Source organism: Parabacteroides sp. PFB2-10, assembly GCF_029893085.1.
Classification (GTDB): Bacteria; Bacteroidota; Bacteroidia; order Bacteroidales; family Tannerellaceae; genus QVMG01.
The window spans coordinates 1-57,671 of sequence record NZ_JARXWI010000008.1; the positions used below are offsets into that span (position 1 = coordinate 1).

61 protein-coding genes and 2 pseudogenes (1 of these 63 running past the window's edge) are annotated in these 57,671 nt (G+C 38.5%); 21 read left to right on the top strand and 42 right to left on the bottom strand.

Annotated elements, in window-relative coordinates; genetic code table 11:
- Positions 1-244 precede the first annotated feature (244 nt).
- The 15 genes and pseudogenes from M2137_RS08555 to M2137_RS08625 form a co-directional block, all read right to left on the bottom strand.
- Positions 245-775, bottom strand: coding sequence for a hypothetical protein (locus M2137_RS08555; RefSeq protein ID WP_129733285.1), 531 nt, complete (start codon positions 773-775; stop codon positions 245-247).
- A 22-nt stretch (positions 776-797) separates the two neighbouring features.
- Entirely contained in the window at positions 798-1,217 is a 420-nt protein-coding gene (locus M2137_RS08560; protein WP_129733284.1) for a virulence RhuM family protein, read from the bottom strand.
- Positions 1,218-1,223: 6 nt separating this feature from the next.
- Positions 1,224-1,748, bottom strand: a complete 525-nt coding sequence (locus M2137_RS08565; protein ID WP_129733283.1) for an ORF6N domain-containing protein — start codon at positions 1,746-1,748, stop codon at positions 1,224-1,226.
- An 11-nt stretch (positions 1,749-1,759) separates the two neighbouring features.
- Positions 1,760-2,020 (bottom strand): annotated as a pseudogene (locus tag M2137_RS08570) (tyrosine-type recombinase/integrase); the annotation flags it as partial.
- Positions 2,021-2,278: 258 nt separating this feature from the next.
- On the bottom strand, positions 2,279-3,604 hold the full coding sequence (locus M2137_RS08575) for an ATP-binding protein (protein WP_280766032.1): 1,326 nt from the start codon (positions 3,602-3,604) through the stop codon (positions 2,279-2,281).
- 8 nt (positions 3,605-3,612) lie between these two features.
- Complete coding sequence (locus M2137_RS08580; protein WP_280766033.1) at positions 3,613-4,107, bottom strand: hypothetical protein; 495 nt, start codon at positions 4,105-4,107, stop codon at positions 3,613-3,615.
- Between the two features lie 5 nt (positions 4,108-4,112).
- Positions 4,113-6,251 (bottom strand): hypothetical protein, encoded by a 2,139-nt coding sequence (locus M2137_RS08585; protein ID WP_280766034.1) that lies wholly within the window; start codon positions 6,249-6,251, stop codon positions 4,113-4,115.
- Between the two features lie 3 nt (positions 6,252-6,254).
- Complete coding sequence (locus M2137_RS08590; protein WP_280766035.1) at positions 6,255-6,470, bottom strand: hypothetical protein; 216 nt, start codon at positions 6,468-6,470, stop codon at positions 6,255-6,257.
- Between the two features lie 12 nt (positions 6,471-6,482).
- Entirely contained in the window at positions 6,483-8,720 is a 2,238-nt protein-coding gene (locus M2137_RS08595) for a DEAD/DEAH box helicase family protein (protein WP_280766036.1), read from the bottom strand.
- Position 8,721: 1 nt separating this feature from the next.
- On the bottom strand, positions 8,722-10,965 hold the full coding sequence (locus M2137_RS08600) for a DNA-directed RNA polymerase subunit alpha C-terminal domain-containing protein (protein WP_280766037.1): 2,244 nt from the start codon (positions 10,963-10,965) through the stop codon (positions 8,722-8,724).
- The gene (locus M2137_RS08605) at positions 10,947-11,357 is read right to left on the bottom strand and encodes a DndE family protein (RefSeq protein ID WP_280766038.1); all 411 of its coding nucleotides are present in this window, start codon (positions 11,355-11,357) and stop codon (positions 10,947-10,949) included. Before M2137_RS08605 ends, M2137_RS08600 begins: the two co-directional genes overlap by 19 nt.
- A gap of 3 nt (positions 11,358-11,360) precedes the next feature.
- Positions 11,361-13,478, bottom strand: coding sequence for an AAA family ATPase (locus M2137_RS08610; RefSeq protein ID WP_280766039.1), 2,118 nt, complete (start codon positions 13,476-13,478; stop codon positions 11,361-11,363).
- Positions 13,475-14,812 (bottom strand): DNA phosphorothioation system sulfurtransferase DndC, encoded by a 1,338-nt coding sequence (gene dndC / locus M2137_RS08615; RefSeq protein WP_280766040.1) that lies wholly within the window; start codon positions 14,810-14,812, stop codon positions 13,475-13,477. Before dndC ends, M2137_RS08610 begins: the two co-directional genes overlap by 4 nt.
- 149 nt (positions 14,813-14,961) lie before the next feature.
- Positions 14,962-16,206, bottom strand: a complete 1,245-nt coding sequence (locus tag M2137_RS08620; RefSeq protein WP_280766041.1) for a relaxase/mobilization nuclease domain-containing protein — start codon at positions 16,204-16,206, stop codon at positions 14,962-14,964.
- Positions 16,196-16,546, bottom strand: a complete 351-nt coding sequence (locus M2137_RS08625) for a MobC family plasmid mobilization relaxosome protein (RefSeq protein WP_280766042.1) — start codon at positions 16,544-16,546, stop codon at positions 16,196-16,198. The genes M2137_RS08620 and M2137_RS08625 overlap by 11 nt, the downstream gene beginning before the upstream one ends.
- 718 nt (positions 16,547-17,264) lie before the next feature.
- On the opposite strand from M2137_RS08625, the gene M2137_RS08630 reads away from it, so the two are divergent.
- The 4 genes from M2137_RS08630 (at position 17,265) to M2137_RS08645 (ending at position 19,751) form a co-directional block, all read left to right on the top strand.
- Positions 17,265-18,263: a hypothetical protein gene (locus M2137_RS08630; RefSeq protein ID WP_280766043.1), complete on the top strand. Its 999-nt coding sequence runs from the start codon at positions 17,265-17,267 to the stop codon at positions 18,261-18,263.
- 597 nt (positions 18,264-18,860) lie between these two features.
- Positions 18,861-19,160, top strand: a complete 300-nt coding sequence (locus M2137_RS08635; protein WP_280766044.1) for a DUF3408 domain-containing protein — start codon at positions 18,861-18,863, stop codon at positions 19,158-19,160.
- A 127-nt stretch (positions 19,161-19,287) separates the two neighbouring features.
- Entirely contained in the window at positions 19,288-19,449 is a 162-nt protein-coding gene (locus M2137_RS08640) for a helix-turn-helix domain-containing protein (protein WP_280766045.1), read from the top strand.
- A gap of 2 nt (positions 19,450-19,451) precedes the next feature.
- Positions 19,452-19,751: a helix-turn-helix domain-containing protein gene (locus M2137_RS08645; protein ID WP_280766046.1), complete on the top strand. Its 300-nt coding sequence runs from the start codon at positions 19,452-19,454 to the stop codon at positions 19,749-19,751.
- A 324-nt stretch (positions 19,752-20,075) separates the two neighbouring features.
- Here M2137_RS08645 and M2137_RS08650 read toward each other — a convergent pair whose 3' ends face one another.
- The 4 genes from M2137_RS08650 to M2137_RS08665 all read right to left on the bottom strand — a co-directional run bounded on the left by M2137_RS08650 (position 20,076) and on the right by M2137_RS08665 (position 24,111).
- A complete protein-coding gene (locus M2137_RS08650) occupies positions 20,076-20,441 on the bottom strand; it encodes a protein-tyrosine kinase (RefSeq protein WP_280766047.1) in 366 nt (121 codons plus the stop codon).
- Entirely contained in the window at positions 20,438-21,730 is a 1,293-nt protein-coding gene (locus M2137_RS08655) for a site-specific integrase (protein ID WP_280766048.1), read from the bottom strand. The genes M2137_RS08650 and M2137_RS08655 overlap by 4 nt, the downstream gene beginning before the upstream one ends.
- A gap of 219 nt (positions 21,731-21,949) precedes the next feature.
- Positions 21,950-22,648, bottom strand: a complete 699-nt coding sequence (locus M2137_RS08660) for a site-specific integrase (RefSeq protein ID WP_280766049.1) — start codon at positions 22,646-22,648, stop codon at positions 21,950-21,952.
- Positions 22,649-22,668: 20 nt separating this feature from the next.
- A complete protein-coding gene (locus M2137_RS08665; protein WP_129733281.1) occupies positions 22,669-24,111 on the bottom strand; it encodes a site-specific integrase in 1,443 nt (480 codons plus the stop codon).
- Between the two features lie 752 nt (positions 24,112-24,863).
- Here M2137_RS08665 and M2137_RS08670 point away from each other — a divergent pair.
- Positions 24,864-25,898: a Fic family protein gene (locus tag M2137_RS08670; RefSeq protein WP_280766050.1), complete on the top strand. Its 1,035-nt coding sequence runs from the start codon at positions 24,864-24,866 to the stop codon at positions 25,896-25,898.
- A 207-nt stretch (positions 25,899-26,105) separates the two neighbouring features.
- Here M2137_RS08670 and M2137_RS08675 read toward each other — a convergent pair whose 3' ends face one another.
- The 3 genes from M2137_RS08675 to M2137_RS08685 form a co-directional block, all read right to left on the bottom strand.
- Positions 26,106-27,230 (bottom strand): radical SAM protein, encoded by a 1,125-nt coding sequence (locus M2137_RS08675; RefSeq protein WP_280766051.1) that lies wholly within the window; start codon positions 27,228-27,230, stop codon positions 26,106-26,108.
- Positions 27,231-27,579: 349 nt separating this feature from the next.
- Positions 27,580-28,170: a PepSY-associated TM helix domain-containing protein gene (locus tag M2137_RS08680; protein ID WP_280766052.1), complete on the bottom strand. Its 591-nt coding sequence runs from the start codon at positions 28,168-28,170 to the stop codon at positions 27,580-27,582.
- Complete coding sequence (locus M2137_RS08685; RefSeq protein WP_280766053.1) at positions 28,155-28,754, bottom strand: flavin reductase; 600 nt, start codon at positions 28,752-28,754, stop codon at positions 28,155-28,157. The genes M2137_RS08680 and M2137_RS08685 overlap by 16 nt, the downstream gene beginning before the upstream one ends.
- 157 nt (positions 28,755-28,911) lie before the next feature.
- Between M2137_RS08685 and M2137_RS08690 the strand changes: the two genes are divergently transcribed.
- From M2137_RS08690 to M2137_RS08705, 4 genes are all read left to right on the top strand, one after another.
- Complete coding sequence (locus M2137_RS08690) at positions 28,912-29,739, top strand: AraC family transcriptional regulator (RefSeq protein ID WP_280766054.1); 828 nt, start codon at positions 28,912-28,914, stop codon at positions 29,737-29,739.
- 188 nt (positions 29,740-29,927) lie between these two features.
- Positions 29,928-30,389 (top strand): cupin domain-containing protein, encoded by a 462-nt coding sequence (locus tag M2137_RS08695; protein WP_280766055.1) that lies wholly within the window; start codon positions 29,928-29,930, stop codon positions 30,387-30,389.
- Positions 30,390-30,429: 40 nt separating this feature from the next.
- Positions 30,430-31,068, top strand: coding sequence for a hypothetical protein (locus M2137_RS08700; RefSeq protein ID WP_280766056.1), 639 nt, complete (start codon positions 30,430-30,432; stop codon positions 31,066-31,068).
- 16 nt (positions 31,069-31,084) lie between these two features.
- Positions 31,085-31,588, top strand: a complete 504-nt coding sequence (locus tag M2137_RS08705) for an N-acetyltransferase family protein (RefSeq protein WP_280766057.1) — start codon at positions 31,085-31,087, stop codon at positions 31,586-31,588.
- A gap of 303 nt (positions 31,589-31,891) precedes the next feature.
- On the opposite strand, the gene M2137_RS08710 is transcribed toward M2137_RS08705, so the two are convergent.
- The 4 genes from M2137_RS08710 to umuD form a co-directional block, all read right to left on the bottom strand.
- Positions 31,892-32,251, bottom strand: a complete 360-nt coding sequence (locus tag M2137_RS08710) for a helix-turn-helix domain-containing protein (protein ID WP_280766058.1) — start codon at positions 32,249-32,251, stop codon at positions 31,892-31,894.
- A 175-nt stretch (positions 32,252-32,426) separates the two neighbouring features.
- Positions 32,427-33,221: an SOS response-associated peptidase gene (locus M2137_RS08715; protein WP_280766059.1), complete on the bottom strand. Its 795-nt coding sequence runs from the start codon at positions 33,219-33,221 to the stop codon at positions 32,427-32,429.
- A gap of 20 nt (positions 33,222-33,241) precedes the next feature.
- On the bottom strand, positions 33,242-34,501 hold the full coding sequence (locus M2137_RS08720; RefSeq protein WP_280766060.1) for a Y-family DNA polymerase: 1,260 nt from the start codon (positions 34,499-34,501) through the stop codon (positions 33,242-33,244).
- 1 nt (position 34,502) lies between these two features.
- A complete protein-coding gene (gene umuD / locus M2137_RS08725) occupies positions 34,503-34,946 on the bottom strand; it encodes a translesion error-prone DNA polymerase V autoproteolytic subunit (protein ID WP_280766061.1) in 444 nt (147 codons plus the stop codon).
- Positions 34,947-35,613: 667 nt separating this feature from the next.
- Here umuD and M2137_RS08730 point away from each other — a divergent pair.
- The 8 genes from M2137_RS08730 to M2137_RS08765 all read left to right on the top strand — a co-directional run bounded on the left by M2137_RS08730 (position 35,614) and on the right by M2137_RS08765 (position 40,606).
- Positions 35,614-36,606 carry a fusion protein gene (locus M2137_RS08730; protein ID WP_280766062.1) on the top strand — a complete coding sequence of 331 codons (993 nt, stop codon included), beginning with the start codon at positions 35,614-35,616 and terminating at the stop codon, positions 36,604-36,606.
- 8 nt (positions 36,607-36,614) lie between these two features.
- Positions 36,615-37,025: a PcfK-like family protein gene (locus M2137_RS08735; protein WP_280766063.1), complete on the top strand. Its 411-nt coding sequence runs from the start codon at positions 36,615-36,617 to the stop codon at positions 37,023-37,025.
- Positions 37,026-37,028: 3 nt separating this feature from the next.
- A complete protein-coding gene (locus M2137_RS08740; protein WP_280766064.1) occupies positions 37,029-38,297 on the top strand; it encodes a PcfJ domain-containing protein in 1,269 nt (422 codons plus the stop codon).
- 27 nt (positions 38,298-38,324) lie between these two features.
- Positions 38,325-38,543, top strand: a complete 219-nt coding sequence (locus tag M2137_RS08745) for a DUF3873 family protein (protein WP_280766065.1) — start codon at positions 38,325-38,327, stop codon at positions 38,541-38,543.
- Between the two features lie 11 nt (positions 38,544-38,554).
- Positions 38,555-39,235, top strand: a complete 681-nt coding sequence (locus tag M2137_RS08750) for a hypothetical protein (RefSeq protein ID WP_280766066.1) — start codon at positions 38,555-38,557, stop codon at positions 39,233-39,235.
- Between the two features lie 8 nt (positions 39,236-39,243).
- Positions 39,244-39,429: an NADH-quinone oxidoreductase subunit F gene (locus tag M2137_RS08755; RefSeq protein WP_280766067.1), complete on the top strand. Its 186-nt coding sequence runs from the start codon at positions 39,244-39,246 to the stop codon at positions 39,427-39,429.
- Between the two features lie 178 nt (positions 39,430-39,607).
- Positions 39,608-40,015 (top strand): hypothetical protein, encoded by a 408-nt coding sequence (locus tag M2137_RS08760; protein WP_280766068.1) that lies wholly within the window; start codon positions 39,608-39,610, stop codon positions 40,013-40,015.
- Positions 40,016-40,045: 30 nt separating this feature from the next.
- Complete coding sequence (locus tag M2137_RS08765; RefSeq protein ID WP_280766069.1) at positions 40,046-40,606, top strand: hypothetical protein; 561 nt, start codon at positions 40,046-40,048, stop codon at positions 40,604-40,606.
- Between the two features lie 72 nt (positions 40,607-40,678).
- Here the strand turns inward: M2137_RS08765 and M2137_RS08770 are convergent, their stop codons facing one another.
- The 16 genes from M2137_RS08770 to M2137_RS08845 all read right to left on the bottom strand — a co-directional run bounded on the left by M2137_RS08770 (position 40,679) and on the right by M2137_RS08845 (position 52,955).
- Positions 40,679-40,921 (bottom strand): PH domain-containing protein, encoded by a 243-nt coding sequence (locus tag M2137_RS08770; protein WP_280766070.1) that lies wholly within the window; start codon positions 40,919-40,921, stop codon positions 40,679-40,681.
- Positions 40,922-41,118: 197 nt separating this feature from the next.
- On the bottom strand, positions 41,119-41,556 hold the full coding sequence (locus tag M2137_RS08775) for a TraQ conjugal transfer family protein (RefSeq protein WP_280766071.1): 438 nt from the start codon (positions 41,554-41,556) through the stop codon (positions 41,119-41,121).
- Between the two features lie 27 nt (positions 41,557-41,583).
- On the bottom strand, positions 41,584-42,159 hold the full coding sequence (locus tag M2137_RS08780; RefSeq protein ID WP_280766072.1) for a conjugal transfer protein TraO: 576 nt from the start codon (positions 42,157-42,159) through the stop codon (positions 41,584-41,586).
- Between the two features lie 2 nt (positions 42,160-42,161).
- Positions 42,162-43,160 carry a conjugative transposon protein TraN gene (gene traN / locus M2137_RS08785; protein WP_280766073.1) on the bottom strand — a complete coding sequence of 333 codons (999 nt, stop codon included), beginning with the start codon at positions 43,158-43,160 and terminating at the stop codon, positions 42,162-42,164.
- Between the two features lie 42 nt (positions 43,161-43,202).
- Positions 43,203-44,552 (bottom strand): conjugative transposon protein TraM, encoded by a 1,350-nt coding sequence (traM, locus tag M2137_RS08790; RefSeq protein WP_280766074.1) that lies wholly within the window; start codon positions 44,550-44,552, stop codon positions 43,203-43,205.
- Positions 44,518-44,886, bottom strand: a complete 369-nt coding sequence (locus tag M2137_RS08795) for a TraL conjugative transposon family protein (RefSeq protein WP_280766075.1) — start codon at positions 44,884-44,886, stop codon at positions 44,518-44,520. The genes traM and M2137_RS08795 overlap by 35 nt, the downstream gene beginning before the upstream one ends.
- Positions 44,887-44,899: 13 nt before the next feature.
- Complete coding sequence (traK, locus tag M2137_RS08800) at positions 44,900-45,523, bottom strand: conjugative transposon protein TraK (protein ID WP_280766076.1); 624 nt, start codon at positions 45,521-45,523, stop codon at positions 44,900-44,902.
- A 51-nt stretch (positions 45,524-45,574) separates the two neighbouring features.
- Complete coding sequence (traJ, locus tag M2137_RS08805; protein WP_280766077.1) at positions 45,575-46,675, bottom strand: conjugative transposon protein TraJ; 1,101 nt, start codon at positions 46,673-46,675, stop codon at positions 45,575-45,577.
- A gap of 3 nt (positions 46,676-46,678) precedes the next feature.
- Entirely contained in the window at positions 46,679-47,308 is a 630-nt protein-coding gene (locus tag M2137_RS08810; RefSeq protein ID WP_280766078.1) for a DUF4141 domain-containing protein, read from the bottom strand.
- Between the two features lie 44 nt (positions 47,309-47,352).
- Complete coding sequence (locus M2137_RS08815; protein ID WP_280766079.1) at positions 47,353-49,842, bottom strand: TraG family conjugative transposon ATPase; 2,490 nt, start codon at positions 49,840-49,842, stop codon at positions 47,353-47,355.
- Positions 49,839-50,174 carry a DUF4133 domain-containing protein gene (locus tag M2137_RS08820; protein WP_280766080.1) on the bottom strand — a complete coding sequence of 112 codons (336 nt, stop codon included), beginning with the start codon at positions 50,172-50,174 and terminating at the stop codon, positions 49,839-49,841. The genes M2137_RS08815 and M2137_RS08820 overlap by 4 nt, the downstream gene beginning before the upstream one ends.
- 4 nt (positions 50,175-50,178) lie before the next feature.
- Complete coding sequence (locus M2137_RS08825; RefSeq protein WP_255495251.1) at positions 50,179-50,445, bottom strand: DUF4134 domain-containing protein; 267 nt, start codon at positions 50,443-50,445, stop codon at positions 50,179-50,181.
- Positions 50,446-50,701: 256 nt separating this feature from the next.
- The gene (locus M2137_RS08830) at positions 50,702-51,445 is read right to left on the bottom strand and encodes a hypothetical protein (RefSeq protein ID WP_280766081.1); all 744 of its coding nucleotides are present in this window, start codon (positions 51,443-51,445) and stop codon (positions 50,702-50,704) included.
- Complete coding sequence (locus M2137_RS08835; protein ID WP_163307245.1) at positions 51,442-51,699, bottom strand: DUF3408 domain-containing protein; 258 nt, start codon at positions 51,697-51,699, stop codon at positions 51,442-51,444. The genes M2137_RS08830 and M2137_RS08835 overlap by 4 nt, the downstream gene beginning before the upstream one ends.
- Positions 51,692-52,180: a DUF3408 domain-containing protein gene (locus M2137_RS08840; protein WP_280766082.1), complete on the bottom strand. Its 489-nt coding sequence runs from the start codon at positions 52,178-52,180 to the stop codon at positions 51,692-51,694. Before M2137_RS08840 ends, M2137_RS08835 begins: the two co-directional genes overlap by 8 nt.
- 1 nt (position 52,181) lies before the next feature.
- Entirely contained in the window at positions 52,182-52,955 is a 774-nt protein-coding gene (locus M2137_RS08845) for a ParA family protein (protein ID WP_280766083.1), read from the bottom strand.
- A gap of 1,078 nt (positions 52,956-54,033) precedes the next feature.
- On the opposite strand from M2137_RS08845, the gene mobA reads away from it, so the two are divergent.
- The 4 genes and pseudogenes from mobA to M2137_RS08865 all read left to right on the top strand — a co-directional run.
- Entirely contained in the window at positions 54,034-54,468 is a 435-nt protein-coding gene (gene mobA / locus M2137_RS08850) for a conjugal transfer protein MobA (protein ID WP_280766084.1), read from the top strand.
- On the top strand, positions 54,453-55,790 hold the full coding sequence (mobB, locus tag M2137_RS08855; RefSeq protein WP_280766085.1) for a conjugal transfer protein MobB: 1,338 nt from the start codon (positions 54,453-54,455) through the stop codon (positions 55,788-55,790). The genes mobA and mobB overlap by 16 nt, the downstream gene beginning before the upstream one ends.
- Before the next feature lie 46 nt (positions 55,791-55,836).
- Positions 55,837-56,316 (top strand): annotated as a pseudogene (locus tag M2137_RS08860) (YWFCY domain-containing protein); the annotation flags it as partial.
- A 573-nt stretch (positions 56,317-56,889) separates the two neighbouring features.
- Positions 56,890-57,671, top strand: partial view of a reverse transcriptase/maturase family protein gene (locus M2137_RS08865; RefSeq protein ID WP_280766086.1) — the beginning only. The gene runs 1,030 nt beyond the window's last position; the window shows 782 of its 1,812 coding nt (coding positions 1-782); the start codon lies at positions 56,890-56,892; the stop codon falls past the right edge of the window.

Below are 57,671 nucleotides of genomic sequence, written 5' to 3' on the forward strand. Positions count from 1 at the left end.
TCAAAAACAACTACAAAAATGACCACGTTTTGAAACGCAACTTTAAGGGGTCAGTTTAAATTGGCCGAAGGGGGTCACGTTCAATGGAATTTCCAGAAGTACAGAAAAAAGGAAATTTGGTTGTCTGCTTTGCGTTTATCATAATAAAACGCAGAACTTTCCTCACAGAAAGGAAAGCTATATACAAAAAAAGCCTGTACCGATTTTTACGATACAGGCTCCATTTGGATTGTGATATGTATTTTTATTTTGCTCTGGTTTTTCCGTAGCATTTGCTGCCGTCAGGAGATAAGTAGAAATCAAATGTTTCTTCAACGGCTGTTCCACCCGGAGCGATTGAGTATTTGCATCTAACAATTACGGCAAGAACATCATTCGGATTCTTACTGTCATATCCGTTAAGATTATCCGGAGTAAGATTTTTTAGAGAATCAATAGTATTGCTCATCCGTGCAATATCAGCATTGTATTTATCAATTTTAGCTTGATTTTTTTCTCTTGCCAGTAGATCTTCACTCATTTTTTTAGCCAGCTCAATCTTACTGATGTTAGGTTGATTATTTTTCTGAAATTCATCAGTAAGATAGGCGATACTGTCGGCAACCGTAACGTTGCCGGTTTCGCTAATCTCAATAATTTTGAAGTTGAGATTTTCTTTTGTGTCGCTCCCTTTTAACAGGTTATCAGTAATGGTTTTTTCGTAATTACTCGTTGATGAGTTTGAACCGCAGGAAACCATAAAAACAGCGATAAGTAAATAAAATACGTGTTTCATATCTAAATGTATTAAACGTTTATTAATTCATCGAAATAGCCGGAAGTTTTGAGTGTAGGTTATATACTATCAGAACTTCTGTTGATTTTTTATTATCAGTCCGGGTATATTCGGTTAATGCTTTCATTACCCATTCCCGAAATGCTTTTGCTTCAAAAGATGCTACACGGTAGCTGACAAATATCAGTGCTTCCAGATTATACAGTACCGTTTCGCATGGGTGCCCGTTGCTCTCAAATTTATGTATTCGGGTAACATCTTCTTCACGGAGCAAGCCGGATTTGAATATACTCCGTAGATTGTTACCAATCGTATTGACAAATACATTAAATAAGTCGGCAATTTGATGTTTCGTTACCCACAGGGTGCAATTTACAAGTTTTGCTTCAACAATCAGTTGATTTTCACTATTTTCTTTAATATTTATATATCCTCGTTCCATAATATATTATTCTTCATCCTGTTGAACATTATAACCAATACGCTTACGGGGTTTATTTTCCAGTTCCTTTTGTGATGCAAGTTCGGTAAGAGCTTGGTAAATATCACTAAACTGCATATTTGTTTCCACCATAAATTCCTCCAATTTACGATTTAATTCCGCATAACCCAGTGCATATTGTCGTAAAGCGACAAAAGCTCTGATAATAGATATATTAACCTGAATGGCCAACGTGCTGTTAAGAACGCTTGACAGTTGGGCTATACCCTGTTCAGTAAATGCAAAAGGTAAGTATTTTACGTGTTGCCCTTGTCCTTGATTTTCTAAGGTGCCAAAATTGCACCTTAAAAAATCGTACTCTTCCTTTGAGAGTTCAATCATAAAATCCGGAGGAAAACGGTCTATGTTCCGACGAACAGAACGTTTCAGATTTTTGGTTTCAACCTGATATAATTCAGCCAAATCGTAATCCAACATAACTCGCATACCTCGGATTTCATAAATCTTGCTTTGAATAATTTGTAATTCCATGATAAATATTTTTAGAGGTTTAATGCAGTATCCATACCTGTAAGGTGTTCTGATAATTTCAACATATCCCGCCCAATCTTTCCGTTATCCATTCGTACCAATGTTTGGGTTGTATTTATATTGGTATGTCCTAACATTCGGGATATTGTTTCAATGGGTACCCCATTCATATAGGTAATAGTAGTCGCAAATGTGTTTCTTGCAACCCTGAAAGTGAGATTTTTACCAATACCGCAAATATCACCGATTTCTTTCAAATAGCAGTTTAATTGATTTTTACCCCTCTTTATCAGATAGTTATGAAAGGGCGATTTTGGCAAGGTTACGAGTTGGCAACGGTTCTTTCAGCTTGGGTTTGCGCTGTTTTACACGTACCGAAAACTCTTTGACAAAGGTAGTGAAAGATTCTACATCTGCAATAATACAGTAGGATTTCTGTTGAACTTTTATTCTACTCGACATTGCAAATTGCTATATATGCATGAGACAATTGATTCAATTGTGAGCCAATCATGAACCAATTGAGCCAATTATGAGCCAATAGCTAATTCATAGTGACTTCCTGCTCCAAAGCCTATATTTGTCAATAACTTGTAAGTTTCAACTAGTTCAGACAAATCTCGTGTTGCCGTTGGTTTGGATACCTCATTTAGCTTTTGATATTCGCTGTTGGTAATCTTCCCTTTTTCTATTACATACAACACCGCTTTTACCTGTCTTTCATTTAATCCAAGTTTATGCAACTGTTCTTCCGTGTAACTATCCTTAAATAGTTTCACGATGAATCCACCCCCATCCTCTTCCATTACAGGCATCGGTAATCCTGCTACTTTGCAGGAATCTACAATTTTCATTATACCACTTCCCCATGAATCAATATAACCACCTCTGAAACAAGCTTCGGCAAGAATAGGATTGCGGGGATAAGACGAATGTGTCTTGGTCAACTGGTCAAGCGTTATACCATCAGGTAATGTTCCGTGATTCCATACGGTGAGTTTATTATCATAAACACGAATTTGCGTAGGAGCACCCATATAATTTCTGTGGATCAGCGAATTAAGCAACATTTCACGCAAGGCAGGAATGGGATATTCCAGTGTTTCTATTCGGTTCATACCCTCAAACGAAATGTTGCGTATCAGAAATTTGTGGTCAAGCGTACGCAATACCTTATCCAGCACTTGAATGATATTGCCCTCTTCTAATTCCTGAAAGCGGATTGTGAAATCATCATCTTCAAATTTTCCGATTTTGACAAATGTATTCGGATAAAATGACCCGGGATCTTTTCCAAATAAAACAATAGCAGCACGTTTGAGTTGCCCATTTTTCGCTAAACGAAGTTTTTCCAACAACTCAGGTGTGGATAGTCCGTCTATGTCGGGCAAACGACCCGCCTCCTCTGCTTTCCGTAAGAAAATCTTAACCGTTCTCTCATCAATATCTTCAAATGAGGCACGAGTATCAATCACATCGTCCCAAGTGTGACCAGCTCGTTTAAGCAAGAACTCATTCAAAGACGCACCGGTTAATTCATGCTTTACGCTTCCACAGCGATAATAAAACCTGCCCCGTAACGAAATTGGCACGGAATAAGGTTGTACGACAATTTCGATATAATGCTTACCGTCCTCTTCAAAAAGATTAACTTCGGTTGTTATTCCCATCAGGTTTCTGATCTTGTTTGGAATCTCCTCCATGAGCTTCTTCGAATCCTTTAAGCCAACGACTGTTCCGGAATCATCCTTGCCAATATATATCTTTCCGCCTTGGGCGTTGGCAAAACCACATACCCATTGCAGATAATCATCATGCCATGAGGATTTATACTCTATGTTTTGTTTTTCGGGCATAGCTCTTATTAGTTTAATTCTTCCAAAAAATTCACAAATACAAAAGGGTCTTGATATTCTATTTTTTCCTCATTCCATTTGTTTTGTAGATATTCAAAGCCTGCATTAGCATAGCCTTCCATTTGACGGAATAATTCTGTGATAAAATTATCAATTGTTTCCTCGTTGGCATTTTCTAATTCAAACCAAGTAAAGTTAAATTTTTCTGTTTCATTAAGCAAAAGCATAATTATAAAATCTCTAACGGGCGTTGGCTTTATTAGTTCAAATGAAGCAATAAAATCCGTTGTTGGCTCATTAGGTTGAATATAAATACATTTTTGCAATTTGTATCCAACAAAAAATGCATACATGAACGTTTGGTAAAATGCACCAAAAGAAGAAAATCCACCCTCACCACTCGCGTCCCCCTTTTTGGAAATACTTTCGATTAAAGTGCGATATTGCTCTTTGTATCGTGGTCTTTTCTGACCGATTAAATTTCTTAATTGTGAACCATCCATAATTTTCACCCTTTATAGCATTTGTTTTTTGTTATTAAATTTGTTGTATCGGCTTTTTCTTCGATTACATTTACATAGAAAGTACCTGGTATTTCGCCATTTTCCATTCTTTTAAGAATTTTCTTTCCCAAGTCATTGAGATAATTATCTGAGGTAGGGTCGTACAATTCCTTGATGAAAATAATACTCTGTGTGAATACATTTGGCGCGATTTTAAAAAAGTTGTTTATAAAATTGTCGCCAAATTCTGAAAACGGAGCATCGGAAATAAACGGATAATCGAACTGTTTATTCCCAATTTTTGAAGAAATAATCGCCATGATAATAGACAGCTGTTTCATTCGTTGAAAACCTGTGCCAAGCCCTGTGAGTTCGCCGTCATTGACGTTTTTGATGGAAACTTGCACTGTGCTATCCGCTTGTTTTGAAAAGCTTAATTTTCCGCCTGCCGACAAGTTGCCCTGTGTAAGTTCTCTATATTTTCGGTTTGCATTTATTTCTAATGATTTAAGAATTTCATCAAAAATTCTATCTTTAGAATTAGAAAAAATGGCTTCAACACAACACATCATATCTTTGAAATTACGATAATTTGTTATTTCGCTGTTGGTATTGATAGACTTTACTTCATCTTCAATTTGTTTCAAGCGGGCTTGCCACTGTTTAATCGAACTATCGGCTTTCTTAATATCTTCTTCTTTTTTCGTGATTGTTTTTTCAGCAAGCGTGTAATCCGAAATATTTTTTCGGTCAGTTACATCTGAACTATTCTCACTTCCGCCTGCATTCAAAAACTCGAGTTTAGCCGTTTCTTTTTCTTCTTCCTTCAGAATAATAAGTTCTTCGAGTTTATCAATATCCTCTCTGTATGTTTGAATTGATTGCATAATTTTTGGAATGCTCAACGAAAATGAGCCAACTGTAGTTTGAATACTACTGTAAAATGAGCCAAAATCATTTTTGGTTAATTTTTCTTTGTTTGCAGGGCGATCCATTACCATTTTGATATGTTCCCAAAATTTCGAATCTTTTGGAGCAGGATGACCGCAAACTTCACATTTTTCTGTTCGCAACATTCTTTGCAAAGAAGGAATGTCGGGAGATCCTTCAGGAAGTTTTATCGGATTGTCTATTGCCTTTTGAGTTGCTATTTCGCCTGTTAATTCCTGTCTTCTGTTATCGAACAACGAAATTTGGTTTTGCAAACCCAACAAAATCCATGGCGAAGTATCCGAAAATAACAATGTCGTAATGTTTTTCTCTTTGCTGTTCTTCTGTTCTTTCAACTTGATAATTTCTGCTTGCAGCATTTTTTGAGCAGTGCGAAATTTTTCCCTGTTTTGAGCGTTCAGTAAAATCGCTTCCAAAGTTTCCTTTCTCTTAGTTGCTTCGGATAACTCAGTTTTGTAAGTCTCGATTTGTGTTGCAGTACTCTCAATGCGACCTTCAAGTGTTTCTCTTTCTTGAATTAGACCTGTGATTTTTTGATTGGTTGAATTGAATTCTTTTTCCTTGTCATTTGAGAGTTTCTTTGCTCTTTGGGATAAATCCTTACTCAAATCGCAAATTTCAATCAAGTTGTTAATTCCAGCCAAGGCGTTGATTGTTGAGGATAAACCATTGTGCGATGACAAGTCAACTAATTGCTCCATTGATTCTCCTTGCAATAATGCATAATTCATTAATTCGACAGGAATAATCTTTTTAATGATTTTGTCCTTTTCGGTTTCATCATTAACTGCAATGTCTCTGTTGTTAATGGTTTGCATAATTTCCAATTTTTCATTGGTTCTCCAACTGTCACCGTTTTTTTGAAACTGCACAATCTTTGAGACAGAATATTTATCAGAGTTTTCAACAAAAACAATATTTACTCCGACATCAAAGTTTGTTTCTTCGTTAAGTGCCTTACCAGAAGCCATTTTTTGAAATGACGAAGCGGCACTGACTTTTCTTTTCAAATCAGAATCATAAACTTCGTTTCTTAAAATCCAAAGGATTCCATTGTAAAACTTGGACTTACCCATATTGTTGTCAGCATTAACAATATTGATACCGTCTTTAAAATGGTAAGTATTATCGTCAAAACTTCCATAATAGTTATAGAAGTTTTGGAAACTCACGGATTTAATAATTGTTGCCATATCTTATAACTGCATTATTTGTTTCTGAATAGTTTGAAAAATGGCATTCTTGTCTCGATGATTTTCCTGTCCGTTTATTATCGCTTTAATAATTTCAATAACTGGATAATCAGATTTCGTATTAAAACTCTCACATTCTAAATTTTCATTGGATATTTTGAAAATAGTCTGCAATTCAGGGGAGTTCAACACTTCTTGGAAAATTTCTTCTGCTGTCATTTTCTATATAACTTATTGGTTTATACTTAAAACAAGTTCAGATAACACTAAATCGTAAAATTCTGCAATCTCTCTTAATTTTGGCTCAATATCAATATGATAATTGGTTGCCGTATCTGCAAAATATGCTACCCGCGCCAATTCGCTTCTTACCAAACTACGTTCCATATCCCAAAACTCCTTTGAATAGAGGGGTGATTGATAGTCAGGTACAACAATCATATCATAGATATACGCAAATTTCTTTTTGTCGTGTCTGCGGAGCAAGCGACCGCGTCGTTGAATAAATTGTCGCGGATTACCTGTACTTGAAGCAAAAATACCATACTCTGCTCGCGGTACGTCAACACCTTCATCTAAACATTTCATTGCAAACAGAACATTGATTTGTCCATTTTCAAAACCTTGCAAAATAGTTTTCCGCTCGGTTTTACTGTTTTTACCTGTGTAGGTGTTACAAGTTGTGTTTGGGAAAATATTTTTTGTCATATCGAGCATTTTTTGAACGATAGCTTCTTCGTAGATTTCTGTATCGTCCGAATCATTGTCGGTGTTTGAATAATATAGAGCTTCGTCCGAATCAAATATTTTTTTGCCCTCAGGAACATACACAAAACAATACTTCAATTTGTCCTCTCCGATTTCAGTAATTATTTCCATGAATACACGCATTTTATCGTTTGCCTTGTGTAGAATACGTTTGCGTAACATCAACAGTTTTTTTGCTTTCTGACCATCTTTGAATTCTTTTGTCGTATTGTCAAACAGTCGCATTAGCTGCTCTGTAATCTGTGCATAGTCTTGCATTTCGTCATCGTTCAGATAAACTATTTTAGGGTAATAACAATAATTCATCAACCGACCCTCATCAATGGCTCTTTTCATTGAGAAGTTATAAACATAAGGCGGCTTATCGTTAAAGAAACTTTCCAACTCAGCAGTTCCTTCTTCATCATAAATTCGATTTGGAGTTGCGGACAAAGCAATTTTTCGTTTGACATGCAATTTTCGGAAAACAGCCCGTACAGATTCAGAACCAATGTTATGTGCTTCATCTGCAATTAAAATCATACTATTGGGTAGTTGAGGCAAAATCTGTTGAAAACCACTATCTAAAAACGATTGATAAGTCGAAAGCAAAACAAAATTTTTACTCCCCCTTTTTTTTATACTATTTTTTAGCGAAACGACCTGTTTACGCCAATTTTTGTTTTCAGAAAAAATAGGAATAATATTTTTGAAATCAAATTCTCCAACCTCGTCAATCCATTGTTCTACCAACGCAATGGTTGGCACTAAAATCAAAAGTTGATAAACGCCGTCTGTTAAATATTCTTGTAGAACACAGTTTAATGAAGTTATTGTTTTACCTGTTCCTGTTGCCATTGCAAAAATACCCTGCTTACCGTTCTGTATCCATTTTTTATAAGCCTCAATCTGGTATGGTCTTGCTCCGTCAGGGTATTTATAGGGGAAATGCGGTTCTTTGATTGTTTGGATTGTTGGTATTATTTCTTCCTTTGTTATTATGTTACTTGATAGTTTTCTTATAATTTCTTTCTCCTGCAATAATAATTCGTCTGTATCTATATTTGGATAGGTTTTTATAACTTCTTGACAAAATTTCTTTGCAGGGAAGACAAATACATTGTTGTTTGCCCCGCTCCAGATTTCTGCAAAATCCTGTTCCGAAATTGTGATACGTTCTTGGTTGTCTTTACTTTTCCACGAGCAAGTACATTCAATCGTTTCAATGTTTTTAACTAAGGCGGCGGCAGTTAAATTCATCGAGCCTGTAAATGCAACTTTATCGCCCTTTTCGTCTGTGAAAACACCAAACTTTTCGTGAGCCAGTCCTCCGTCTTTTGGGATAACGATTTTAATCTCAATCCTATTTATTTGAATTAAGTACGATAAACATTTGAAAAAATGTTCGTCTCTTTTTGACAGTGTCGTTTTCAGATCATTGAAAGATCGCAGTATATACTCTTCAAAATCAATAATTTGGTTATCTCTCAAAAGATTATAATCATCTTCCATCAGATATTGATTTATATACAATCGCATTTTGCCACCATTGATAATAAAATGAGCAAATCCGATAGAAAGTACATTAAATGATGCAGAACTAAAATATCCTAAACCAATGTCGAGTTTGGTGCTGTTAGATAGTGCTAGCAAACAAAAATCGAAAGGCAAATCTTTTCTACCTGTTGAATATCGATATTTGAAATCCTTATTTTTTAGCATATTAAATAAGTTTTGCAAGTTCAATGTATTTTTTCCGCTGTTCTTCACTCAAACGGTAATTCAAAAAATCGTTTTTTGCTCGTCGCAACCAACCATAAAGAAACTTTTCATCGCCTCTTGCAGATGGAACACGCCTATTTTCGAGTATGAACATTTTGAATTTATTATAATTCAAATTCCATTCATACGCATTTTTATCTACATCATAATCAGTGTAGCTTCTCTTAATTCTCTCAACTTCTTTTTGTTGTGTTTCGTTGACTGTTTGTTTACCGCTAACTATTCTGCACCACCATCGGCACAATGATTCTTCTTCTTTATCTTCAGAAGAAGAAAATGGAAAGTGCTCGTTTTCGACAATAAACTTTTCCAAATCTGTTAATCGTTGTTCAAAAGATTTTCTTTGACTTTCCCGTTCTATTGCTTCATATTTTAATGAATACTCCTTGCTTACTAAGCCAAATAAGCCATCTTTGAATTGCACAAAATTTTTGCCCGAAAACATTGTACTATGGATATTCTTTTGGTTCGTTTCGGGGAAATGTTGTAAGACATATTCGGTAATAGTTTCAACCGTTTGTGGTAAATCATTTGCTAACAGAAATTCTAATATAACATCCCGAATTGTACCCGATCGAATATGCCTCCATTCTTTAAGTATGTAAATACTACTACGTTTTCTAAATGTAATATCGTCGTGTCTTTGTAAGTATGGACGTAATCTATCCATGTTATTTTCTTGAGTATATTTATGTTCGGGCATAATTCTCTTAAATTCAACAAAAATTTCGTCAAGATGCATTGGCTCGCCTTTTGTTTGTAGTATTTCATAAACCACATCTAGCAGATTTCGTTCTTTATTAGCAGGAATTTTTATTAAATTTCCGTCGATATCTTCGGAGTACAGTCCAAACTCATGTAATAAAAGATCTTTTACAACTTTCGTTATTTCATTTATTTTGTCGAAATCAAATTGTTTCCAACTTTGAGTATTGGCTATGTAATTTTCAAGGTCTATCAAATAATCAGTTGTATTATCAACTAATTTATTATTAAATTCCTCTTTCATTTTCTCAAAATCGAAAATTTTCGTAAGCGTTTTCCTTATCAGATAAATAGATTTCCACGACTTGTCTCTGTTGTTTACATCAAAACCACCGTATATCGCAAACTCATCCCTAAAAATATATGCAATAATTTGTAAGACGAATTCAACAGAAAATAGGCATTCCTCTTTTTTTAGTTTTTCTTGAATTTCATAAGAAATTGGACTTACAATTTCGGCTTCTCCTATGACATCTAATATATAAGCCCAATCATTTTTATTTTGCAACAATTGAACATATTTTAGTAATATGCTTTTATTCTTGTAATCAATAATATCATCTGTTATTTCGAATGTTTTATAAAAAACATCGTTGCGGATTTGTCGAACACGCTCACGAGTTATTCTTTGCTTATCTGCAACTTCCTCCAATGTGTGTTGTGGTTTATTCTGAAAAATGGGGAATAAATCAATTAGAATTTCAATGTCTCTCGTTTTATCGTGTTTAAGATGTTGCTCTAATATCCAAAACATTGGGAAATGATCGTGTTTCTCATAAAATGAAATACAAAACTCATTATTAGAGATTCCATATTTATTAAGCTTTCTCTCTTTTTCAAGCTGTTCTTTAGGTATAGAAGATAACTTTTGAATTTTACGTTTTAATCGATGCTTAAATTCAATCCCTTCGTTTAAGCTTATTTTTCCGAAATTTTTGATCTTCAATAATTTATCATCCGAGAAGCATAAGAAGTCCAAGATGAACTCTTCTATGGATATAGCAGATAAAGAATTTTTAGTACGCACAGAATAATTCTGCAATAAATGGTTAAACCCAGTTTTAAGTTCTTCTTTTTGAACAGAGGTTAATGACAGATAAAGTTCCATTGTTTCTTTATCTGCATATCGGGGTAGTGAAGCATTACTATTTAATTCTTTACGTTGTACAATATTTATATGACAAGAATCATTTCCTGACAGTATAGCAAGAGTTTTTTTGCACAACTCTTCTAATTCCAAACATGTCTTTCTTCCGGCATTCCTGATATTTGAAAAAGATTCACCTTGCTCAAAATATGATATAATATCAAATAAAGTATCAAATCTCGCATTATTACAGCAGTTTACTGTTCGAACTGATATTTGCTCCGAACATAATAAGTCATCTATTTTTATTTTCTTTAAATCTTCTCTTGACATATGTAATCTAAGCCGCTTTGTATTTTATCAAACAAATAATCATAACCAACTAAATTAGGATTATCTTTTATATCATCATATATGCGTTGTAGTCCATCATCAAGGTGCATTTTAAAATAGCGTGGCAAATCCTTATCGTTGCAGTTTATTTGGTAGTATGTACAAATCAGTGCTTCATAAATAGAATAGTAGTTGCCAAACAGTACATTCCTACTGTATTCCTTTCCACCCGAGTCTCTTACGTCGGTCGGAGCAAATTTTACACCTGACCGCAACGAATAGCCAATGGCAATTCGAGCAATTATATTTTCGGCTCCTAAATTAAATTTACGAGTTAATTCTGCTACAATTTCACGGTTTCTATGACTTGTTCTTATCTGTGAAAATACCATACTCTACTCTTTCATTAAATCATTAATATCAACCTGCTGTATATACGAATAGGAGTTTTCGTTTTTCAGTAAATATGCGGAATTTACATAGGGTTTCATTGTTTCCAATTCGATTTCCGTCAATTCCTTGTGTAACAAAGGGAACAAAACAACCTGTTTTGAAACAGTCGGGTAAAATTCTGTAATAATTTTGTTAGCGTGGCTTTTGTCGAACTTCTGCAAAGGACTGTCAATAAATACAGGAAACTGTATGTTGGATTCTTCAACAAGGGCTTTTAGTAACGATGTTGCATAAAGTTGTTGTTCTCCTTTCGACAACATTTCCTTTTTTATCATATTTCCATCAGACGCATATAAGTTAATGTCAATCATGTCATCAACAATTACAACATCAACCTCTCCGATAAAGTCGATTTTGTGCATTAAGTTATTCATCGTAGTCTTAATCCGCCTTTCGAGTGAAGTCTTTTTCTCGGTTTTTAGAGAAACAAGAAAAGTGTTAAGTTCAGAAATAAGTTGTTCAGCAACTTTATCTTTCTTGCTGTCGCTATCATCAACACTTACTTTTTTGCTTAATTCCAAAACTTGACGATTCACAACTGCCAATTCCTTATTTGCTGCACCTCGTTCTTCATGCAATTGCCTTATGTGCCGCTCTAATTCTAAGATTTTTCGTTCACTTTCATTTTTTTGCTTTCGAATAGATTTTATTACATTATCGTTTTCTTTGCCGTGCATATTGGAAATATTCCGGGCTGTGCGCTCCATTACTTGCTTGTTCTTACGATAATCATCAGCAAGATGTTCAAATTCAATTTTATAGGTGGTTGTTATATTAGAATAAACGGAAAGGAATTCATCAAGATATTCTTTGTTTACGCTTAATAATGGGATTTCGTTTGTTGCTTGATTTTGATATTTAGATACAATATTATTGAATGAATCAACTAATTTCTTTTTATTTTCTGCAGAAATTGGAATGTTATTAAAAGCTTGTTGCATTTCGACATTTATATTGCCTAACAAGAAATTCTGATTACGTACATCATTTTGTGATCTCAAGATATTAAAATCACATTCCAACTGTTCTTTAGTTTGCTTAAGAAGTTTGCCAGAGATAGCAAAGGGAGCATATTCCAAAAACTGCTTGAGTTGTTGTTTGTAATCAGCATCTTTTTTTTGAGTGGTTTCTAAAAGGGCTCTCTGTCGATTCAATTCATCGATTGTTATGCCACTGCCTTCACGTAAGAGTTGCATTTGCAAATTTTCATCTGCCTTCTTCAATAATAATAGTTGATTGTCAAGATTGACTGTTTGCTGCTCTTGTTCTGTAGTGATAATGGATATTTTTTTTTGTCTTGTAAGCAACTCGGAAAGTTGGTTGCGACTTTCAATATCTGTGGATTTTCTACGAAACCGCAAGCGCATATTTTCAAGATTTTTCTTTAACTCTTCATATTTTTTTACCCCTAAAACTTCGTTATATGCGGAGCAAAGTTTACGTTTTTCTTCCACTGTATTTGTTTCGGCAAGTGACACAATTTTTTCAGAGTCAAAAAAGAAAAAGCGGGCAATATCCTTATTTAGAATAAAATCATTAATGAAAATTTCGTTTCCTATTCCAACTGTTAGTTCATTAGGTTTGTTATCAATTAGAATTTCAACTTTCTCTTCATCTAAAAGAATATCGTATGAACGAGTGATTTTTAATGAGTGACATGGGATCGATGGAATAAAAACATCAGCAAACTCCAATGATACGGCATAACAAGACCATTTTTTTATAAATTCAGTATCAACAGAATAACCTTTCTTTTTTATGCATTCCAGTGTGCTTTGTGTAACTTCGGTCTGTAATTTTTGCCTGCAAATTTGACTTAAATTGTTAAAAATAGAATTATTATAGCCTCCATTTGACATTTCCTTACGAAATGTTTCATCAATATCTGCCATTAAACGACCATACAAACACCAAAGCAATGAATGCAAAAAAGTAGTTTTCCCAAATCCGTTTTCACCAGAAATTAAATACAAATTCTTATTATTACCATTGGGGAAAACAACTTTATTAATACCATTATAAAGTCGGTAATTATTGAGCTCTATGGTTTTAATTCTCATGTTTCTTTAATAAAAGTTTCCAACCGTGCTTCAAGATCGTTTTGAAGTCCGTATTTTTTCATTAAAAGCACTTTATTTTTCTGTAATGCAAGCAATTCTTGTATTAAAGAATAATGAGCAGGATTGTTGCACGATTTTTCAAGCAAAAGTCGTTCCTGCAATCCGATATTATCATTTGACAAATTGTAACCATAAATCTCGGTATAAATATCATTTACTGTTGTTGTAAAATTACCATCTCTATACCACATTACTTGTATTGCAATTAGTTCTTGGCTTGTAATCAAGTCAATACTTGAACGATATTGTTGTGTGTCTTTTTGTATCGTAAGCAATTCTCGCAAAAGTTGTATGCGATATTCCATTGTGTAATTGCCCATTTTATGCCCTGTTTCATCAACGGCTAACTGCCCATTGCGACGGGTTTCACTGCGGTTATCCGAAACATTCCTATTTTCCACTAATTTATTTCGAAAATTGAGTAAAGGCTGCATCCAATCAATTCCATTTTTGATAAGAGCATTCATTGATTTATCTTCTTTTACTACTGTACATACCCAACAACCAAATCGGCTTTGTCCACAAGAACGATGTGAATCGCTAGTTACAACAGTCGGACATTCGTAATCGTCAGCCGATGCATCCAAATAGATTTTAAAAAGAATTTGGTTGTCGAAGCTCCAAGGCGAAGGAATAGCATTGATAATATACCAAACTTCTTCCAACATCAATTCTTTAATAGGTGCATAGGTATATGTATTGGGAGTCACCGGATGTCTTGAAAGTCGATGGCCCTTTACCTCATGTTTTTTAATAGATTTTGCTCGTTGTTGACTTTCAGAAAGCCGAGTTCCTATAAGAATAATAACTTCACCATCTGTAGAGATTTGATTTGCAATAAATACGGAAGTGGGCTTTATTTTCATTCTTTCAGTACAAAACCGGAAAGAATTGTTAGGAACCGGATATCCTTTTCCAATAACACAACTCCAAAAAGTATCTTCTACTTGTGGCGTGGTCGTTACAACAGTGATTGGCAATTGTTGTTCTTTTGCTGCTTTTTTGATAGTCTGCAATACATTTGTAACATATTCTTCAATGATGGGATTTTCAACCATTGTGTCATTGCAAACCACATATACTGATCTTTTGAGTGCTGCTGTTTTTTCTCCTCGAATTTTCCGCAAAGCAAGCCAAACCAACGTAAGCAATACGGTAGAATCTTTTCCTCCGCTAAAACCGATTATCCAAGGACGGTTATAGCGATCCTCCTCCGTGTATTGGTCGATTAATTCATTTATTATTTCTGTTATTCTATTTGGCAATTGCTTCATTTTTACTTATTTGTCAAAATACAGTCATATCTTAAAATTGCCCTGCAAAGATACGCAAATATGATGAGTCTTCATGGCAAAAACACTATTTTCTTGCTTTTATCTAATTGTAGATGAGTATGAAGTTCATTTTTCTGTATCTCCTAAGTTTACATTTTCCTTCCCTTATTCTTCTTTTGAATTGTAGAAGATATGTGTTTCTTTTCAACTGTTTGTGTCTTTCGAACCCTTGGGTCGGTAAATGATTCCTTATAATCAGCATCTGCTTTATTCTCTTTCCATAGGTATGGATAAGCAAATCCTCCTCCCCACCATTTAATTTTGGCTTTGGTTACATAGCCGTTTTCTATGAGTATCTTATCCCGGATTCGCATTTCATATTGACCGTATTTGACAAGATTGTCCGGATTTTCATGACTGAAAAAGGCTTTGTTCTTTTCCTCGTTAAGGAAAACATAGGAGGAGAACTTGCCATCACCACTATTCTTATTCATATTTTCAAGGTAAACAAAACCTCCATCTTTCAACGTTTTCCACTGTTCTGGTGATAATTCTACACCTCCGATAGTTGGATTTTTAGGCTTACTTTGTGTTTGTAATCGCTTTAACTCTGCTATTTGCCTTTCCTGCTGCTGTAAGTGTAATTCTTCAATTCGTTTATTTTCTTCCAAAAGATTCTTCAGAAACTCTTTTTTCAAATTTCCGAAGCTAAACTTCCGGTCAATCTCTGAATCTTTGAACGCAACACCCCCATATCGGAACGATACCCCTTCAATCTCTTTAACTGTCCGTTTCCACTTATATTCAACCTCAATCCCATGCTTTTCAAGAGAAAGTCTGAGGTCGAAAGCATTCTTACATACTGGCAAAACCGACTTTATAGCATCATGAATATAATACTTCGCCTTATCCGGATTCTTCAATTTCTCCCGTTTAACCTTTTCTTTTCCACTTCCATAAGTCAATCCGTATTTGTCTTTCAGCTTTTTGCAGACCTTAATGTTTCGTTTATAATCATGGTTGACAGAGATAAGTTTCAGGTCGTTATTAATCCGATTATACACAATATGCAAGTGAGGATTTTCTGTATTATTGTGCCGGACAATGATATATTGAGTATTACGGATACTCATTTCTTCCATATATTCTTTTGCCAGTTTCACCATAAATTCATCGGTCATTCTCACTTTATCTTCAGGAGAAAACGCAATCGGAATATGTCCGACAGGTTGTTTTATTTCTTTCCTGCCGGAGCGTTGCATGGCGAAACTTCGAATGATATCCTGCTTGGTTTCTGCCCAAACACCTTCCGCTTCAAGCAAGGTTGCGCCCTCATGCATTACATACGACACGCAGCCTTTGAATGACTTCCCTTTGATATTCTTAGCGATCATGGAATAATGCTCTTATTTTCCCTATCAACTCAAATACTTCCCCGACCGCATCATATAGTCCATGAGCGTTCACTTTCCGAGCAATCTGATTCATGTTATTCGCTATGCCGGAAAGCTTGCGCATCAAGTCAAGTTCCTCAATCGTGAAGCGAGATTTAACACATCCCTTCAATGTCATTTCTCGCACATACTGCGTTGCTTTCATCCCTAATTTCTCGGCTTTTTCCTTTACCGAATTGAAATCGTCTTCGGTCAATTTCAAATTGATCGAGGTAGAAAGCTTAGCTTTTTCTTTGGCAGGTCTGCCTACTTTGGTTTTCTTCTCTTTCTTATTTTCCATAACACTGATTTTTAGAGTTATGGAAAATCTCCGTGTGCATATCAGCACACGGGCAAGATGAAACGAAAGCGACCATCGGGAGATGAAGTGGAAACTTGCAACACAGCCTGCCGGTTTTGCGACCATCGGGAGCAAAACAAAAGGGCTGTGAAGTGCCCCGACCGGATGCAACCATCGGGCGCAGCAGGAAGAGCAAAAGGTAAATTCAGGTGTAGCCGGATTTATCTTTTGTGGGGGCACAGCCTCGCAGAGCAAGGTTTGCACAGGAGGAACTTGAAAGAGCGATTAGCGAATTTCGGGTTACCCGTGCGATTACCTTGCTCCTTTGAAAATCGAAAAAAAAGAAAGAAGCGGGAGCTTCTGCCTTTTTTGAACGATATTCAACATGAATGAATAAAGGCGGGCTTAAAGTTAGGATGCCCGGCTTTTGCAATACAGGGACTGTATTGCCGTTGGCTCTTCATGTGTAAAGAGAGCCACCTGAATTGAAAATAGCCTTAAATACTTTCATTTTAGTCGGTATAAATGACAACAAGAATGTTTCCCAATCTTGATTGAGGTGACAAATATAGAATATAACAGTGACAACCAAATACTTCGTGATAATCTTGCCGTAGCATGCTTTTATTTGCTGCCTTGACGGAGTGGTTTGAACCGCTTTTACTACTCAGATTGGTAGTATTACCTATATTACTTTGAAAATACGTATCTTTACGCCATGTTTGAGTATGATGATGAGATAGAATATATGGATTTCTCGGAAGAAGGCTTTCGTGAGGTGCAGCAATGCCTTGACTGCTTTGTAGAGGTAAACTATGAGACTGCGCTCGGTATGTTGTACAGGATGAAGCCCACACCGGAGGATATTACTCTTTATCGGGGGAAAGTATTGGATATAATTCGTCATAATCCACCGCTTGAAAGTGTACCCCGCTATTTCAGGGATGGACGGGAAGACTATCTTTGGTACAGCGATTTCTATGATGATATTACTAAAGAGGCTTATCAACGTTACCGGACATTTGTAGCTTCACAAGTAGAGATTACTACGGCTAATTATACAGAAGAACTTTCAAAAATTGATTTGCCTTACTTCCGAGAACTCATAGACCTCGTATCATTGGAAAAACTTTGTATGCTCTACGAAGTAAATCAGCCTTTACAAAAAGAGGAGACCGATATGGAGGAAGAAACGGATATTGCTCCCGATGGAGATTCTGGTATAGAAACTATTGTTGATATACCACAAAAAACAGAAGTTGACGAACAAACGGAACTAACCCAACCCGCACGACAACCGAAGAAACGCTCCTACGAACCAACACTTAACAGCAAACAATATAGATTACTCGCTGAATGTGTAGAAGAAATAAAACTCTTTCGACGTAAGGTAAAGATTGGCGAACTAAAAAAGCTGTTGAAGGGAAAACTGACCGAACCGATGGAAGTTGCCAATCAGAAATCATTGGTTTACCTTTTAGACCAACTAAGCGAGAACAAGTATATCAAAGATACATGGATATCGGTTGCCGACGGTAACCGGGACTTCCTCTCTTTCCGTACTGAGGGTAATAAACAACGTTACGGAAACAACCCCCATTATATTACTATGCAACAACTCCTGAATTGCCGGAATCGTAATAAACGGGAATCTATCTTCGGGCTTGTTGAGATAGAAGAAATGATTGATTTGGTGGAGGAAAACCGGGATAACTAACTCCAAATATTCCGGCTTTGAAATATTTCCTATATTTCTTGAAATTATTTTCGTTTCCTACCAAAATGATACTATCTGCTGAAATTCAGCAAATTGACACATCTTCATAACCATCCCTATACACTCATTTTTCTCAATCTTAATTACACTCTCACACAAAACCATGTTGACTACCAGACACATACCACTCCAACCTGTTAGGTAAAGTTGTTATCCAAACAGCGCAGGCATCGGAGAGTTCATATCTTGCACCCGATCTCGGAAACAGCCGTTGTGCAAGATCGCATCTTTGGCTTATCCTTCCGAGAGATTAATGTGGTATGAGCAGAACTAATCGTATCAGGGATGACTGAGTATTCTATTTGAAAAGTAAGGATGTACGATCTTAATAAATATCCGCTTTGTACAGAATAACATTCCCGGAATTGTACAAAGCAAAAAATCATAGTTTGTGCATCCTTACTTATTTCATTATGAGATTAAGAAGAGAAATATTACTAAGATTTAAACAGAAAGAATATGAGTGACGAACTTGAAAATGTAAAACCGGAGGTAGAAACAAAAGGTATATCAGAGATGATAGAGGATAGTACATGAATGCCAACCTCCCGTACAAAGCAGACCCGGAAGAAAGACGAGGATGAATATGCTCGACGATTTCTGTCGGTTCGGAAAGTAAAGGATTATACTCCCGTATATATTGATGTACGCATGAAAGAGAAACTGCAAACATTGGTGGCATCCCTGCAACACATTGTACCGGAGATAACGCCGACGCTTCTTTTGTCCAACATTCTTGCCGACCATTTGTCGGTAAACAGAGAATTGATAACCCGTGCTGCCAACGAAGGACTGAAACGCTCCTTAGCCAGCACATTTAATAACGAGAAAGAATAAAAAAGGTATGGAGATTATTTGTGTTGATTTGTCGGCATGGGAAGTGCTGAAAACAGAAATCGTTAGATTAACTTCGGAAGTATTCGCATTGAAGGAGTTATATTGCCCCAATCCACGGGACGGCTGAATGGATTCGGCGGATGTATGCCGAACGCTCAGTATCTCGAAACGCACGCTTCAAACGTGGCGTAATACGGGTAAGATAGCCTACTCAATGTTAGGCGGTAAGGTATATTATCACCAGTCGGATGTGGAAGCATTGGTTCAATCAGGTATGAAACGGAGGTAATCATGGATAAGTTTATCGGTTTTGAGGCCCCTGAGTTCAAGGAACTGACGAGACAAATAAAAGAAGCTCTGCATGATATAGATGCTGTTCGGAAGAAACATCGTCCCTCGTTGGCAGACAAGCGTTACCTGACAGGAGAGGAAATAATGGAATACCTGCATATCTCTCCAAGAACGCTTCAAAACTTACGAGACCAACGAGTTATCTGCTTTACTACTATCGGAGGAAAGATTCTCTACCCGGAGAATGAATTGGAAGAGGTATTGCATCAGAACTACCGTTCGCCGGAACTGCCATTCTAATATCAACTATTATTGATATGCAGATTCAGAAGGCGAGGGAGTGAAGTTGCCTTACGCACATAAATAAAAAATAAGCATTCCGTACGAAGTACATCAGGGATGCTTGTTTTTTTTATGATGCTATGCGTCATCGTCGGGTTGGTCGTTTCGTTGCAGGGCTTTCTCCATTTCGGCCAAAGGATTAAACGGGCAAGCCTCGAAGTGAAAATATTACCTGACCATGCGGGAAGGTGGAGATTTTCGCTTACGACCGTAAGGCGAAGGGCTTGACAGTTCAATCCGGGCGAAATATCTTTGTCCTGTAATGAAATGAACGTTCCGGCGTTAATTGAGTTGGAAATTGTTCATTTGCAATATAGTTACTCTAATATCGACATTATCGGCAACTTTTTCCATTAACCACATTCTGAACTTGGAAGCATCCGGCGAGTTAAGCCGGAACGATAAGGCAATAATCATTTCCAAATCAAAAACTTCAGGTAAAAGAATTTTCCCTATTTGCCTAACTTCGCAACAGAGGGATGGCTTTACAACTCCCAATTGAATAATTGACTTAACATTTGCTCGAACTGCCTGTTCAAAAACTCCAAATAATCGGGCTACCTGCCAATCCCGCAGACGGATTTCTTTTCCTTCACCGGATTCAATAGCTTTTATCAAATCTACAACCGTTATTTCCTCCTTGTTCATAGCATTGTTTTTTGTCGTTTACCAATCTTTCCAATATTTCTAAAGTCCGATGCCGGTCTGTTTATTTCAACCTGATATTTATCTCCAATCTTATCCGTCAGGGCTGCCATATCCCGACTGATCTTCTCATTCGTGATTTTGGCATATATCTGGGTAGTTTGGATATTCGTATGACCCAACATCTGGCTAACGGTCTCAATAGGAACGCCTTGCGATAATGTGACAGTGGTCGAGAACGTATGGCGCCCCATATGCGACGAAATCCACTTCGTGATTCCTGCCTGTTTGGCAATTCGTCTGAGGGTGCGGTTCATATTCTCCGCATTGCTTGGCACCGGGAATATAAACTGGTTCTTTGCTACGATCCGGTACTGTTCTATCAGTTGTTTGGCTACCGGAAGTAATTTGACATAAAATGTCGTACCTGTTTTCTTACGCTTAGCAATCAACCAGAGTTCGCCATCAAAAGATGTTTGTATATCGTCGAATGTCAATTTACGAACATCGGAGTAGGCTAAACCAGTAAAAGCTTGAAAAACAAAAATATCCCGTATCTGCCGTTGTTTATATCGCCTTAACTCTACTGTCATAAACCGTTGTAGTTCATCCTCTGTCAAATAACCTCTATCACGTGTCTTCGCCTTGAAACGGAATCCGGCAAAAGGATTAACCCGAACAAAACCACGACGTTGAGCAATTAGCATAATTTGCTTGAGCTTGGTAATCGCTGTCAGTAAAGTGCTTCCGGCCAATTTTCGTTCTTCAAGCAAGTAGCTATAATAGTCCTGAATAAATTGCGGTTCGATTTCCCGAAGGGGTATGTCCGAAAGGTTATACTTGTCTTTTAGGAAACTCTCAATCCGTTTGCGGTTGATAAGTAACTGCTCGTATGATCCTTCTGTACGATCTTTGCCTACACGTTTACTGTATTGCTCATAAAACTCATCGGCAACAGACAACAGGCTACGGTACTCTTCTCCAAAACCTAAATATCCGTTTTTGACTTTCTCGGCTGAAACAAAATTATCCCTGTCGCAAATACTTTGGTACTGCTTACCGATTTGCGTACGGATATTATCCAACTTTTGATTGATTTTCTGTGCTTGGAGGCTTTTTCCTGCTGCACGGTTGGCAGCGGTATCCCAAAGCGACGGCTTGATATTTAGCTTACAGCTAAATTGCGCAATACTGCTGTTTACCGTTATCCTTCCCATGATTGGGGCGGTTCCGTCCGGTTTCAAATTGTTCTTCTTGAGATAGAACAAAACTTTAAATGTACTTCGTTGCATAACTCTAATTTTAATGGTTACAAATTTAGTTTATTTAGAATTATCCGGCACTATGCAAATTTACGCAAACTACTGAATAAAAGCACATTGCAATAATATTTAAAAACCTTCTCAGGTAACGAGTTGGTAACTGAAAAGACTGCCAACTCTGCTTTTTTATGCTTTTATTCCCAATATTTCAAAAAGAACCACACTTATAATCCACTGATTTTGTTCTCGTTACACCCTTTTGCTTTCCCTCTCAAAAACGGCTGCTGTCTCTTTCAAATAATCATTCATCTTTTGATTACTTGCTATCGGTAAATTTTGACTGTACTTATTCAAAATTTTCTGCGGAACTGAAAGCAAAGGGATTATAACAGGTGTATATGTCATGCTCCGCATAATTTTGATAATAGGATTACCGTCTTTATCTGTTTCAAAATTTTCGGTTGTTAGCATTGATAAGTCTGAATAATTCAGACCTGTAAAACAGGAAAAGATAAATACATCCCTTACTTGTTCAAGTCTTTTAGTCGAAAACTTTTTGCTCAAAATAGACTGTAACTCCTTTTCCGAAAGGAAGGCACGAACTACCTCTTGCCTTTTAATCCGGTAATGGCTAAAAGGGTTGTTGGATATAGCCTGTTTTTCACAGGCTATATTTACAATACGACGGAATAATTCTATTTTCTTGGCGGCTGTGTTTACGTTATATTTGCGAAACTTCATCAGGTAATTTTCAAAACCTATTATGAAATTGACGTCGATTTCGGACAGCAAGTAATCAACTTTCCCATATCGTTGTTTAATGTAATCAGCGATATAGTTTCTCACCGCTTCATATTTCAGGTAGGTAGATAAGGCTTTAACCTTATATACATTCTTATTATACTCGTCGAACAGAGCTATTACTGTTGAATATTCATTTTTTTTCATTACTATTAAAAATTAGTGGGTTAAACAGCTAATTGAGTATTGGCTTTTTCCGATTTAAAAGTGAGATTGCCTTCATTTTCAAAAGTATTAGACCAGAGAGATAATTTTTCTTCTTCTGAAAGGCTATGCCACATGACAGATATACGCTTTAATCTTTCGGGATCATCAGACAGAGTGCCGGGAAGATTAAATAAAGCCATTTTTTCATGCAATGAAAGGCATTCAAAAAGTTTATCTAAATTAGATTTAGATTTGATTCGCCTTTCTTCAAGTTTTTCAGCAAAAGAAGCCATATCGTTGCTTACCTTAACATCGGTAATTCTTGCATAAATTTGGGTAGTTTTTATGTTTGTATGACCTAACATTTTTGATACACTTTCAATGGAAACTCCTTTTGTAAGCGTAAGAGTGGCGAAAGTGTGTCTTGCAAGATGAAATGTTAAATCTTTGTCAATACCGCAAACAGCTCCGATTTCTTTGAGATATTCATTCACTTTTTGATTGCTTGGAACAGGGAGAACTTTCTTATTGGGCATCGTCCCTTTATACTTCTCAATAATTTGCTTTGGAATGTCGAGTAATGGAATATTGTAGCTTGTACCTGTCTTTTCACGTTTCCCCATTATCCACAAATTATTATCAAATGAAATGCGGATATTACTTTCATCCAATCCTTTTACGTCTATATAGGAAAGTCCGGTATAACAGCTAAAAATAAAGATATCTCTTACTCGCTCCAAACGTTCAGAAGAGAATTGTTTCTTCATGATTTCGTCTATTTGTTCTTGCATTAAATAGCCTCTATCGACTTTCTTAAACTTTATTTTATAGTTGGCAAAAGGATCAATGTGAATCCAACCGTTATTTTTGGCGAAAAGAATAATAGTGCGGAATCGCTGTAAGAATTTAGCAGTAGTATTTTCCTTACATTTGCAGCTTGTCATTAGGTACACTTCAAAATTTCTCAAAAAGGAGTGATTTACCTCTTTCAAAGAAATATCAGCAACATTATAATACTCTTTAATAAAATTAGCCATGTGCCTACGGGCTACGTCATATTTTTGAAGTGTACCTTTTGCCCTGCTTATACCAACCAATTTAGCGATATCATCAACATGCCGTTGGAATAATTCGAGTACGGTTTGGTTTTTAATTTCAAGACCAAGAAAGATATTTTTAACCCGATCAGGATTAACATTGTTCTCTTTGGTGAGTAAATCATGGTAAACGTTGTATAAGCCTGTTTTAATTGTTTCCAGAAAGGTATTTATCTCGACAGCTTCTTTTGTTCTGCCCAGAGCCATTGACGACTTTACATCCCATGATTTAGGATGCACATTTAATTTGGTACTGAAACGGCTTATTTGTCCGTCGATTGTAATCCGGCACATGATAGGAACACTGCCATCGGATTTTTGCTTGTCTCTTTTCAAAAAGAAAAGAACTTTAAATGTACTTTTCATAAACTCATTTTTTAATGTTACAAAATTAAAGTAAACTATCTGTTAATGAGTTTTATGCAGACTGCCAATTCCCGACAACACACTGCCAATTTTGGACAATTCGTACCCCTTTTTCTTTGATTTCTCGTACCCCCTGTGTCCCTTTTTGGTTTGGGGTATGAAATGGGACACACTAAATGTCTTTTTTTGGCTTTATTTTGGCTTTTTCCTAAGACAACATAAATAAAAAAAGTCCCTCATATTCACTGAATATGAAGGACTTGTCTCTTTTTTGGCGCCTATTGACTTAGGCTTTCCGCGGTATGGACGGAAGTCGTTATTTTTAGAATTAGTCCTCTGTGTTTCAGCTTGTTATCTCTCCGATTTCTCTTAAGGTGAACACTTTAGGATATTAACTCCTAATTAGCTGATTATCAATACTAAATAACATTTTCGTCTATAACACCGACATTTTGCGGAACGGACGGGACTCATTAAGTACTACAATCCATACCTCAATATCAACGTTTTATCTTTACTTTTGCTGTAAGGTGAACACTTTAGGAGTACAAATATAGTCCTGCTTGTCACCGCTTTGGCCTCTCTTGACCGCACATAATTTACATTTACAAATGTAGATATTCTTTTTGTTTTCACAAAGCATTTACGCGAAAATCGGCTCATATTTTATTTATTTTACATGAATATCGGCTCAGAGTGAGCTGATATTTGACTATAAATGTATATCTTTGAGCCGATAAAAACATCAAATCATGACTCTTGAAGTAGAAATATTACAGTATTTGCATTTTAACCCGTTATCATCCAGAACGGAATTGATGACTGGAATTCAGACAACAGCAAGTGCAGCAACCATAAAGCGCATATTAGCAAATTCAGTTGAAAAGAAGGACATCGAAGTTTCCGGTCGAGGTCCATCAACCCGGTATAAGCTATCATCACAGGCTCACGTAACAATGCCTCTGGATTTAGATACTTACTTCCTAAAAGAGATTGATGAACGTCAAATCCAAACAGGATATAATTTTGATTTAATCCGTGACATTCTTCCCAAAGTCAATCTATTTACTCCTGAAGAGAACGACTTCTTATTTTCTCTGCAGGAGACATTTAGGCAAAATATTTCTGATATGACTTCTACCGAATATCGCAAGGAAATGGAACGATTGGGAGTTGATTTAAGTTGGAAGTCTTCTCAAATAGAAGGAAACACATACTCTCTGCTGGAAACCGAACGCTTACTTAACGAGAAGCAAACAGCCAGCGGAAAAACGAAAGAGGAAGCAATAATGTTGCTTAATCATAAAGATGCTTTTGACTTCATCTTGGACAATCCGGATTATTTGATGCTTTTATCCGTAAAAAAAATAGAAGACATACACAGTCTTCTTATCAAGGGGTTGGGAGTTGAACGAAACATTCGCCATCGTCGTGTAGGCATAACTGGAACCAACTATCGTCCTTTAGATAATGAGTTTCAAATACGTGAAGCACTCGCTGATACTTGTGATCTAATCAATAGTAAAGAGAATATTTTTGAGAAAGCTCTATTGACACTGGTTTTGCTTTCATATATACAAGCATTTGTTGATGGAAATAAACGGACTGCTCGTATCACCAGTAATGCTATTCTCGTAGCGAACAACTACTGCCCTATATCTTTTCGTTCGGTAGATTCAGTAGACTTCAAAAAGGCAATGTTGCTTTTCTATGAACAGAATAACATCTCTGCCTTCAAAGAAGTATTCATTGAACAATTTGAATTTGCGGTGAAAACATATTTTTAACTCTTTGTGAGAATAGGTTACCTTTGAAAACTCTGATCTGTGGAACGAACATGTTACCGTAGACCAACGAATCATAACAGGGCAGAACCCGTATTCTGCGAAAGCAGTCGGCGAAGCTATTTTGGCTGAACTAAAAGGATAATCCTACTAAGGAGGGATAATAATCATAAGGGGGCTTTAGGAAATGAAAGCCCCTTTAGATTTGAACTATACAGTCTTTTTTCTTTCCATCGGTTTATCCATATCTTGCGAAAGATTGCTGGCATAAAGTTGTCCACATGCCGCATCTATCGAAGCACCGAACTGCTGTCTGCGGGTTGCATGAACTCCATGCTGTTTCAGTTGAGAAACAAATTTCAAAACGTGTTCCATTGCGGGAGCCTGGTAAGAGGAATCCATTTTGAAAGAATCATTGTACGGGATTACGCTCACATGAAAAAGTTTCGGTCTTGAACAAGACTTAATCATCTTTACCAGTGCATTCAAGTGTTCGTTGCTGTCGTTTACATTCTTGATTAACAGATATGCCAGATAAACTTTTCGCCGAACGGTATTGGTATATCGGTCAAGGATAGATAAATTTTCGGTCAATGGATAGCGCTTTTCCAACGGAATAATCTCCGTCCGTTGTTCGGAAAAGGGAGAATGTACCGACAGGGTAATATTAACCTGCGGGTATTCTTTTACCAGTTGTTCCAATTTAGGAGCAACGCCGACGGTCGAAACCGTTATCCTGCGGGAAGATATTCCGCCATAACCGGCAGCGGTAAGAACTTGCAATGAACTGAAGAAATGAGGATTCATAAGGGCTTCGCCCATACCCATAAATGCGATGCTGTCGGGTAGCGCTTGCCAATGCGGATGAAAGATCTGGCCGCATATTTCATCTTCGGTCAGATTTCTAACCAAGCCGATAGTTCCCGTAGCGCAAAAGGAGCAACCTAATCCGCATCCCGATTGAGAGGATACGCACATGGATGTCCACCCCGCCCGATATTGCGACATAACTGTTTCTATTTGAGCACCTGATCGGGTTTCAAAGAGTATCTTTCTGACTTGTTCTGCGGATTGTTCTTTTACAATTTTCAGGGGAAGCGGAGTTTGCCCGAAGTATTCCGACAGTTGCTCCCGCAATGTTTTGGGCAACTCGTTGATCTCTTCAAATTTTTCCCGCCCATGCTGTAAAGAGTTTACAAGTTGCTGAAAACGAAATGTAGGGATATTGGATTCTTCCAGATAATCACGAATTTTCATAAGAATAGAACCCGGAGGCAAATTAGGAAGCATTCCCGAGCCTTCCTGATTTCTAATGTTGGAATTTCTATGATTCATATTATGATTTATTTTTGAGGATATTACTGATTTTGAGGAATAAACAAGTAGAGTTCAATAAGCTAAACTCATTGAACAAAAAGTGGTCTTAAAAATGAAATGGATTACATAATATCTAAGCTTTAATTGTACACGATTGGGTTTCGTACAGAATGAAGTTGTTGTCAACGGCCTCACGCGAAAGTATTGCCGGCAACGCCTCTATTAACTTAGATATTAATTACATGTGAATGATATTTCTAAATTTGTAATGCTGCAAAAATAAGTATAATTTGTGAGATCACAAGCATATTAGCGAGTATAGTCAAGGATCATAATATTACAATTATAGCAGCAATTAAGATACAATTTATAGAAATAACAGGAATAGTATGGGGATAGCGATCCCAATAAACATTTCTATCCCGCCTATACCAATTAATCCCCTTTTCCCTTTGTTCATAAATAGCCCGGTCAGGCATATCAGAATCAGGCAGACAGCGAAAACATCTGAGAAATAAGTCCACCATTTGCCCGGATTATAATGTAGAAAAGAGAGCTGATGAAATACCGGACGCTTTTTCAGCCCTTCATAATTAGCCTCTCCTGTTTGGGTATTCAGCGTAAAGGATGAACCGCTTTTCAGGAAGACTTTCATTGTCGAGCTGTTCGGGTAGAAATGTTTGGTATAGTTATCTTGCTCGCCTACTTTTTCAAGCATCTCTTTGATTTGTGTTTCGGTGAAATTGTGTGTATGCGGATAGTTTCCCTTTGCCGTATAATTCTCTACCGAAATCATATACTGCGGATTGAAATCTTTTAAGTGGTTCATCGTGATGCCCGATACGGCATAAACAAGAATCACTCCCACAAAGAAAAACGACAGGTGGGAGTGAATACTTCTGCAATACTTCCGAAACTTAATACCTGGCTTCCTTTCCAGCTTTATTTTTTCAGCCATATATTGGTTATTTCGGAGATAAACAACTGATGTTTGGCTGGTTCGTTGTTATATGATTCGTCCATGATGATTGCTTTATATGGTTCTGTCAGGTTGGCGTAGTCGAGTTCCTGAACTAATATCTTCTTACATTCTATTATCATCCGAGCTTCACCAAAGCTCATTAATCCCGAAGGAGTTTCTATGGGTGTCAGTCCTGCTTCTTTTACCTTATCCGTATCGCGACCCGATTTTGTTCCGCAAATACGCAATGCGCCTCGGTATTGTTCGGTAAAAAAGCTGAGGGTGAAACTTTCTTCCCGTTGTAGAAATCCGTAGGTATAACGACTGTCGCGTATGTAAGCGATAGTAGCAGGTCTTTCCCACACATACGAAAAACCACCCCAACTGGCAGTCATCGTGTTATACGAATCGTTATTACCTGCTGTTACCAGCATCCACTGTTTGCCAATCAAGTCAAATACATTATCAGGCAAATCGGACGCTTCTATGCGGTCATACTGCGATTGCCAATCTTTAGAGGCTGCAACATTTTCAGTTTGCCGACTGATTTCTTCTTTCTTTTCTTTATTACTGTTATTCATACAAGATGTCATAAATATCGCTATGGCGATTATTGGAAAAAAGATTTTCATTCTCATTGTGTTACACATAAATTAAAGCTTTAACTGCCTGCAAAGATACGACACAGGGAAATCAGATTACTTGTATAAATCTTATATTATTTTGTATATTTGCGTTATGAGAAGATGTAGTCAATTTGAACCGTTGAAAATCGTAGATGTAATTGAGGAAGAATACTCCTGCGAATTACATGCACAGGATCATTTTGAGGTTATTTACATTCATTACGGTAGTGGAGTTCATTTCTTCAACGAAATAACAGTGCCATACGAAAAAGGCGACTTATTCCTGCTTGCTCCCGGCGACCGCCACTATTTTACCGTGCATATCACAACCCGCTTTACTTATATTAAGTCTACTCCGGGTTATTTTGAATTTCACAGCCCTTCTGCCCGAAATACTTCCCACGTAATCACACCTACGGCTATTATGCAGATACAATGGTTGAAGCAGGATAAAATATCGGTCAAAGAGCCTTGCCAAACTATTCTGAAGAATACATTTGAAAATATTATCCTTTATAATTCAACGATAGACGTTGCCCGCTCTTCCATTATTCACTACCAGATACTTTCCATTTTCGGCATGATAAAGGAATATCTGGAAGCCAGAAGCATTGAGGTAAAGAAACAAACGCCTACCAATGCCCACATTGCGGCCTATATTCAGGAGAATGTTTATAACCGGGAACTAATCGGCATAAAGTCTATTGCGGAACATTTCAATATATCCCCGGCTTATTTCAGCACCTATTTCAAACGTAATTTCGGAACGACTTACCGTGAGTATTTGGAAAAGCTATTGTTGCAACTGATTAAACAGAGGTTGCGGACAAAAGAAATAAAACTTAAACAGATAGCTGATGAGTTCGGATTTACGGACGTCAGCCATTTGTCTAAGTTCTTTAAAAAACACGAGGGGATAAATCCGTCGGAGTTTAAATGAAATAAGAAAGAAATTTCATGCTGTTTTTTCGTTTATAATTTGTTTATTCATATTTCAATCAGGCAAACTCCGATCTTTAGCGGTGTTTTGGGAAGAAGTAATAAATACTACAGTAATTCACAGTTTTAAGGGAGTATAGAGCCTGTTTCTCAAATATTTGCTAATTTTACAAACTACAAAAACAGCTCATGAAAACAGAAAAGCAAATAGAGGTGATTTCAAAAAATAAGAACTATACTGCTGTTGATGTCGGCAATTTCAGTGATTTGCAAAATTATTCCTATATCCATCCAAAAAATGGAAAAACAGTTACAGGGAAAGTATTTCTTAAAAAATCAACGGAATCCACGGGCACAGAAATTTCTATCTCGACAATTCCCCACAATAAAGAGCTGGAATATTTTCATATTCATACCGATGATGAAGAGACGTATATTATTCTAAAAGGTTCAGGTTATTATCAGGTGGACGATGATTGTTTTCCTATAAAAGAAGGAAGTGTAGTAAGAGTAGCTCCCAAAGGCATAAGAAGTTTATGTAATACATCAGATGAAGAAATGGTATATATCTGCATACAGAGCAAAGCGAACTCTTTGGAAGAGTATTCTACAGACGATGGACTACGGGTAGAACACAAGAAATTATGGTAAAAACAAATAATATAAACATCATACAAAACGAGATAATAAGATGAGGATAATAAAAACAGCAAATCTCATATTAATAAGTATTTTATTTCTGGCATGTAATTCTAAAACGCAATCAGTAAAGCATATCTACTATCTGCACGGAAGGATTATAGAAATGCAGGGGAAAGAGGCGTACAGCGAGGATTTCGGCAAATATGAAATAGATAGTATTGCCTCCGCCATAAAAGTAGATAACGCTGTTCTACACTGTGACATAAGAAATTATGATACGGATGTAAAGGTTTATGCTGCTAAGGTTTCCGAAGAGATTGACAGCTTAGTGAATAGCGGAGTGAAACCGTCCGATATTACAGTTATCGGCGCTTCAAAAGGCGCAATTATAGCATGTAATATTTCCGACATGAACATTCATGACATCAATTACATTTTTCTTGCTGGCAACAACGACTATCAGGAAGATAATAACGACTGGAAATTTCACGGTAAAGTGCTGTGCATATATGATCTTTCGGATAATATAGCCGGTAAGGATTACAGCTATTGGAAGCAAAAAGAAAATTTCACTTCTAAGTTTGAACAGATAGAAGTAGAAACATACTTAGGGCACGGCTTTCTTTATAAGCCTATTGACGACTGGATTATTCCAGCCAGAGAGTGGATTATTTCTCAAACATTTTAAGTAAGGAACAATGAAAATGGAATACACAATTCGAGACATGCAGAATACCGATGCTTCAAGTGTTATGAGCATTTACAACTATTACACGGAAAACGATTTTGCGGGCTTTTTCGATCAGGCTTTGCCAATTGAAACTTTTAAGAGATTTCAGGAAATGAGTCGTAACTATCCGGCTTTGGTTGCTTGCGACGAGAATCAGGAAGTGATTGGATTTGCTTTTTTACACGCATACCACCCAGCATCAACATTCCAACGAACTGCCGAAGTTTCGTATTTCATCCATCGCGAACATATTGGTAAAGGGTTGGGCAAATTGATATTGGATAAACTGATAATCGGAGCGACCAAAATAGGCGTGGATAACATCATTGCAAATATTTCGTCACAGAACGCAGCCAGCCTCGCATTTCATAAGAAACACGGATTTCGCGAATGTGGAAGATTACCGGCCATCGGCAATAAATTCGGACAAGATTTTGATGTTGTTTATATGCAATTGCTCATAGAAAACCATGAATAATTTGGCAGAATTGTTATTCGAACGGTACGATAATACTTTGGCGATAACAAGACATGAACAAAAGATAAACTTATAGCCATTTTGCAATTTTATATTAGGTAGTGGAAAAGTAACTGAACTTTGGCTTACCTGTCTATGGTTGGCTTTTGCTATCCAAAGGAAAAGCCAAACTAAGGGCTTTACACACATTATCAATCGGTTGTCATCGTTTGGCTAAAACTTGCTTTTTGAATTACACTATTATTTATAAACACCTACATAAAAGCAATGCTATTTTCAGAAATTATTATTCCACTGATTTATCTATTGTGGTTTATTCTTCCGTCGAACTTCGTTATACTGCTTGTGTTGCTCTATCAAATCGTCAAGACAATCACTTCCCGATTTAATCAAACGGTCTTCTAACAAACGCTTAATTTCCTTGATTTGATAGTAACTCTTACCTGATATTATAGAATAGGATACTTGTCCGTTAGAACGTAGCCGCTGGAGAGTACGTTCACTTATTCTCAAAAAAGTACAGACTTCATATCCATCCACCCATGTTTCATCAATATCTTCTTTAGAGTCGGATTGTTTCTGATTAACGATAAAATCTGTGATAAAGTCGATTTTTCTTATCAACTCTTTGCATAACTTTGAATCTAAACCAACAATTTCCATATCGTAATTTCTTGATTATTATTAAATTTTGCAACAAAGAAACTACGAATTCCTATTAGTATATATAGTTGCAACTGGAAGTGGTATGAGTTGGCAGTTGAGTGGTATATCAAATTCTAAATCAAATATAAACCCTTGGAGTAATACTAAAATATTCTTTTACAGGTGAGTTATATTATGCACTTATTAAAATAGTTTCATCTTTTGGATTCAGATCTCGAAAATCTTTAGAAACCTGTATTACTTTCATACCTTCATCTTTAGCTGGTTTCATTAAGCGGAATATATCTGGTTTAGACAGATTGGGATTAAGCCAGCCTTTAACATCTGAATCGTAAATAATTAGAGGCATTCTGCCGGGATTTGAGCCACTATTATGAATCTCACTCGCAAGAGTATTTGCGGGTGTGGTAATTATGGAGTAAGTTGATATTCTCTCTCCGGATATAGGATGTATCCATACATTCCAGATTCCACCCATTGAAATAATATCTCGATCTTCATAAGAAAGAAAAAATGGCGTTGTGGTCCCATCTTGGTTATGATGAAACTCAAAATAACCTGTTGATGGAATTATACACCTTCGTTGTATTATTGGTTCTGCAAATGTTCGCTTCTCAAAAATATCCTCACATCGAGCATTAAAGGTTCTTTGTCGCCAAATATCAGCATCTATTAATGCTTTATTTATTCCTGCTTGTGTCTCAGTTTTAACTACAACCCAACTGGGAATCATCCCCCATTGCATCACCTGCAACTGAACATCTGCGGTAATAATTGAACAGTTTTTGTAAATATGATTACCCAAGTTATTCTTTTGTGGAAAAGCGGTTATCCGATAGGTGTTCTCTGTGGCATCTTCAACCAGCTCGCCATTTCGTCGTTTTTCCTCCATAATCTCCTTGTATATCTCAACAATATCCGTCTTTCTTCCATAACGTTTTGCTAAATCCAAGGCGCGCTTACTCATGCTATTGTAAAAACACATACTTACTTCACTTTTGGGAAATCCTCTTTCCGAGTAGTGTAGCACGGAGAAAGTCGTTCCTGTTTTATCTTCCACTGTTCGCCATCACCCAATACAGCCAGTTTTAATGTATTCCGACCATATCGTTCATTAGTTTTGTCCAAAACCTCCATCAGGCGTTTATGTTTCTCTCTGTCAATTGTATCCCATATGTGAGCTTGTATAGCTTTTTCATCACAAATATCCATAAGCATCACTCCGGCTTTTTTGTATTTATAACCATCTCGATATATCTTATTCAGTCCTTCTGATACATAGTTTATAATCTCCATGCTCGAAGAAGTGGCAACAGGCATATTCATAATTATATGTTGGCTATATTGAGGCAGGTCTTCACGATAAGGATTAGTATCAAGAAATACAAGAACTGATTTTGCACAAGATTTTTGCTTACGCAATTTGGATGCTGCCATGCAAGCATAAGTTGATACAGCCTCTCGTATTATTTCACAATTATCTATCATTTTACCAAAAGAGCGAGAGACCATAATACTTTGCTTATCTGGCTGTACAGTATCCATTTTTATACAAGCTTCGCCCTGCAATTCACGCCAAGTTCGTTCTCCAACCACAGTCATATGTTTTCTTACCCAATCACGAGAAAGCATGCTAAAATCATACGCCGTATTAATCCCTTTCTCTTGCAGTCGTTTTGTATGCCTGTAGCCAATACCCCAAACATCTCCCACTTCTGTCTTTTGAAGAGCTTTTATTCTTTTTTCATCGGTATCAATAACACAAACACTTTTATATCCCGGATATTTTTTGGCAAAGCGATTTGCTATTTTGGCTAATGTCTTTGTTGATGCAACACCAACACTTACAGGAATGCCAATACCTTGTCTGACAGCATAAGCCATTTCAAGACAATGTTTGCGTAGGTTATTGTTATCAAAACCTGTAAAGTTAAGAAATGCTTCGTCAATAGAATAATCTTCAACCTCTGGGCAATAACGTGATAATAATCCCTTCAATCGCATAGACATGTCCGCGTATAAAACAAAATTTGTCGAAAAAACCTGTACATTATGTTTTCTGATAATATCTTCGATCTCAAAGAAATTTGCAGCCATCTTAATGCCTAACGCTTTTGCTTCATTACTTCTTGCTATGGCACACCCATCATTGTTTGAAAGAACAATAACCGGTTTCCCTTCAAGCGAAGAGTCGAAAACTCGTTCGCAAGACACGAAAAAATTGTTTCCATCACAAAGAGCGTACATATCAAAATGATTTTATAACATAGCGAACAACTCCCCAGCGTTTTAGTTCTTCGCCATCTTTTACAATGATTGGATCATATTTTGGGTTGGACGACAGAAGAGCTATATGATCTTTTCTATATTCCAATCGTTTCATTGTGAACTCACCATCGATCGAAAATATCAGAATTGATTTTTCATATGGTTCGACTAATTTATCAACTACTAATAAATCGCCAGGAAATATACCATCTCCACTAAGACTATCGCCTCCGGCCACAAGACAAAATGTTGTTTCTTTGCTTTTTATAAGTAGCTTATTAAAGTCTATCCCCTGCTCAATATAGTTATAGGCTTCCGAAGGGAAACCAGCAGCTATAGGTGAGCTGTATAAGTCTACCTCTATAGAAACCAGTTCATCGGCAATCGGTATTAATTTATTTAGTGCTACATTTATAGTCTGCATAACTAATCTATTTTGTCAAATACAAAAATACTATTTTTCTGGAATCCAATAAAAAAGATGCTCTTTTGCGTTGTAATATAATAACAGAACTTCTTATATGAAACTTCTCGATACAAGAAATCTAAAGTTTTAAAATCGTTTCCCTTTCCCATTCCTCATTATTGATGACATCCTAATCGACTGTTTTCTGTTCGATTGGCAAAGGTATCCCAGAGATGCGATACGCCAAATTCGGAGCCCTTACGGGTTTTGCCCGAAATCTTCCTCTTTCCGCAAGCGGCGAGCGTATTTAGTGCAAAAAATTTGTCTTCATCACCTCTCTGACCTTTTGTCGCCAATACGAAACAAAAAACAGCCGATCTGACGGATGCCGCATGAAAAAAAAAGTCATGGAAAAGAGAAACGATAGAACGAAACAAAAGAACAACCTCGCCTCGGGAATTAACATAAAATTGGTGCTTAGGTTAGTATGTACGGTAGTGTGTGTCTGGTTACTGACGAAAGTTAGTGCTGCTGCATGGTCGTTCGTTGCTATGGCTGTTGTGTATCTGTTTGTCCGCTTACTGATTAAGTGTGTATTCCGTCTGATAGGCATTCTTATTTCTATATTCCTTTTCCTGCTTATCGCTTCATTAATCGTAGTATTCATATTCTAAAACTTACCATCATGAACAAAGTATTTTTATTAGGTGCAAACCGTGAAATCAACAGAGATAAACAAGTAGTAGAGGTAAATCAAGTTATCCAAATGGAAGGATACCATTACGACCGATATGTAGTGTATGAAATCCGTAAGAATGATTGGGGATTGGCATACAAGCTGATTAACCTACGGACGAAGGAGTTTTTTACGACAGATATTATCCGACCGCTTAAAGAGAAGTATGGTATCGGCTACTATTACGATAGCGAGAACCCTCAGTTTATGGACAGCACCGAAGTGGCTATAGTTTTGCAAGAGGCAAAAGACCAAAAGCAAGCGGAAGAATACGAAGCAGAACAGGAACGCATCCGCAGGGAAGAAGTCCGAGCCATTGGGCGCAAACGTTTAGCTGAGATACTTCCCGATGATGCAAAGGCGATGATTGTCGGACGGTTGAAACAAAACGAGTCCGACTCGCAAACCGATTATTACGCTTCTTCTATACAACGGACTGTGATATTAGGTTTTTCCAAGCATACACGGGATTTATTTTCCGAGATGCGCAAGTATGCGGGGAACTTTGAAGGGACTGCCTATCTATCCGAATACAACGAGGGCTACGAACACCGTGAGAAGTACAGCATGGGCGATGGTTATTACTTGGGAGAGAGCAAGTACAGCGGTTGGATAATCGAAAAAATAAGCCTTTACAATCGGGAACGGTTCATAGAGGATTATGCCTATACAGCAGGACAAGAGGAAAACATCTGCATCAAGGCACAGCAAACAATACCTCCTGCCGTAGTACAACAAACGGACAACCTACAATTTGAAATCGTGGATTATTCAGAAAAAGCATTAGCCATATTTGGAGATACACGACCGATTAAAGAGCAACTCAAATCATTGGGAGGGCGTTTCAATCCAAAATTATCCTACAATGGAGGTAAGAAAGCTGGGTGGATTTTCGCCACCGCTAAGAGAACAGAATTAAACTACTTATTAAACCTAAAATAGACAAAGCCATGAAAGGAACTGATATTTTCAAGAGAACGATACACACCTATTTAGTACAACGTGCAGCAAGTGATGAACTGTTTGCAGAGAAGTATGCAAACCCACAAAAGAGCATTGACGATTGTGTTACTTACATCCTAAATACGGTACAGAAAAGCGGTTGTAATGGTTTTGCAGACGATGAAATCTACTCAATGGCGGTGCATTATTACGATGAAGATGAGATTGAAGTAGGCAAGCCGATGAACACCCATGTAGTAGTAAACCATGTAGTTGAATTGACTGAAGAAGAAAAGGAACAGGCTCGGCGAGATGCCATACAAAAGGCACAGGACGAAGCATACAGGAAGATGACACAGCTAGTCAAGAAAACGAAGAAAGTAGCAGTAAATCCCCAACCATCTTTATTTGATTTTTAAGTTATGAAACCGAAGAATAAATATCAGAAGCGAGTTTTTGAACTAAGTAAAAAACTATCTCCCCTTACCAAAGCACAAGTAAAATGGGGTTATAAGAACTGTATCGACCATATCGGGCGTAGAACAAAGAAAGGCGTTATCTCTTGTTTGGAGTGCGGTCATACATGGACGGATAGGACAACCGAAACACATTGTACCTGCCCGAATTGCGATACAAGGCTGATTATCAACGATACAACAAAACGGGTATTTGATGATTACCAATACTTCTGCATGGTTACCACATCCGAAGAATTTCAGGTACTCCGTTTCTTCTATATCGACTACAAAGCCAAAGCAGGAGAAAAAGCCAGGTATTTTCATTCGGAAGTAATACAACTCTGGATTGATGCCAACGGCAAGCATACAACTATTGCCAAGCTACGACCGATATTCTGCTTTACCGATACATGGAACTTTTGCAGTAACCTTGAAATACGTCCGAACAAGAACTTTTACAATGCACTTCCGACCGCTACTTATCCACGTATGAAGCTAATCCCCGAAATCAAGCGGAGCGGATTTACGGGTGACTTTCATAAACTTACACCGTTTGACCTATTCCGCTATATCGTAACGGAGAACAAAGCGGAAACACTATTGAAAGCGAAGCAAACAGCACTATTACAGTTCTTCGCTTACCACACCTCACGGAGTATTGCTGATTATTGGTCGTCTATCCGTATCTGCATCCGAAACGGTTACAACATTGATGATGTTACAATGTGGTGCGATTACATTGATTTACTCCGCTTCTTTGGTAAAGACCTGCATAATGCGCATTACGTCTGTCCTGCCGACCTAAAAGCCGAACATGACAGGTATGTAGAGAAGAAAAGAGCGCATATCGAACGAGAACGCAAGGAAGAAGCTAAACAGCAAGCCTTAAAAGACGAAGCCCTGTTCCAAGAACTAAAATCCAAATTTTTCGGCATCCAGTTTACGGACGGAGTAGTCCAAGTTCGGGTACTAGAAAGCGTTACCGAAATCATGCAGGAAGGCGATGCGATGCATCATTGCGTATTTACCAACAATTACCATCTAAGACCCGATAGTCTTATTCTTTCCGCTTGCATTGACGGAGAACGAATTGAAACCGTTGAACTGTCCTTATCCAAATTAAAGGTAGTTCAATCAAGAGGTGTATGTAACAAAAACACGGAGCATCACGATAGGATTATCAAACTTGTAAACAAGCATATTCCACTTATTAGAAAGAGAATAGCAGCATAATATCAACTAAAAATGAATATAAATAGAATGAAAACAAATTCAATCAATCATAACGGTTGTTCCGTATGCGAACAAGGAAAAGAGAATTATACAACGTTTCGTTTTGCACATCGCCCGAAACAGACGTTCTATCAGTACGATTACAGGCACACAGACGGGGAATTATTTTCAACGGTTGCACCGACTTTGGAAGAATGCCATACCCGTCGGGATGAATGGCTAACCAAGAAAACCAATAACAATTAATACCTAAAATCATGGCACAGGAAAGAATGGACGATTGGATGCAGTATGCGAAAGACCTTGCAAAAGCGGAACGGGAACTGGGCATTGAACATTGGGTATATATCACTTTTGAAATTCGCCACGAGGACAAAAGCCGGGAAGTCTTACATAAAATAGACATCCCTCGTGATATGTTAGACCGTTGGCGGTGGCTTATCGAATGGCGTAAGGCTAAGTTGGTTTGTAAGTACCCAAGAAAAAGAGTTCATGTATATCATTGCTATTACGACAAACGTTCAGGCTTACAGACAGGTTTTGACTTTATAATGGGAAAGGTTTCAGCAGCAAAAGCACAGATAACCAAAGTAGAAAGAACCATAGCCCGATATATCAACTACAAAAAACACAATGACCTCTTTTTCAATATAGATACGGACGAACAGTTATTGAAGGCTTACGGCAAATTGGAACAGAAGAAAGCAAATTATCAAAAAATGTATGCCATGTTACAGGAAGAAGTAAAAAAGCATAAGGAGAACAGCGATAGATACAAACTATTTATCGGCTTCAATAAATTAGGCGAGTTTGGCACAATCAGCGAAGCTAAGAAATACGCCAACGATAGCGGATTATCGGGCGTTTTTAATCTGATTGGCGACAAGTATCAAGACAGTTGGTATGTTTCCCCGATACAAGTTCAAACCTCTAAATAGCAAAGGATATGACGACAATAAAAGACATTGACGGGAACAAAATTGAAGTAACAAATATGAAAGCTGCTATACAACAATGTATTGAATGCTCCGACAGCCCTTACAAAATGGCTTCGGGGTATACGGTTGGCGAAAACCATCGGTTTATGTTGAAACAACTTGAGAAGTTGCAAAAAGAACCAATAGAAGTATAACCACAGGGCGGATTTTCCGCCCGGCTTCTTTTTACAGTGAGCCTGATGCGGTCAAAAAAGAAGCAAAAAACCAAAAGAAAAACTATCGTTTTTCTTGATTTAAGAGTTTTCATTTGAGGATAGGATTTCTCCTATCCTTTTTTATTCTTACCTTTGACAATGATTATATTATAAAAGTATGGCTGAAGTATTTTACGATATAACCCATCTGACCACTGATGAACTTCGGGAGCTGTTTACCTCCTACCGCAAACTTGGTTGGATAGATTATGAATACGAAGTATTAGGTGAGAATAACCCTCCGGTACAGAAGCTTTCGGATGCCGAAATTATTTTGAATATTGAAGCTGATAAAGAAGGGAACTACTTCGTCTTCATGCTCAACCACGAAGATGAGGAAGACGGAGTGATGATAGGTTTCCGGCTAAGTTATCATGAAAATCTATTCGCATACCTACATCTCCCGCCTAAATATCTGAAAGAACTTATCGACAATTATGCTCTGGTAAGTAAGGGTACGAACGTAGAAAACTTGACTGTTGAGCAGTTCCTGATAAAACAAGCGAAAGACCTTCCAATGAATTGATATTGTATTTATTCTCTAAATCATACATTTATGAAAGAGCAAGACCCCAACGACCTCATTTACTCAATCCCCCCTGAACAGCAAGCCGAGAAGCGCAGGCAAATTCAGCAATGCAGCACTTTTCTTTGGTTCATCGAGCATACACACATCGATCAGTTGAAGTTGTTAAATGCTGAGATTGATAAGATATTTGAGGTGGGTATTTCGCTCGAAGAGTTTATGTTGACCGGAATGACTGACCAGGAAGTTAGTTCCGATAATTACCGGACGATTGCTATTCTTTGTTTCTATGAAACGTTTATGGAGTATGTGGAGGAAATATGTGCCCCTACTCGTGATTTGAAAAAGAACTCAGATTTTATAGGAACATACGACAATACGCTTAAAGAGATTATTAATTATCTGGATGGAAAGCGTGATGATTTTCCGCGTGAAATGGTACGTTGTCTATTCCTTTTGACTGATGAGGATCTGAACCCTCACCGACAGGGTATGGCGTTAACTCAACTCGTCTTAGAGAGCTTTGCTCATTGCCATTCCGACGAGCAACGAACCGAGATTGAACGGCTGATTAAAGAATGTAAGATATAAGGAAATTGTACGGCTTCTAAAGAAAAACATAAAACAGGCAGAAAAACCTTTCATCTTCCTGCCTGTTCTCAACTACAACTGTGCATTTATAGCATTCCTGAACTTTATCGGGTCAGTAACGTAGCTGAACACGTTCGTTGCTCCGCCCGTCGTCAGCAGGATTGTTCCGAATCCCAATAGTCGTCCGATAAGTCCTTGATTGATGCTCAAACCTTCGCATTTAGTCAGCATCAGTTCCATCGCATTACGGCTTAACAAACCCTGTTTAAGTATTACCCGTTTATTGGTTACCACGTAATGTGTTCCGATTTTCATGTACAGGCTTCTGAGCATTGTAAATATGCCGAGAGGTAATGCCACAATTCCAATAAGATGTTCAAACACATTGGAAGCAGGGAAAAAGTGTGTACCAACCAACAGCAAGATAACCGGAGAAAAGAAGATGCACCAATGTACATGAGCCTTGTACTCAATCGTTTCCCCGGCTTGCAGGTTTTTATCTATATAGCTTTTCATACGTTGCTATCTTCATCCTCTCCCTGCTCATTATTAAAGGTAAAGGAAAGAGGGTACTCTTTCCCGAACGAATCAAAAAAGACCACCTCTATATTATGGGCATCTTCCGATAAGGAGCGAAAATAAAGCCGGAATGAACTATCCGTTACTTCGTATGGATCGTTAGGCAAGAATGGTTTTCCATTCCCCATCCACAACTGACCCTCTCCATCATATTGGAAGTAACGAAGGTAGTACCGGGTATTTCCATATTTCCCCTCACGGTGCAATGTACAACGTATTTCGGCAACCTCATTTACTTGCAGCTTTTTGGGCACAGGTAAGTGAGTAACCGAGAATTCATAATCCTGCTTAATATCAATATCATCGCTACAGGCACACGCTATTGCAGCGAGCAATAGCGTAAATAAAAAGTATGATAATGTCTTTCTCATTTCTTTATATTTTTATTTGTTAAATATCTAATTTAGAATGAACTTGATTCCTCCGCCAATTTGCATGTGGAACATATTGATGGAAGAGCCTCCCAATATCCGTTCCCGAACATTGAGCAATAAGACAATGCGGTCGGATAGATAGGTTTCTATTTCAAAAGTTACCGCACCGCCATATAGGAAGTTGTCGTCACTTGTAATAGTAGAGCCATCGAATAGCAGAGACTCTCCCCAATTAACCGTTTCATATCCCGCCATAGCTGATGCACCAATAGAGAAGAAGAACGTTTTGCTTCTATCCGACAGGAATTTATAATAATATCCTCCCTCAGCCGTAAACTGAGAAGTCGGTATCAACTCTGTTTTGTACCCGTAGGACTTTTGAAGATACTCCGCTCCGAATACCCAGCGGTTACCATTCTTAGTATAAGTAGAAAGAGCAATTCCTCCGGCAAAGGCTTGTTTGTCGCCTTTCTCCAAATAAAACCCATCAACGGCACTCGCTGTAAACTGCAATCCTTTTTGTGCCGGCAAGTAACGCTGGGCGTGTGCCTGCCCGATGAGGGCAAGGCACAAAGTCATAAATAATACTATCCGCTTCATCGTTACTGTACTTTTAGTTCGTTGATTTGTCTGGCACGGATGAGGTCTGCATTTTCAACCGTAAAAGTCTGGTTGCGTCCGCCATTCTTTTCAAAGACCTCGATAATAAGCTGTTTGTCATAAGGGATAGTGATTTTATCCAAAGCAAAGACTGTCCGTTCCGTCCTGTTGGCACCAACCGTTGTCATAAAATTATAGGCGCGAAGCGGATAGACAACCGTTTCTTGAATGGCGGTACGTTTGGAGACTTTCTTATCGACTATTTTCATGCGTACAAAATCCACATCGAAGGCTACATTGGTTGAATTTTTAAGCTGCGTATGTAGATATAGTAGATTATTATGCGAATAGATACCTTTAAGCGTGTACTGGATGCCGAAACGTTTTCCTCCGATGTGTTTAATGTGCCGCTTGTTATCCTTATATATGGCACGATTGATTAGATACACAACACGAGGCGATTCGCTTCCGAGTTCCTTCAGGTAGATGTCGAACGAATTGTTCGGACGGTTGGTAGCAATACCGTCGTGCATAAAGTCGCGCATCTCAATATTGAGCTTTTCCGGCTCATCGGCATACTTTACATTATAGGTATAATAACTTCCCTCGTCCGTGATTACGGCAAGGTTGGTTTCTGCTTCAAACCCTCTGATGGAAGCTTTCACACGAAGAATATTTTCTGAGCTTCCCGCTTTCCCGGCAATGATATTCGATGAACCCAAGTCCACATAACGGATTGACGAGGGGAAGATAATATGCACCGTCTTATCGAAAGTAACTTCGAGTCCATAAGGCGGGATCATCCTATCAAAGGTTATCTTCTTGGTCAGACCTTCGTAATAATCCCCGAATGTCGGTTTTAATACTTGTTGTAACTCGCCTTGCATCTCTTCGGACGACTGACTGACGGTTACAACCTCATCATATTCATACTCTGTTTGTGCATTAACCGATAATACACCGGTCGCTATGATAGCGAACATTAAAAAATACTTTTTCATTTCTTACTTTGAATTAATTTGTGGATAAATATTGTTTGATAATTAGTTTTGTTTCGGTAATAGCAGTACCCGATAACCGCTTTTAAGGTGAACTTTGACCTGACGGATTTTCTTCTGCATATACTGGCTTACGCCCTGTATCGCTCCTTTGGTCAAATCGGATGTTATCTGCGCTCCCATATCGTCGGTTATCGTAAAACTGGAACCGACCGAGCTTCCCATATTGGCTGCAATCTCTTTGACCGCCTCCAATTCCAATGAGTTGGGAATGAAGATACCCCTTTGTCCATCGGAATCATAGACAATGATTTCCACCGGAATGATTGCTCCGCCCATTTCTATAGAGTTGATGATAATACCGAGCCGTTCGCCTTGCAGCGATGCCGTTCCCGTCAAAAGGGAATTAGCCGGGATAACCGTTGTTCCGGCTATCATGGCTTCCGTTAACCGTAACCGAACACTCTGACCGCTTATCAGTGTCTGATCATCGTGGATAACTGCCGATATGGTATTCTTTTCATTTACTTCGATAGCAGCATCCATTGTATTGAATCCCAGATTACGGGGTTGGTTGAATCTAGCTATAAATTCCGCATTGGGAATGTTTTGAGCCAGAGCTGATACGGTCTGTTCAGATACCTGCCGGATTACGGAAGCTCCGGCTTTATCATTCCGGCTGTTGTTATTAGAAGAATTGCTCTTAGAATTTCCTGCCTCGAGGATTATATCCTTTTCTTCGGTTACCTGATTGCTTTGTCCGGCAGGCATATATTTGGCTGCCAACTGGTAGGATTTTTCCATCAGGAGCAACTGGTCATCGACAGCAGTTTTCTTTGCAGTTTCTTCTTCCAGTTTCCGTTCCAACTCCTGAACACGCCACTGAAGTTCAAGCTGTGCCTGTTCATCTACTTCTGTAGCGGGCTGTTCGTAGAAACTGCTGAGTGTGTTATTGATATTCCGGTAAGAAGAAGCCGAATTCCGTATCGCATCATTCGTCGGAGATGGATTGCTATTTGTCCTTTCTTCCGTTATTTCAATCACATTCTCTTTTATTGCCTCCTTATCGTCCCCGATAAGGGAAGAAAAATCTTCCAGCGACTTACGTTTTTCACTCCTGTTACGCATCAATGCTTCCTGCTCGTAGGCTTTTTGCTTATCACCGATAAGTCCCGAATTATTCGGGTCGGGGATTTCGGTATTAAAGCCGTTCCCTTGTTCTTCCTTTATTTTGTCAGAAGAAGACGGAGCAAAAATCAGGTACAATGCGCCTAAGAATATGATTCCGATAAGAGCAAAGAAGCCGTATTTTTTCAGTTGTTGCTTCTGTTTCTCCTTCTCCTTCTCCTTCTCCTGTTCCTTAACAGGGTCTGTTTTTTCTTGTTCTTTTTTCATTGCTGATTAAATAATTATTGATTGTACTATCGTTCTCTTGTATCTCGATATGAATTGGAGAGTCTATCAGGTTCATCGAATCTTTCCGAATACCGGAATCAGGAATATCCAAACCGTCAATATGCCGGACTTCGGGTATCTCTTTTCGAGCATCCTCCCGTCCCCAATTATATATGGTAGAGATTGTGAAATAGATATTCCCTATGATAAAAACGAGCAGCATAGACAGGATGACAACTATGCGGGCATCTTCCGAAAGACTGCCGCAAATCCGGCGAAGAAAATCATTGATGCTGTAGCCTATTTCTTTAAAGATATGCTTGATATGTTTCATAACTTCCAAAATATTAGCGGTCAACAGTCATGATATCCTTGTTCTCTTTTATCTCGAAATTCTCCATAAAGAAACCGTGAGGGTTATCATCCGAACGTGAAGTGTTAAGAAGCCGACAGGTGGTAATAAGCGAGCGTTCCGTCAGGTTACTTTCCCGGATGATTATCTGGCGGGCATAAGTAGCAACCTCGTATGGATACGCATTATAATTACACCGGATACTGTCTACAATCACATTTTGAATGATGTTTCCGGATATTATGCGATTATAATATCCTTTTTCTGCCATGTCCTTGTAATAATTGAAGGCGGTCTTATCACAGAGTACCATCGCCCGCTGAATGTTGCTTTCTATCGCCCGTTTGTCGGGAGATAGCGTAAAGAACAATTCGTGAAAACGTTTGACGTGTTCACGGGCTTCAACCGGACGGTTTTGCGAGAGGTCTTGCGAAAGAGCCAGCATCAATGATTTTCCTTCATCCAGTACATAAATTTTCTCCCTTTGCTTCTCGGCAAAGCCGTAGGCACTCCATACGGAGTACCCTGTGACAATTGCACACAAACAAAGAAACACAATACTGAAAAGCCTTATTTGCCGAAAACTTGTTTCGATATTTTTTAATGACTTAAATTCCATTTTCTTATTTATTTCTTTTTAATGTTTTATTATCTCGAATTACCTGTGGTTTTAGGGAGTCCTCCCGGAAGAACCGGATTGTCCTCCGCCACCTGTAGCATTGTTTCGCCCCTGTGGCTGGCTACCGCCGCCACCTCCGGAACTACTACTGCTGGAACCGCCACTGCCTTTTAGTCTTCCCATAATATTCCCGGCTGCCGCACCTGCACCAGCGCCAGCCAGAGCAGCACCTTTGGAAGCGGTTTGGTTCACATTCTTACTGTAATTACCCATTCCGCCTGCCTGAATAATCCATCCGGCAACAGCCGGGATAGTGAAGAATCCGACAATACCAATAAGGAGGAAAACCACATATACACCATCCGAAGCATCCAAAGCATAGCTCGGATCAACTTCCATACGGGCAATATCACTTTCCAGCATACGTGATTGTAAGCGAGCCATGACAGAACTGAATAAATCCGATACGGGAAGCCAGAGGTATACGCTGATATAGCGTGTGAGCCATTGAATAAGTGTCGATTGAAAGCCATCAAAGACCGATATGGCAAAGGCTATCGGACCTAAGATGGCTAACACAATCAAGAAGAAAGTCCGTATTACATCTATTATCAATGCTGCGGCATTAAAGAGCGTTTCCAGAAATGAACGGAACAGGCTTTGAAACCATTTCTTCATATCATACATGGCACGTTCGATATACATTCCTGCAATCTCAGGCGCACCCATGATACCGAGTTCTTCCAATCTTTTATCAAACTCTGCCTGATCGACCAAGTAAGCCGTTTCCTTGTTTTGCTTTTTCTGTTCAAATTCAAGGCGGTCTTTGGTTTCTGCCAGTTGCCGCATATCCAGTGTCTGTCCGTCTAAGATGTCATGTGCTCCCTGTACGACCGGACTCAGGATGCTGTTTACGGTTCCCAATACCAAGGTCGGAAAGAACATAATGCAGATACCAATGGCGAAAGGACGAAGCAAAGGATAGACATCAATCTGCTCTGCCCGTGCGATGCTTTGCCATACACGGGAAGCGACATAGAGCAATGCTCCGATTCCGGCAATGCCTTTGGCGACCCCGATAAGGTCGCCGCATAAAGGCATCATGTCATCGTACAATGCACGGAGTATTTGATGAATATTATCAAATTCCATAGTTTACCAATATTTGTCGGTATCACTTCCGTACAAGTCCAGCACACGCTGAGAGGCATTTTTCTCTTTTGCCCGAAGCAAGGATACGGATATGTTCTTATTGGTATAATACTTTACCAAACTACGGTATTCCAACATCTTGTTATAAGAGTTGTCGATAACTTCCATTCGTTCCTTATCGGATAAAGACAATGTGCTGGCATTAACAATTCCTTTGAGTTCCTGTAATACATCGTCCGATTCGTTGAGCAGTATAGTATAGCCGTTTGCTATGGCTACCAGCTCTTCTACCGTAAAATTGTCATCGGTGAGCATTTTTTCAAAACTGTTTACATAGATGTCGGTAATATCGCCAACCATCAGGATGGTTTTCTGTACTTTGCGGGCATCTTTCACAAGGTTGTTGACCGCTTTGAGTGCATCGTAATATTCCCGGCCTTGATTATACACTTTCTGAACTTCCTTGAAATTGTTCAGCATATTGCTGGCGGTACTTGAAGTATGTACAATGTTTTTTGTGGCATTGATGATACCTTGTGCCAGATTCCCTGGATCGGTAACGACCCATTGGGCTTTCGCCCCGGTTATGGTAAGCATACAGCTTAGGCATAACATGAAAATTCTTATCTTCATATTCACGTTTGTTTATAATTAATAAATAATTGATTTGTAAATACTTATTTCTCCAGTTTCACGGAGAGCCGTTTTATGGCAAGTTCCAAATCCCCTCCTAACTCTTCGGCTAATCGGAATACTTCTACTTTTTCCGTTTCTTCGGTGGTATAGGTCAGGTATTCGCTTTTGGAAACCTCAGTCGCATAGACAGCCGACTGCGTTCCTCCGAGTCCTATCCAGACTTCTTTGTAGAGTCTTGAAGGGTCATTCGACATATTAATGGAGAGTATCTGCCCCCGTTCCTTATCCGTTAGTCCGAGCATATTCTGGATACCATCGAATTTATTCATGTATTTTCGCTGGTCAAGAAGAATTTTGCAATCGGAGTTTGTGATAATGGCTTCCTTGACTATCGGAGAATGGATAATATCATCCACTTCCTGTGTAACTACCACAGCCTCACCAAAGAACTTACGAACGGTTTTGAACAAATATTTCAGGTACATCGCCATCGAATCGGTGGCAATCGCCTTCCATGCTTCTTCCAAAAGTAGCATCTTACGAACACCTTTCAGACGACGCATCTTATTCACAAACAGCTCCATAATGATAATAGTGATGATGGGAAAAAGGACGGGATTATCCTTCACCTTGTCAATCTCGAATACAATAAAGCGTTTGTGAAGCAAGTCCAATTCCTTGTCCGAATTCAACAGGTAATCGTATTCGCCTCCTTTGTAAAACGGTTCGAGTATGAAAAGGAAATTGTCAATATCAAAATCCTTTTCCCTTACCTTTTTATTGTCAATACTTGCGCGGTATTCATTTTTAATGAACTCATAGAAAGTATTGAACGAGGGAACGATGCTCTTGTCATTTTTTATCAGGGAAATGTACTCGTTAACCGCATTGGATAACGCCACGCTTTCCGCTCCTGAAGGTTTTTCGTGTTCCTGCTTCCATAAAGTGAGAATGAGCGTTTTGATAGATTCTCGTTTCTCTATATCAAATACACCATCCTGTGTATAAAAGGGATTAAACGAAATCGGATTTTCCTCTGTATAGGTATAATATACCCCGTCCTCTCCCTTTGTCTTGTTATGAATCAGGTTGCACAAACCTTCATATGAATTACCTGTATCCACAAGCAGAACATGGGTTCCTTGTTCGTAGTACTGTCTGACGAGGTGATTGGTAAAAAAGGATTTACCCGAACCACTCGGCCCCAAGATAAACTTGTTGCGGTTCGTAATGATTCCTTTTTTCATAGGCAAATCTGAAATATCCAAATGGATAGGTTTACCGTTACGGTCAGCCATTTTTATCCCGAAAGGCGAAAGAGAGTCCCGGTAATTGGTTTCTTCAATAAAGAAACACAAGGCTTGCTCTATAAAGGTATAGAACGATTCTTCACTTGGAAAATCCCCCTGATTGCCTGCTATCCCTGTCCAAAAGAGCGTTGGAACATCTATGGTGTTATGCCGGGGCTTGCATTCCATCAGAGCCAACTGGCTTCCCACGTCATTTTTGATACGCTTCAAATCTTCCCGGTTATCCGCCCATGCCATCACGTTAACGTGTGAACGTACCGAAGTGAGTCCGAATGAATGCGCTTCGTTCAGGTAATCTTCAATCCACTCTTTGTTAATTTGATTGGAACGGGAGTACCGTCCCAGCGAGTGCATATTCTTTGCCTGCTTCTCAAATTTTTTCAAATTTTCGGTGTGGTCGTCAATAAAAATATACTGGTTTACCACATGGTTACAGGAAAGAAGCACTCCGATGGGAGCGGCAAACGATAAGCGACAATCACTCCGGTCGGTTGACAGGCGTTCGTAACGGCTGTCGGTATAAACCTTACCCGGCAAATCATCCGTATCACTCAGGGTATGGACGCACAGGAAATTATCTCCGATTTTCATTTCTCCCGCTCCGAGTGAAATATCCTCGAGTGAAGTCGTATCACCCATCAGGGAGAAATACTTTTCGATAATTCCGGCATTATCCTCACTGCCAACAATCTCATCCGTTGTAAAGCGAGTCATTGTAATAAAGCCCGAATCGTTCATAATCCGCTCGAACTGATCTACCGATTCCAGAAACTTCTGCGCTGTTTCCTTATCCTGCATTTCCTTCGGGACAAGAAAGCCACGAGTCAGAGCCGTGTAATTGCTTTGCTGGCGTGCCCGGTCTTTCGTTGTTTTAGTAAGATACAGGAAACAAATGTGATTCAGGAACGGACGTTCATTGAAGTGCTGTTCATAAGATTTACTCAGGAAACTCATGCCTTCCTTATCGGTCTTAGCCCTGTAACACTCTTCGGTAAACCAATCCTGTTTACAGACAATGGAATAATCCGGCAATACTTTGATTGCCTTTACCCAAGATGAATGGATGGCGGTATATTCTTCCGATGTTACCGAATAGATTTCCGGCAGTTCCACTTTGAAGCCGATAGTAATATCCGCATCTTTGGAAATGATACATCCATTTTCTACGGAAAGTATGGGGAACTTATTCTCCAATGTTGTTATTTTCGATGTATTCCTCATTCTTTTTCCTCCTTCTTTATTATATGTGTGAAAAGGCGGCCGAACCGTCTTCGATTGCTGATATAGCGCGGATGGTTTTTGGTTGCCTGCACCTTCATCAATCCATGTTGTCCATACTTCCCATTCAAATGGAAAGTTGCCCAGGTTAATACGGAGCCGGAGATTAAACCAAAACCAACGCATATCATTTGAGGTATGCCGATCATATAGATGACTACCGTTACAATGAAGACGGCGAGCAGACCACCAACGAAAATAAAAAGGTATTGAGCGATCAAACCCTTAAATTCCGCCGGGCGGCCAATGCCCTTGTTGATATTAAATTCCACCATCTATTTACAGGAAGAATGAACGAAGAATAGTCGCGGTAACAATCAGGAAGATACAACCACCGAACCAGGAGGCAGCCGTTTTACTGGTGTCGGGATCGCCGGACTGAAACTTGGAGTAGACCTTAACGCCTCCAACCAATCCAAGGACGGCTCCGATGGCGTATATCAGCTTCGTTATCGGATCGAAATAACTCGAAACCATGCTTGTAGCATCATTAATACCTGCCATTCCGTTACCTTGTGCGAATGTGTTTGCTGCTATGAGAACCATTGTAGCCAGAGCGAAGAATCTTTTTTGAGTCTTGTTGTTTATTTCTTTAAGCATAAAATTGTTTTTAAGTCCGGGAGTGAAAGGAACATCCCTTATTTAGTTCCTCCCTACTCCGAGACTGGTTTGACTTTGAATTAATTTGTGGATACTGATAAAAATGCTTTTGTGCTTTAGCCGGGGTGAATAGTCCCGGCACAAAAACATCTTTTCTTAATTACGTATTTTACTTTCTCATTTTTAACCTCCTTTCTTTTAATTATGAAATATCATCTACATTGAAATTTGCAAAATCTTCGGACTCATACAGTTTTTGTTTCTTCCGGCTTGTACTCATCTTTTGGTTTTGAGCCTCTGCCAGTTTCTGCTCGTGCCTATCCATCAATTCGGTTATCCGCTTGGCGTAGTCGGGACGGTCGTTCTGCATAGACTTTACCAGCTCGGTGTATTTGTTTTCGGAAAGCACCTTTCCAGCCACATCTTCGTCCGCTTCACTACTATCGGTCGGATTGCTTACGGTTTTTGCTGTTGTTCCCAAATTATTGTAATCAATCCCGCTCGCTGCCTCATCCGGCATGTTTCCGGCTCCAAGACCTTCATATTCATCATTCAAATCAACATCAGGAACTTCTTCATTATCTTCCTCCACTTCCACGCCTTCGCCTGTTTCTAAATTGACGGTTTCGTCTGCCGATTTTTTTGTTTCGGGGGCAAATGTATCTTCTTTTTTCTTAGGATTTTCCGTTTCCAAATCCGTGGCAGCATTAGGCAGAGGTTGGCTTAGGACGAATTTTGATTTTCCTAAAACCGAAGGTAATTCTTCTTGTTTTTGGGGTTGAACGACTTTCCCTTTTACTTCTGTTTCTTCCTTGCTGATTCGGATGGATATGGAGATTTTGCGACTGAATAGTTTCTTCAGGAAAGGATAGATGTAGAAAATAACAAGCAGCAATATTGCCGTATAGACAAGCAGTACAAGCAAGATGTTATATGTGTCCATCATTTAATGATTTTGCCTATGGGTTTCTGGTACAGTTCGTTTATCTCATCCTTATGTTCCCGGAGATGTTGTTGCAGAATGGTATCAATATAAGCTCCGATAGTAAGTCCTCTTTCACCGAGCCTTCTGACTATCCCGGCGATGGTTTCCTGTGTATCCTTGTTGATATACACACATTGTCTTGTTTTTAACTCTCTGGATTGAAGAAACTGCTCTTCATACCCTATCACTTTTACAAAATTTTCCTGATTATTCATCTTCGTTATTTTTCACTATGTTTCTGAAAATATCTTTTTCTTCGCGGTAATAGATGGCTCTTAGCTCATCTGCATGGTCACTGATATGTTGTGTCATAACCGTGTCAATGAATACGCCGACTGTCATATTCCTAATTCCAAGCTTGTTTACAATCTTTGATATAAATTCATGCACATCCTGACTGATATAGACACTCTGCCGTTGTTTCAAAACTCTGGGTTTCAAGAAGGCATCAATGTACTCACCGTTCTTCTTTTTTTTATAGGTACGCTTGGGAGTTGCGTCCTTTTCTTCCGGCTCCTCTTTTTCTCCTCTCGCTTCCCGAATCTCTTCTTTGGGCTCTTCCGCTTTCGGAACAGGAGTTTCGGAATTTTCTTTTTTGGGTAATGCCGAAGGAGTAGCCCTGCCGTCCAAAATACTCAAGAATTCTTTTTCATCTATATCATCGACTTTCTTTATTCCGTCACTTCGTTTTGCCATACTATTTTTGTTTGATGTTTATCAGTTCTTCTATTTCATCAGCCAGCAAGTTCAGCTTACTGCCTCTTATCAATCGCTTATCGACAGGGAAAAGGGTACACCGGAATATCGGGGCGATTATCTCGCTCATCTCATGGCGGTAGCGTTTCGTATCGGGCAGGGAGTTTTTCATGACCGATAAGCCGAGCTCCCCGATACCGTCTTCATATACATTATATAAATCCGACTTCTCACGGGCATCCACCATATTCCATAAAAGGTAAAGCCCCTGCAATTTTCCTTTCCTCGTGCTGATTATACGGTCATTAATAATACCGGCAAATTCCAATGTGGATTGCAAGACCATCTTATCAGCGGAGATCGGGGAGAAAATATAATCCAACGATGCTAAAGTCTGAACGATCCCTTCACTGTTCAATGTCCCCGGCAAGTCAAAGAATATAACATCAGGCGATTCCCCGATATATTCGTCGATCATCTTTTTCGCCGCATCTATCGCTTGTGGTGCGGGACTTTTTTCAATCGGATAGTTCCTCTTGCCCAAAGTTTTGAACTGGTTATACGACTTCTCCTTATAATAAGGGATTTTATTCACGATCTCCTTATCTCTTTCCCGCATCTTGTGGATACTGTATTGCGGATAATCGCAATCAATAACTCCAACCCTGTAGCCTTTCACGTAATGAAAGTAGCTTGCCATAAGCACCGTTAAGGCGCTCTTTCCGATTCCTCCCTTTTGGGTGGAAAAGGCAACCAATAATGTTTTTTTCTCCATGTTGTTCAAAATTTATTTTAGTGAAACATTCGTTTATTACGGAAATAGAAAAGTTGTGAAGTCCGTCTATGCTTTGTTGTTTCTTTGTATTGGTGCTGATTTTCTTCATTATACCATTGCTCGCGTGCTTCTTTCAACTGTCAAAAATTTACAGAAATACCTATTCTCATCATTATCCCTCTATATCTGCAATCCATTATAGTTGTACCTCATTGCGGGAATGCCTATATATAGATGTATCGGAAAAGAGAAATGATTTGGCAATGAACGGTGGTTTTGCTTTTTCAAAAAACGATTTCGACAAATCGGTCGAACAGCAAAACAATACACCAATGAAACAGTAAACCAGTAAATCATTCGAACAGTAAATCACTCATCTTTTGAAAATCCATCTTTTCATTTCAACACTATTAAAAATTTCATTTCAGCAAAAAAACAACTCCTTGCTTTTCTATTTCTCCGGCAAAGTAAATACATGAATTCTGTATAATGCTAATAATCAGACCACTGTGGCAGCGGTTGGCAGTCCATTGGTATAGCGTTTGTATTTTAGGAGAAGATTTTCTATCGGAAAATGGGATATTTTCGTCCTATTTAGTAGAAGATTTTGGTTTTACCGGCAACAATTTTCCACCTTTCAATTTGCTTGTTTTCTATGAAACCGATTTCTGATTTGAGTCTTATCTCTTCTTACCGGCAATTCTCTTTTCTCCGACTTTTTCCGAGTCCGTTTTTCTCTCTGATTATCTTCAAAAGAGTAAAAAAATACCACTTTTTTACGAGTGGTAGTATTTGGCACTCGTTGGCTTAGGTCATTGTTATCCGTCTTATTTTCAGTGTATTTAACTTTGTGACGGAATTGTTCATCCCAATCAAAGCTTGCTTTTTTCAAGTTAAGCCGACCCGCAAATCCGCACGCGGACAGCGGGTGGATTTTGATGTTCAGAAAGAACATGGCAAGGTATGTTTTGAGCAGCTTGAAATAAATTTCAGCATCTCAAAACCCTTGCCCCTCAAGAGGGGAAAGAATTATTCCGAAGTCATAATTCAGTAACCATTTTCAAAAAACGATTTTCATATGGATGAAACAAGAAAAAGGAAGGTCGGCAGGCTTCCAAAGAGTGATCCTGCCGTTTTCAGGTACTCAATCAGCTTTAGCCGTGAAGAGCATGATAAGTTTCTCACGCTCTTTGAACAGTCCCAGCAGAGAGTCAAAGCGCATTTTATTACTTCCTGCATTTTTGGCAAGCCTGTTAAAGTGGTGCAGATAGATAAAGGGATGCAGGATTACTATATGCGCCTGACTACTTTTTACGGACAATTCCGTGCAATAGGAACGAATTATAACCAATTGGTAAAAGCATTGAAGTCTAATTTTTCAGAGAAAAAAGCAATGGCTTTACTCTACAAATTGGAGAAAACAACCATTGAGTTGGTCGAATTGCAACGAAAAATATCTGCCCAGATCGAGGAATTTGAACGTAAATATTCCGATTCATGGTCGCAAAAATAAACACCAACAGTAACCTTTTCGGTACATTAATATATAATAGCCAAAAGGTCGAAAATGATGCTGCCAAGATTATCCATGCTAATAAAGTGATGCAGGATAAAAATGGAGAGTATAATATGCTGCTTTGTAATCAGTCCTTTGCTCCCTTTCTGGCTGCCAACCGGAAAACGGAAGAACCCATTTTGCATATCTCCCTCAATCCGCATCCCGATGATGTATTGACCGATGAGCAGTTGATAAATATTGCAGATGAGTATATGCTAAAGATGGGATTCGGTGAGCAGCCTTATATCGTTTTCAAACATGAAGACATCGAACGAAAGCACATTCACATTGTGAGCACAAATGTGGATGAAACCGGCAAGAAGATTAATGACTTTAATAATTTCCGACAATCAAAAAAGATCACGCAAGAACTGGAAGCGAAATATAACCTACATCCGGCAAGTAAGCGGGATTACTCAGAGGAAGTACCTCAATTGAAAAAAGTAGACTATGAATCGGGGAATGTAAAGAAACAGATAGCCGGAAATGTAAAAGCCCTGATGCAATCTTATCGTTTCACATCACTCCCAGAATATCGTGCTTTGCTCTCCATCTATAATATAGGTATAGAAGAAGTAAGTGGGGAAGCCCGGGGTAAATCCTATCGCGGATTGGTGTATTCTGCTTTAGATAATGATGGGAACAAAGTTGGGAACCCCATCAAGTCCTCTTCTATTGCCAGAAGTGTCGGGCATGCTGCATTAGTGAAAAAAGCAGCTTCTTCAGCGAAGATTATAAAAGAAAAGGATCTTACCGAACGTATAAAACCTATTCTTGATACTGCTATCGGTAACTATCGGAACAGACAGTCTTTTGAAGCGGAACTTTTACGAAATGGAGTAAGTGTTATCTTTCGAGAGAACGAAGATGGACGGATTTACGGCGCAACGTTCATTGACCATGAGAACCGCACTGTATTGAATGGCTCCAAAATCGGCAAGGCTTATTCCGCCAATGTATTTCATACTCTTTTCCAAAATAGCATAGCGGATGAACCTATGACCAACAATCAGGAAATAAATAGCGTAGAAGAGAATCCAGTAATTCCTTCTGTGTTAGAATTAGATATTACCACAACTCCCAAAGAACAGGAAGATTTGGGAACTCCAACCTCCGATTTTTTAGAAAACATATACAAACAGAAACCGGATGATACGGATTTCAGCAGTCCATTTTCTCTGTTGGAACAGCACGGGGAGGATTATGAAGCAGAGAACTTTGCCCGCCGGAAAGAAGCAGAAGCTAAACGACGTAAACGTAAAGGAAGACGTATGTAAAAACAATCAACATATAATTATTTATTCATTCTAAAAACAAAATTTTATGCAAAACGAAGATGATTTGAGAGGACTCGCAAAGGTGATGGAATTCATGCGAGCCATTAGTATTTTATTTGTTATTATCCACATTTACTGGTTTTGTTACGAGTATATCCGTGAACTGAATTTTAACCTGTCGGTGGTGGATAAGATACTGCTCGGCTTTAACCGGACAGCAGGCTTATTCTCTAATATGCTGTGGACAAAATTGTTTGCTGTGGTATTTATGGGACTCTCCTGTCTGGGAACGAAAGGGGTAAAGGAAGAAAAAATAACATGGACGAAGATATCCATCTTTGGGATTGTCGGTGTCATTCTGTTTTTCCTTAATTGGTGGATTCTGGATTTATTCCTTCCGCTTGCGGCAAATACGGCCGTTTACATTTTCACATTGTCACTGGGATATATCTGTATGCTGATGGCAGGACTGTGGATGAGTCGTTTACTGAAGAACCGCATGATGGATGACGTTTTTAATTATGAGTGCGCCCGTACGGGTATATAATAAATATCTCTTTGGCAAGAGATTAGGTTTGTGTTCTTTGAAATAATAACCTATCATCACCCGACTTATCTGAAAGGGAAACTGGACAGGGAGTGTAGCATGTCGGGAAAGTCATAAGCCAACTAACTGCCATGTTGCGGCTGAATGATGAGATGAAACGATAGATATGAGGATAAAGTCTGGATTGACTGAACGATAGTCTGAGCGACCCTTTGAATAGTTATGACGGAAAGGCAGTAATGAAACGTCATACCGTAATACTCAACCCGTGTTTCGTGACGGTTTGAAGCAAAAGAACTTATTACGGCGCAATTGCAATAAGCATAAAAGGACGAAAGTCGTATCCGACAATCTATCATGCCAATAGTTATTATATATCTAAACGGGGATTACCTAACCCGGAACGCCGCAAGGCTATGAGGTTTCAGACCTCTGAATATCCGATATGGTAACGGAGCTTCCGTAGTAGTCCGAGCAAGGGAAAGCCTTGTACATGGCGAAGGGAAGCAGTTAATATCTTTAATACAATTAACGGAAAATGTGAGAGACATTATGAGAAGTCCAGAGAAAGTATTAAACAGTCTAACGGAGCATAGCAAAATTTCGGAATACAAGTACGAAAGGCTATACCGGATTCTGTTCAACGAAGAAATGTTTTATGTTGCCTATCAAAACAAATATGCGAAACAAGGCAACATGACACCCGGAACCGACGGTAAAACCGCCGACCGGATGAGCATCTCCAGAATTGAACACCTGATTGAACGCCTCAAAGATGAGACGTATCAACCCCATCCAGCAAGGAGAATTTATATTCCGAAGAAAAATGGCAAACAACGTCCGCTCGGAATACCCTCCTTTGAGGATAAATTAGTGCAAGAGGTTATTCGAATGATTCTCGAAGCCATTTATGAAGGACATTTTGAAGATTCTTCACACGGTTTTAGACCCAAAAGAAGCTGCCATACTGCACTAACATGTATTCACAAGACGTTTACCGGAACTACTTGGTTTATCGAGGGAGACATTAAAGGATTCTTTGACAATATCAATCACTCGGTTTTGATAAATGCAATGCAAGAGAGGATTTCGGACGAAAGGTTTATCCGTCTCATTCGTAAATTCTTAAATGCAGGATATATGGAAAATTGGAAATTTCATAACACGTATAGTGGAACTCCGCAAGGTGGTATTATCAGTCCAATATTGGCAAATATCTACCTTGACAAGTTTGACAAATATATGAATGAATATGCCCAATCTTTCGATAAAGGGGAATGTCGGCGCAGAAGTTCGGAACATAGAAGTCTTGAAACGAAGAAGTATAGCTTGCA

Coding starts and splice junctions, on each gene's coding strand:
- M2137_RS08650 (WP_280766047.1), bottom strand. CDS start 20,441: ATGAACAAGGAGGAAATAACGGTTGTAGATTTGATAAAAGCTATTGAA.
- M2137_RS08835 (WP_163307245.1), bottom strand. CDS start 51,699: ATGAATAATCAGGAAAATTTTGTAAAAGTGATAGGGTATGAAGAGCAG.
- M2137_RS08635 (WP_280766044.1), top strand. CDS start 18,861: ATGCCAACCTCCCGTACAAAGCAGACCCGGAAGAAAGACGAGGATGAA.
- M2137_RS08560 (WP_129733284.1), bottom strand. CDS start 1,217: ATGGAACGAGGATATATAAATATTAAAGAAAATAGTGAAAATCAACTG.
- M2137_RS08600 (WP_280766037.1), bottom strand. CDS start 10,965: ATGTCAAGAGAAGATTTAAAGAAAATAAAAATAGATGACTTATTATGT.
- M2137_RS08595 (WP_280766036.1), bottom strand. CDS start 8,720: ATGCTAAAAAATAAGGATTTCAAATATCGATATTCAACAGGTAGAAAA.
- M2137_RS08660 (WP_280766049.1), bottom strand. CDS start 22,648: ATGAAAAAAAATGAATATTCAACAGTAATAGCTCTGTTCGACGAGTAT.
- M2137_RS08715 (WP_280766059.1), bottom strand. CDS start 33,221: ATGAGTAAGCGCGCCTTGGATTTAGCAAAACGTTATGGAAGAAAGACG.
- M2137_RS08590 (WP_280766035.1), bottom strand. CDS start 6,470: ATGACAGCAGAAGAAATTTTCCAAGAAGTGTTGAACTCCCCTGAATTG.
- traM (WP_280766074.1), bottom strand. CDS start 44,552: ATGAAAAAAGAACAAGAAAAAACAGACCCTGTTAAGGAACAGGAGAAG.
- M2137_RS08750 (WP_280766066.1), top strand. CDS start 38,555: ATGGCACAGGAAAGAATGGACGATTGGATGCAGTATGCGAAAGACCTT.
- M2137_RS08770 (WP_280766070.1), bottom strand. CDS start 40,921: ATGAAAATCGGAACACATTACGTGGTAACCAATAAACGGGTAATACTT.
- M2137_RS08640 (WP_280766045.1), top strand. CDS start 19,288: ATGGATTCGGCGGATGTATGCCGAACGCTCAGTATCTCGAAACGCACG.
- M2137_RS08730 (WP_280766062.1), top strand. CDS start 35,614: ATGAACAAAGTATTTTTATTAGGTGCAAACCGTGAAATCAACAGAGAT.
- M2137_RS08810 (WP_280766078.1), bottom strand. CDS start 47,308: ATGAAGATAAGAATTTTCATGTTATGCCTAAGCTGTATGCTTACCATA.
- M2137_RS08675 (WP_280766051.1), bottom strand. CDS start 27,230: ATGAATCATAGAAATTCCAACATTAGAAATCAGGAAGGCTCGGGAATG.
- M2137_RS08780 (WP_280766072.1), bottom strand. CDS start 42,159: ATGAAGCGGATAGTATTATTTATGACTTTGTGCCTTGCCCTCATCGGG.
- M2137_RS08645 (WP_280766046.1), top strand. CDS start 19,452: ATGGATAAGTTTATCGGTTTTGAGGCCCCTGAGTTCAAGGAACTGACG.
- M2137_RS08630 (WP_280766043.1), top strand. CDS start 17,265: ATGTTTGAGTATGATGATGAGATAGAATATATGGATTTCTCGGAAGAA.
- M2137_RS08670 (WP_280766050.1), top strand. CDS start 24,864: ATGACTCTTGAAGTAGAAATATTACAGTATTTGCATTTTAACCCGTTA.
- dndC (WP_280766040.1), bottom strand. CDS start 14,812: ATGAAGCAATTGCCAAATAGAATAACAGAAATAATAAATGAATTAATC.
- M2137_RS08555 (WP_129733285.1), bottom strand. CDS start 775: ATGAAACACGTATTTTATTTACTTATCGCTGTTTTTATGGTTTCCTGC.
- M2137_RS08665 (WP_129733281.1), bottom strand. CDS start 24,111: ATGAAAAGTACATTTAAAGTTCTTTTCTTTTTGAAAAGAGACAAGCAA.
- M2137_RS08625 (WP_280766042.1), bottom strand. CDS start 16,546: ATGGAAAATAAGAAAGAGAAGAAAACCAAAGTAGGCAGACCTGCCAAA.
- M2137_RS08795 (WP_280766075.1), bottom strand. CDS start 44,886: ATGAAACATATCAAGCATATCTTTAAAGAAATAGGCTACAGCATCAAT.
- M2137_RS08565 (WP_129733283.1), bottom strand. CDS start 1,748: ATGGAATTACAAATTATTCAAAGCAAGATTTATGAAATCCGAGGTATG.
- M2137_RS08720 (WP_280766060.1), bottom strand. CDS start 34,501: ATGTACGCTCTTTGTGATGGAAACAATTTTTTCGTGTCTTGCGAACGA.
- M2137_RS08605 (WP_280766038.1), bottom strand. CDS start 11,357: ATGGTATTTTCACAGATAAGAACAAGTCATAGAAACCGTGAAATTGTA.
- traN (WP_280766073.1), bottom strand. CDS start 43,160: ATGAAAAAGTATTTTTTAATGTTCGCTATCATAGCGACCGGTGTATTA.
- M2137_RS08825 (WP_255495251.1), bottom strand. CDS start 50,445: ATGGTTCTCATAGCAGCAAACACATTCGCACAAGGTAACGGAATGGCA.
- M2137_RS08695 (WP_280766055.1), top strand. CDS start 29,928: ATGAAAACAGAAAAGCAAATAGAGGTGATTTCAAAAAATAAGAACTAT.
- M2137_RS08840 (WP_280766082.1), bottom strand. CDS start 52,180: ATGGCAAAACGAAGTGACGGAATAAAGAAAGTCGATGATATAGATGAA.
- M2137_RS08655 (WP_280766048.1), bottom strand. CDS start 21,730: ATGCAACGAAGTACATTTAAAGTTTTGTTCTATCTCAAGAAGAACAAT.
- traK (WP_280766076.1), bottom strand. CDS start 45,523: ATGGAATTTAAGTCATTAAAAAATATCGAAACAAGTTTTCGGCAAATA.
- M2137_RS08575 (WP_280766032.1), bottom strand. CDS start 3,604: ATGCCCGAAAAACAAAACATAGAGTATAAATCCTCATGGCATGATGAT.
- umuD (WP_280766061.1), bottom strand. CDS start 34,946: ATGCAGACTATAAATGTAGCACTAAATAAATTAATACCGATTGCCGAT.
- M2137_RS08775 (WP_280766071.1), bottom strand. CDS start 41,556: ATGAGAAAGACATTATCATACTTTTTATTTACGCTATTGCTCGCTGCA.
- M2137_RS08685 (WP_280766053.1), bottom strand. CDS start 28,754: ATGAATAACAGTAATAAAGAAAAGAAAGAAGAAATCAGTCGGCAAACT.
- M2137_RS08820 (WP_280766080.1), bottom strand. CDS start 50,174: ATGGTGGAATTTAATATCAACAAGGGCATTGGCCGCCCGGCGGAATTT.
- M2137_RS08710 (WP_280766058.1), bottom strand. CDS start 32,251: ATGGAAATTGTTGGTTTAGATTCAAAGTTATGCAAAGAGTTGATAAGA.
- M2137_RS08755 (WP_280766067.1), top strand. CDS start 39,244: ATGACGACAATAAAAGACATTGACGGGAACAAAATTGAAGTAACAAAT.
- M2137_RS08815 (WP_280766079.1), bottom strand. CDS start 49,842: ATGAGGAATACATCGAAAATAACAACATTGGAGAATAAGTTCCCCATA.
- M2137_RS08745 (WP_280766065.1), top strand. CDS start 38,325: ATGAAAACAAATTCAATCAATCATAACGGTTGTTCCGTATGCGAACAA.
- M2137_RS08735 (WP_280766063.1), top strand. CDS start 36,615: ATGAAAGGAACTGATATTTTCAAGAGAACGATACACACCTATTTAGTA.
- M2137_RS08580 (WP_280766033.1), bottom strand. CDS start 4,107: ATGGATGGTTCACAATTAAGAAATTTAATCGGTCAGAAAAGACCACGA.
- M2137_RS08620 (WP_280766041.1), bottom strand. CDS start 16,206: ATGATCGCTAAGAATATCAAAGGGAAGTCATTCAAAGGCTGCGTGTCG.
- M2137_RS08705 (WP_280766057.1), top strand. CDS start 31,085: ATGGAATACACAATTCGAGACATGCAGAATACCGATGCTTCAAGTGTT.
- M2137_RS08690 (WP_280766054.1), top strand. CDS start 28,912: ATGAGAAGATGTAGTCAATTTGAACCGTTGAAAATCGTAGATGTAATT.
- M2137_RS08760 (WP_280766068.1), top strand. CDS start 39,608: ATGGCTGAAGTATTTTACGATATAACCCATCTGACCACTGATGAACTT.
- M2137_RS08765 (WP_280766069.1), top strand. CDS start 40,046: ATGAAAGAGCAAGACCCCAACGACCTCATTTACTCAATCCCCCCTGAA.
- M2137_RS08610 (WP_280766039.1), bottom strand. CDS start 13,478: ATGAGAATTAAAACCATAGAGCTCAATAATTACCGACTTTATAATGGT.
- M2137_RS08700 (WP_280766056.1), top strand. CDS start 30,430: ATGAGGATAATAAAAACAGCAAATCTCATATTAATAAGTATTTTATTT.
- mobB (WP_280766085.1), top strand. CDS start 54,453: ATGGTCGCAAAAATAAACACCAACAGTAACCTTTTCGGTACATTAATA.
- M2137_RS08585 (WP_280766034.1), bottom strand. CDS start 6,251: ATGGCAACAATTATTAAATCCGTGAGTTTCCAAAACTTCTATAACTAT.
- M2137_RS08680 (WP_280766052.1), bottom strand. CDS start 28,170: ATGGCTGAAAAAATAAAGCTGGAAAGGAAGCCAGGTATTAAGTTTCGG.
- M2137_RS08830 (WP_280766081.1), bottom strand. CDS start 51,445: ATGATGGACACATATAACATCTTGCTTGTACTGCTTGTCTATACGGCA.
- M2137_RS08740 (WP_280766064.1), top strand. CDS start 37,029: ATGAAACCGAAGAATAAATATCAGAAGCGAGTTTTTGAACTAAGTAAA.
- mobA (WP_280766084.1), top strand. CDS start 54,034: ATGGATGAAACAAGAAAAAGGAAGGTCGGCAGGCTTCCAAAGAGTGAT.
- M2137_RS08845 (WP_280766083.1), bottom strand. CDS start 52,955: ATGGAGAAAAAAACATTATTGGTTGCCTTTTCCACCCAAAAGGGAGGA.
- traJ (WP_280766077.1), bottom strand. CDS start 46,675: ATGGAATTTGATAATATTCATCAAATACTCCGTGCATTGTACGATGAC.